The following is a 43,576-nucleotide window of genomic DNA, read 5'->3' on the forward strand; positions in this document are numbered from 1 at the left end:
TGTAGGGGTTAACATGCCTGCCTGTCACGCAGGAGATCGCGGGTTCGATTCCCGTCGGGACCGTTAGATGAATATAATATTCGCTAGGCTCGGTAGCTCAGTTGGTAGAGCACTTGATTGAAGCTCAAGGTGTCGGCAGTTCGATTCTGTCCCGAGCCATATGGAGGGGTAGCGAAGTGGCTAAACGCGGCGGACTGTAAATCCGCTCCTTCGGGTTCGGCAGTTCGAATCTGCCCCCCTCCATTTTTTGGAGTTGAATTTCAAACTATTTAGGGGTATAGTTTAAAGGTAGAACAGCGGTCTCCAAAACCGTTAGTGTGGGTTCGATTCCTGCTACCCCTGTTACTTTAATATTATGGCGACCGTGGCGAAGTGGTTAACGCATCGGTTTGTGGCACCGACATTCGGGGGTTCGATTCCCCTCGGTCGCCTATCTTGGGGTATAGCCAAGCGGTAAGGCAACGGACTTTGACTCCGTCATTCGTTGGTTCGAATCCAGCTACCCCAGTTTTTTTATAGTTTGATGGCGGTATAGCCAAGTGGTAAGGCAGAGGTCTGCAAAACCTTCATCACCGGTTCAAATCCGGTTACCGCCTTCCTGATATGCCGGCGTGGCGGAATTGGCAGACGCGCTGGACTCAAAATCCAGTGCCCGCGAGGGCGTGCCGGTTCGACCCCGGCCGCCGGTATATGTGTAAAGACAAGGTTTTTAAAACCTTGTCTTTTTTTGTTTTAATGATGAGTATAACCATTTAAATTCATTTTGTATAGTGGCATAAGTTGATGTGAAGTCTGCTTTGTTTTACTATTGAATCAGATATTCTAATTTTGAGAAGGGCAGTTTACCAGTTCTATGTTCGAAACAACATACTATACATTTATTTCGTTACTTCTTTATTTTATAATCCTTTTTTCTCGCAAGTGCTATATTCTGTTTTGAAAAGAAAGAAGACTTCATTAGAACTTTTAAAGATTATAAGAAATCTTTTTAAAACAATTATTTTCATAGTGCTACTAATATATGCACATATTTTGAATGAATTGTCTTTATCAGTAAACTTTGTATCTCTTTTCTTTTTCGGGCCGTGTACTATTTTATTTATCTTTTTATTTACTAAAAAGGATAATAGTCATTATCCTTTACATACAAAAGTTTCAGCGATTCTTCTATCACCTATTATTGAAGAAGTGATTTGTAGAGAAATTGCTTATAATTCTGATTATGTTTTGGTTTCTTATATACTGGGAACGATGATCTTTATCTTTTTCCTTTTTGCTTTTGACTTTAAGAGCATCATTTATTTTCTATGTATGTCGAGTTTACTTTTCCTTTTAAGGGAACAATCTGGTTCAGTTCTAAATTCTATTCTTCTTCATATGATGATGAATCTAACCATTATTTATAGAAAATAATTTTATTAGAATTTTTTGATTTACGAAACACGAAAGCCCAATGAAAAAGTATCGTTGGGCTTTTTAGACTGTACTATTTTTTATAAAAGGCATTTAGTAATTTAAAACAGAGGGCTAGATTGAGAAGAATAATGAGTAGTGTGAGGATAGAAGAAAAGTATAGGTATAAAGAGCTTTGTACTAGTTGATGAATCCATATTGAACAACATAATCCTGTTACGATTCCACTCAAAAGACCAGGTACATATCTTTTTAGATAAAGACTTTGAAATACATGGATTACAATGTGATAGTTATATGCGATGATGATTGTTTGATAAATTGTAAAATCACCCACATAAAAACTATAGGCTAGAAAAGCTAAAAGAATTAGAAATTCCTCGAAGACGATTAGGTTAAACTTAAAAGGAGAATAGAGTTCCTTGAAATTTTTAAATTTCGAATTATCAACCAGAGAGGACATAAATGAGGGCATAAGAAGAATCTCTTCCATTTCGTGAATCATAAATAAGCTAGGAAAAAGTAAATAGAACGTGATTGAATCCATAATGTGAACCTTCTTTATTAAAAGTTTGTTTTATGTTGAATATTATACCAAGAAATGGAAACTGCGATGAAATATTGACATTTTCTTGTGCTTAAAATGGTTAATTTATAAGCTATTAGTGACACTATTGTTTGTATCGTTTATAATAGAAGAGATAGTAGAAATATTTATATTTCAAATTTAAGGAGGTAAGTATGCGAGTCGGTATATTTACAGATACGTACTTTCCACAATTGAGTGGGGTTGCTACTTCAATTCGAGTACTAAAAGAAGATTTAGAAAGACAAGGACATAAGGTCATTATTTTTACAACTACTGATCCAAAAGTGACTGAGCCAGAAGAAAATATTGTACGATTAGGTAGTGTTCCTTTTTTTGCGTTCAAGGATCGTCGAGTTGCGATTCAAGGGCTGGGGAAGGCTTATCGAATTGCGAAAGAAAATGAATTGGATATCATTCATACACAAACTGAATTTAGCCTTGGATTAGCAGGCAAACTAATTGCTGCTATGTTGAAGATTCCAACGATTCATACGTACCATACAATGTATGAAAAATATTTACACTACATTGCAAAAGGCAAAGTGCTACGTCCAAGTCATGTGGCGTATATCTCTAAAGCGTTTTGTAATCAAACAAGTGGAGTAGTTGCTCCTAGTCAAATGACAAAAGATAAGCTACTTGAATATGGAGTGCTTCAGGAAGTTCGAGTGATTCCAACTGGAGTCGTTGTTCCTCCGCAAGAACCAGATATAGCGAAAACTTTAAGAAGTGAGCTAGGGTATTCGGATGATGAAGTGGTATTACTATCACTCAGTCGTTTGTCTCAAGAGAAGAATATCGCTGCAGTGATTGCTGCGTTACCAGCTATCGTAGCAAGTAAGCCAAATGTACGCTTATGTATTGCTGGTGGCGGACCTGAAAGAGAGAAGCTCGAAGCGCAAGTGGCAGAACTTGGCATGAACGATTTTGTTCAATTTGTGGGCGAAATCAAAAATGAAATGGTCTATAAGTATTATCAAATGGCAGATCTTTACGTGAATGCTTCTGAATCAGAAAGTCAAGGATTAACCTACCTAGAGGCACTTGTTAACCGCGTTCCGGTAATCGCTAAGAAGAATGATTACTTAAGCGGCCTGATTACAGCAGATGCTTTAGGAATGTTATTTGAAACAGACGCAGATATTGCCAACTGTGTCTTAGGTTATATTGAAAATCAACTAGGAAACGAAGCGGAAGTATCAGTATTACAAGACCAATTATTATCGGAAATTTCTTCTGAAACATTTGGAGAAAGAATTGTAGATTTCTACGAAGCTGCGATTAACGGCTATCAATGGAATCAAGAACATTCGCATAACATTATGAATCTGATGAAATTTTTACGTTTATCAACAAGTGAGTTAAAGGATGAAGAAAATGAAAATTAATACAGTAGGCTTTGTGGGCACTGGCGTGATGGGGAAATCCATGATTCGCCATTTGCTAAAAAAATATAATGTTGTAGTGTATAACCGTACAAAAGAAAGAGCATTAGACCTTCTTGAAGAAGGAGCGATTTGGGCGGATACACCTACTGGAGTTGCTAATCAATCGGATGTGGTTTTAACAATTGTAGGCTATCCAAAAGATGTAGAAGAAGTGTACTTCGGTGAACAAGGAATCTTCAAGTCTACGAAAGAACATCTTGTTGTAGTAGATCTTACAACAAGTACCCCAACTCTTGCTAAACGCATCGCAGAAGAAGCTACTAGTCGTTCGTGGGAGGCTCTAGACGCACCTGTTTCAGGTGGAGATCTTGGTGCAAAAAACGGAACTCTTTCTACAATGGTTGGTGGGACAGAGGAAACATTAGAAAAAGTATATCCAGTATTGGATTGCTTCTCTAAGACGATTACGTTGCAAGGAACTGCAGGTGCTGGGCAACATACAAAAATGGCTAATCAAATTATGATTGCAGGAACGATGACAGGTTTAACAGAGATGCTCGTTTATGCAAAAGCTTCTGGCCTTGATTTGGATAAGGTATTACAAACAGTTGGTGCAGGAAGTGCGGCCAACTGGTCACTCTCAAATTATGGACCTCGCATTTTAAAAGAAGATTATTCTCCAGGATTCTTTGCAAAACATTTCCTTAAAGATTTAGGAATTGCACTTGATGAAGCAGAGAGAATGCGTCTATTTTTACCAGCAACTTTACAAGCGAAGAAACTATACGAAACGCTCTGTGACGATGGTTTTGCAGATGATGGTACCCAAGCTTTAATCAAATTATATTGGAATTTACCAACTGAATAAAATTCTCTTAAAAGAATGGTTATTCTTACTATCAAAGATGGGTTTTATGGTAGAATAATGGAAGAAAGTTTGAAAGGGGTAGTAATTATATGAAACCTTCACAATTGGTGGCAATTGTTCAACGTCTGCAAACAATGGCAGCACAAGATTCTGAGATTGAGGTGCGTCGTTTTGAAAAGGATGGCGTTGAGAAAGCTATCGTTACTTTTAATCATGAAGCAAATAGTTTTGAATTAGAAGACGTAGAAACAAATCAAACATTCCAATTTGATGATATTGATTTAGTGACAATTGAAATCTTTGAAATGTTACAAGATTAAAAATTAACTGTGAGTAAAGCCACGGCGCAGAGTGTCTGTGCTGTGGCTTTTCAATATAAAAGGTAAGGATGAACAAATGAAAATTGCGTTATTAGGATTTGGCACTGTTGGTAGCGGTGTTTATAATATTTTGAAAACAAATGTAGCAAAATTACAGAGAGTGCTTCCAGAAGAAATCGAGATTAAGACGGCTTTAGTTCGTGAACCAGAGTTGATGCAACAAACAGATGTTGTATTTACAAACAATATTAACGATATCACTAAGGACCCAGAAATCGAATTAGTAGTTGAAGTGATGGGCGGAATCACAACCGCATATGATTATGTGAAAGCCTGCTTATTAGCGAAAAAATCAGTTGTAACAGCCAATAAAAATCTAATTGCTGTTCATGGAGTTGAATTGACAACACTTGCTAAGTTAGAAGATGTGTACTTGTATTATGAAGCAAGTGTTGGCGGTGGAATTCCAGCTCTTCGTCCGATGGTGCAACATTTTGAAACAAATGAAGTGAAATCCATCGTTGGTATCGTTAATGGGACAACAAACTTTATTTTAAGCTCAATGGAAAAAGAAGGGCTCAGCTACGAAGCAGCACTGAAGATTGCTCAAGAAAAAGGCTTTGCTGAAGCGGATCCAACAAGCGACGTGGAAGGGCATGATGCAGCATATAAATTAATGATTTTAACTCGTTTAGCATTTGGCGTGAACGTCACTTTTGATGAAGTAGCTAAAACAGGAATTTCTGGAGTCACAACTTCTCATATGAAGATGGCTTCTGAGAATGGGTATGCAATCAAACTTCTAGCAAAAGCTCTTAGCGATGGCGAAAAAGTTTCGCTTGAAGTCGCACCAACTTTTGTACCAGCAAATCATTTACTAGCCCAAGTTCATTATGAAAACAATGCGATTTCTGTAACAGGAAATGCAGTGGATGAAGTTTTATTCTACGGAAAAGGAGCAGGCTCACTTCCAACAGCAACAAGTGTCTTAGCAGACGTCGTTGAAGTACTTCGTCGCAAAGGTAACGGTAGTGCGGTGGAAACTTTTGGCCGTGTAGAAAGCCCACTTGTGGAATTCAGTCCTGAAGCGGCGACAAGTTCTTATTTCGTATATGGAAAAGGAAACTTGGAAGAAGCTCCGTTTAATGGAGAAATTGTATCAAACAGCCAAGGTGAATTCGGAGTTAGCTATACAGCTTTAACAGCTAGTGAGTTAGCTAAAGTGAAAGAAGCCTTTGCTCATCTAAATGAAGTCGCTATTTATCCAATCTTGGAGGAAGCATAATGGCATTAACAATTAAAGTTCCAGCAACTACAGCCAATATCGGACTAGGATTCGATTCACTTGGGATTGCAGTGAATTTATATTTAACACTTCACGTAGGAGAACCTTCTAGCGAATGGGTGATTTCGCATCCGTTTGGAGAAGAGATTCCGACAAATGAAGAAAACTTAATTATTGAGACTGCTTTAAAAGTTTGCCCAACATTAGCACCGCATAAACTCGTATGCGAAAGTGAGATTCCTTTAACAAGAGGACTTGGAAGTAGTTCGAGCGCGATTGTTGCCGGAATCGAATTAGCCAATGTATTAGGCAACTTACAGTTAACCAACGACGAAAAAGTCAAATGGGCAACCCTTTTTGAAGGACATCCTGACAATGTCGCCCCGGCAATCTTAGGAGGCGTCGTTGTCGCTACTTATGATACTCACACGCAAGAAGTGTTGACGGTTCACAAGAATGTAGAAGCACCGATTGCAATGGTCGCTGTCATTCCAAACGTTCAATTATCAACGAAGAAGAGCCGTGGCGTACTGCCAAGTTCGCTTGCATACGGCGAAGCGGTCGAAGCAAGTAGCCGTAGTAATGTCTTAGTAGCTGGATTAATGGTGGAAGATTGGAAAGTCATTTCATCAATTGTTGAAAAAGATTTATTCCATGAAACATATCGTTCAACGCTTGTTCCTTGGATGGAAGAGGTTCGTACGATTACCAAAAATGAAGGACTTGAGACATGCGGGACTTACTTAAGTGGAGCAGGTCCAACGGTGATGACATTCGTTCATAAAAAAGATGTAGATCGTTTTGTACAAACATTAGAAAAGTATTTAGAAACAACGCTAAAGGATTGCGCGATTCGTGTGCTTGAAATTGATGCGCAGGGCGTTTACGTAAAGTAGAAGGAGAACTATGGCACTATTCAAACCAACGTGGTTTAAAAAGACCTTTCAAGAGATTACCGTTACTTTCTTACAAGAGAATGGAATTGAAGTTGTCTTAACGGATTTAGATAATACGCTAATTGGCTGGGATGAAAAAGAAATTGATGAAAACTTACTTGCCTGGGTACGTTCATTAAAGGAAGCAGGCATCAAGATTGTTCTTGTATCGAATAATAATGAACATCGTATCAAAGATGCTGCTGAAAAGTTGGATGTCCCATATGTGTATCCTGGCTTGAAACCATTGCACAAGGGGTTCAAAGCGGCACAACAATTACTGGAGTTTGATAAATCAAAAACAGTCATGGTTGGCGACCAATTATTGACAGATATTCTAGGGGCGAATACATTTGGAGTTAGAACCATTATCGTAAAACCTAGAAAAGAGAGCGATGCTTGGAAAACAAAAATCAATCGTTTCTTTGAAAAAGGAATTTTTGTAGTGACACAAGGCGTGTCTTATCATAAGAAATGGGAGGAGGATTAATCATGGAACAGTATGTATGTATTGGATGTGGAGCAACAATCCAAACGGAAGACCCAAAAGGAACGGGCTACACACCGCAAAGTGCATTAAATAAAATGCTGGAAAGTGAAGGCCCTCTCTATTGCCAACGTTGTTTTAGACTTCGTAATTATAATGAGTTGCAACCGGCATCTTTAACAGACGATGATTTCTTGAAGATGTTAAGTAGTATCGCCGATGAAGATGCGCTTGTCGTATTTGTGGTTGACTTATTTGATTTATATGGAAGTATGATTTCAGGCTTAAAACGTTTCGTGGGGGATAACCCAATTTTATTTGTAGCCAACAAAGTAGATTTATATCCAAAATCAGTCAACCGTAATCGCCTTAAAGCATGGATTGAACGTCATGCAAAAGAGTACGGTATTAAACCGGTCGATACACTTCTTGTGAGTGGTCATAAACGGATTCAAATTGATGAGTTACTTGAGAAGATTAACGAGTACCGAAAAGGGAAAGATGCATATGTCGTAGGGGTCACAAACGTAGGAAAATCAACACTCATTAATAAGTTGATTCAAAGTATTGGTGAAACAGGCGAAGTGATTACAACATCTCAATATCCAGGAACAACGCTTGGACAAATTGATATTCCATTTGATGAACATTCTTCATTAGTGGATACACCGGGGATTATTCACCGTCATCAAATTACTCACTACTTAGCGGAAAAAGAAATGAAGAAAGTATTACCGCAAAAAGAGTTACAACCAAAGACATTCCAATTAAATAGCGAGCAAACAATTTTTATCGGTGGGTTGATTCGTGTCGATTACGAACAAGGAGAACGGAATTCATTTACCTTCTACACACCGCAAACAATTGACTTACATCGCACGAAGTTGGAGAAGGCGACTGAGTTTTATGCAAAACATGCAGGAACACTTCTAACGCCGCCAACAGGGGACAATATGAAGTTGTATCCAAAACTAGTGAAGAAGACATTTACGATTAAAGAGAAAACGGATTTAGTGATTGCAGGTCTTGGCTGGGTAACGATTCAAAAACCAGGTACAGTATCTGTATGGAGCCCTAAAGAAGTCGACGTGATTCAACGTCAATCTATTATTTAGAGAAAGGAGAGCTTTCATGGAATTAAAAGGGAAAGAAAGACAGTTCTTCAAAAAAGAAGCACATTCGTTGAAGCCAATTTTCCAAATCGGGAAAGGCGGACTTAGCGAAGAGATGATTCATCAAATTCAAAACGCTGTTGAGAAACGCGAATTGATTAAAGTGACTTTATTGCAAAACACATTAGAGGAGCCCCAAGAAGCTGCCGAAACAATTGCAGAAGCGACAGGGAGTACCATCATTCAAGTGATTGGCCATACGATTGTGTTATATAAAGAAGCTCGAAATCCTAAACATAGAGATCTTTCAGTACGATTTGCAGAATTCAAAAAAAGAGGTCGATAGACGATGGTTGCTGAACTCAATATTTTTTCTGAGACATTAAACAAAACTGAAAAATTCGGTGAAGAAATGCCGGTAGAACGCGTAGGGCTTATCGGAGGTAGTTTCAATCCGCCACATATTGCACATTTAATTATGGCTGAACAAGCGCGTGTGCAATTGGGCTTAGACAAGGTTTACTTTTTACCAAGTCATATTCCGCCACATGTGGATGAGAAAAAGACCATTGATGCGAGTACCCGTGTCGAGATGACACGTTTGGCGATTCAAGATAATATTTATTTTGATATCGAGACGATTGAACTCGAGCGTAATGAGAAGAGTTATACGTATGACACGATTCAACTCTTAAAGAGACAAAATCCGAATACGGAATATTACTTTATCATCGGTGGAGACATGGTAGATTACTTACCAACGTGGCACCGTGTGGATGAATTAGTTCATGAGGTCCAATTTGTCGGAGTTGAACGTCCGGGTTATGAAAAAGAAACGCCATATCCAGTCCTATGGATTACCGCACCGAAGATGGATATTAGTTCGACACAAATCCGCAAAAATGTTCTATTCCAACAAAGCATTAAATATTTGGTGCCAGAATTAGTGGAAGCCTACATTGCAGAAAAGGGGTTGTATTTAGAATGAGCGAAGTAAAGAGCTTTGAACCTTATACAACAATGACAAGAGAAGAGTTGTTGTCTCATGTTCAGTCAAATATGAGCGACAAGAGATATCAACACTGCCTGCGTGTCGAACGAAAAATATTGGAATTAGCAAAGCTTTACGGCGTCGATGAGAAGGCTGCTTCTTTTGTGGGATTAGCGCATGATTATGCAAAAGAAATCCCAGTTGAAGAGCAGCAAGCTCTTGCCAAAGAAATCGGTCTTCCTGAAATATTTCACCATGAAGGTACAGAAATCTTGCATGGACCAATTGGTGCCTATTTGATTGCTAACCTTTGTGAGATAAAAGACCAAAATCTGTTAGATGCCATTCGTGAGCACACAATTGGAGGACTGCAAATGAGTCTTCTTTCTAAGTGTCTCTTTGTGGCAGACGCAATCGAAGATGGAAGAGATTATCCAGGGGTCGATACTGCTCGTGAAATTGCAGAAAAAAATATCGATGATGCGGTCTTTTATTTATTGAAGCACACATTGGAATTTTTATTGGAAAAAGAAGTGCCTATTTTTTCAAAAACAATAGAAGTTTATAATCATTATTTGAAACAAAGAAAAGGAGAATAGAATGGAACATACCAGTAAAAAATTATTACAAGTTGTCTTAGATGCTTGTGAAGACAAGTTAGCACAAGAAGTGGTTGCACTAGATGTAGCCAGTCTTACACCTGTTGCAGAGTACTTTGTAATTACACACGGTAAAAACGAAAAACAAGTACAAGCGATTGTCGATGCGGTTGAAGAAGCGGTTGAAAAAGAAGGCTTCGAAGTAAGAAGTATCGAAGGTAAAGATGGTGGCAAATGGATTTTAATGGACTTAAATGATGTCATTGTCCATGTGTTCTATTATGCAGATCGCGAATTCTATAATTTAGAAAAATTATGGAGCGATGCACCAATCGTGAATATTGTGAGTGAAAACTAATGAACTATCAAAAATTTGCTCATGTATATGACCAAGTGATGGATCAACAACTCTACGATGAATGGACGGACTATGCGGTTCGTTCTTTTTCGCATAGTGCCAAAAGACCCGTTTGTAAAGTGATGGAACTTGCTTGTGGGACTGGTGAAGTATCCATGCGACTTGACGATAAAGGATTCGAAGTTATTGGCGTTGATTTATCCAAGAATATGTTAGAGATTGCTAAAAAGAAAGCACAAGGTAGACCTATCAGATGGCTTCAAGCGGATATGCGAGTATTGGAAGATGTACCGACAACCGATGCAGTAACGCTGTTTTCAGATTCACTCTGTTATTTAACAGATTTTGAAGATGTCGTTTCGGTATTTGAAGCGGTGTACGACCATTTAGAAGAGGGTGGAATTTTCCTCTTCGATGTTCATTCACTGTATCAAATGCAAGAAAATTTCCCTGGATACCAATATCATTTTGTGGAAGATGATTTTGCATTTCTCTGGCAAAGCTATGAATTAGACGAGCCCGGCAGTGTAGAACATGTCATTGATATGTATATTAAACAAGAAGATGGCAACCTATATGAGCATTTTCAAGAAGTGCATGAAGAACAAACTTTCCCAATTGAAATGGTTGAAGCCGCACTAGAGACGGTCGGTTTTACCGATATTAAGGTGACGGCTGACTTTGGAAGAAGCGAAGTCCAAGAAACGAGTCCGCGTTGGTTCTTCCAAGCGGTGAAATGAGGCTTGCGTATGAAGATATGTGGAGTAATCGCAGAATTTAATCCATTTCATCAAGGCCATGCTTATCTGTTAGAACAGGCACGGAAAAAAACGAGTGCGGATGTTATTGTTGTCGTGATGAGCGGTAATTGGGTGCAACGTGGTGAACCTGCGATCGAACAAAAATGGAGTCGCGCAAGAGTCGCGCTACAAAATGGAGCAGACGTCGTGATTGAGATGCCAACTGCAGTGAGCTGTCAGTCAACAGATCGTTTTGCAAAGGGCGCAGTTGAAATCTTACAAAAAGTAGGTTGTCACTATTTAGCATTTGGATGTGAAAATGGGGATAAGGCGTTTTTTGAAGAGGCGGTATCTCAGCGAAATGCTGTTGAAAAAGAAATCAGCAGTTTTGTCGAACAGAATCGTTCACTAACGTTTGCAAGCCAATTAACACAACTTGCTGTGAAAGAGTTTGGAAAAAAGAGTGCATTAGCCCAAGCGTTGCAGTCTCCAAACCAACAGTTAGGATTAGCATATGCTGTTTATAATTTTGAGGCAGAAATTCCAATGCAGCTGGTTCCTATTACACGAGTAGGAAGCGGACATTTGGATGATACGTTAGAAGAGGCAACTTTTGCTAGTGGAACAGCCTTACGAAAAGCTCTGAAAGAGAATCGCCAGGAGAAAGTGTTGGTTGAACAACTATCCTATGTATGTTTCGATAAAGAAGAGTACAAAAACGATTGGAGTTCTTATTGGCCACTCTTGAAGAGTATCGTCTTAAGAAGTACTGACGAAGAACTACGTGCCATTTATCAAATGGAAGAAGGAATCGAGAATCGCTTGAAGGAAGCTGTTCGAACAACTTCGACTATTGAGGAGTGTCTCCAACATCTCAAAAACAAACGGTGGAGCTGGGCAAGGTTGCAACGACTCCTTGTTTATGTTTTACTTGGAATAACCAAAATAGAAATGGAAGACTATTGGAATACACCGATTCATCAAGGTAAAGTTCTGGGGTTTACATTAAAGGGCCAAAAGTGGTTGAAGAATATGAGAGAAGTAGAGTCGTTCAATTTAATAACTAATTACGCAGCCTATAAAGATGAACGACAAGAAAGTTGGGATTTATTGTATGATTTTTGGAATCCATCCAAGCAAATTTCTGCTACGGTCTTTAAGCCGATTCAAGTGAATAAGGAGATAGGATTTTAATCTCTGTATTTTCAAGCTTGTAAAGTAAAAAGCTTTGACAAACTTTCAATAAACTAGTATAATTCAGTATGTTGCTTTAGGGGTGAAAATTGTGAAAATATCAGTTAAACAACTTCAGGATTCTCAAGGGACTCCAACTTACTTTGATACAGAAATTAATGTGGAAGAGGCTTTAAAACAACGAGATGATTCCATTCTTGCTGTTTCACCAGCATACATCAAAGGATTTCTTGTTTATCAAAGCCAATCAGTTGTAGCGCAATTTACTTGCGATGTTGATATCACACTTCCTTCATCCAGGTCTTTAGAGCCAGTGGTAGTTCCACTCCACATAGATATTGTGGAAAGATACATTCCGTCCCATCTCTCGGTTGATGAGAAAGAGCTAACAGAAATTGTGATGCCTCTTGATGGTGATTGGGTTGACCTTGAACCCGCTGTGGAAGATCATATTTTACTTTCAATTCCTTTACAAGTCTTATCGCAAGAGGAATTGAGTGAAGATAAAATGCCTTCAGGAAATGATTGGGAGGTTGTGACGCAAGAAGCTCTTGAAGAGCGACGCAAACAACAAAAAGAACAATCGGTTGATCCAAGGCTAGCGTCTTTACAGTCTTTCTTCGAAAAGGATGAGACTGAGAAGTAAAAAGCATTATGTAAAGAAGATTGATTAGGAGGTGTACAAAAATGGCAGTACCAAAACGTAAAACATCAAAAGCGAGAAAAGCAAAACGTCGTACTCACTTCAAATTAGAAGTTCCAGGATTGAGCGCATGCCCATCATGTGGAACATTAAGAAAGAGCCATCACGTTTGTCCTGAGTGTGGTTCATACGACGGAAAAGAAGTTGTTTCTAAAGAAGCATAATCATAAACGTTACAAAACCTTAGACAGTTGTCTAAGGTTTTTTCTTTTTATAGTTAAGAAGCAAGATTTATCAAAAATTATCTGTATCATTTTTGATAAATTTAAAAATACTATGAGTTTTAAGAAATCTATTGTAAACTAATAGTGATGGAGGTGAGTCAATGTTATTTTTTGAAGTCGTACTATGGTTAGTATTTATTATAAGTTTCGTGGGTTTCACGGTCGTTTTTGGAAATCGAATCTTCTATAATGAGACTCGCTTCATAACTATTCGTGAAATTATGACACCAATGCTGTTGTTGGTATTACATACCACTAGTGTAAATGCCTATGGTTATTCTTGGTTTAGTTATGCTACATTAGGTTTTGCTCTTATTGGGTTAGCATTATTATATTTCAAATTAAAAAGAGGGAAACTAGTTCTTAGACCTTTCCTCCACCAATTATTTTCCATTTCGTTTTTATTTTTTGGATTGCTTGTCTTATTAGTACAAGTGGGAAGATTCTTTAAATAATTGCATAAAATCAATAGTTCTAAGCTCTTTACGCGGAAAGTGTAAAGAGCTTTTTTGTGCATTAAAACATCCTATATGGGGAGAAAAAACTTTTTTTAAACTTTTTTAGTAAAAAAGTGGTGAAAAGTGGTGGATTGTGGTAAACTATGGTTACTATATTATTGGAATGGAGGAGTCTGCATGTTAATCGGTGAATATCAACATACAATTGATGCAAAAGGACGTATGATCGTGCCTGCTAAATTTCGTGAAGATTTAGGGTTCACCTTTATCGTGACACGTGGACTTGATGGCTGTTTATACGGTTATCCTCTGGAACAATGGGAGCTCATCCAAAATAAATTAAGAGACTTACCACAGTCTAAAAAAGATGCACGTGCCTTTACGCGCTTTATGAACTCTGCAGCGATTGAAGTAGAATTTGACAAGCAAGGTCGTGTGAATATCTCACAAACGTTACGTGCGTATGCGGGATTAGAAAAGAATTGCCGTGTTATCGGAAACAATGATCGTATTGAGATTTGGAATGAAGAACGTTGGCAAGAATATATTGCTGAAACAGAAGAGAATTTTGAAGAATTGGCCGAAAATATGATTGATTTTGGCTTTTAGAAAGGGAAGGGACCATGTTTAAACATATCACTGTATTGCTACATGAAACGGTAGATGCATTATCCATTAAGCCAGACGGAATCTACGTAGACTGTACACTGGGTGGTGCGGGACATAGTCAATACTTACTTAGCCAATTAACAACAGGGCATCTTTATTGCTTTGATCAGGATATGCAAGCCATTCAACATGCAAAGGCTCGTCTTGCTAAAGAAGTTTCTGAAGGAAAAGTAACTTTTATTCACGCGAACTTCCGTCAATTACAGAAAGAACTTGGGAAACTAGGTGTTACTAAAGTAGACGGAATTTTATACGATTTAGGAGTGTCTTCACCACAACTTGATCAGATTGAAAGAGGATTTAGTTATCATCAAAATGCAAAGCTCGATATGCGAATGGACCAAAGTGCTCCGTTAACGGCAGAAGAGATTGTAAATGAATGGAGCTATGATGAATTAGTTCGTATCTTCTATCGTTATGGAGAAGAAAAGTTCTCGAAACAAATTGCTCGTAACATTGAACGTATTCGTGCTCAACACAGAATTGAGACAACTGGAGAATTAGTGGATATCATTCGCGATAGTATTCCAGCTGCTGCAAGAAGAAAAGGTGGACATCCTGCAAAAAGAATTTTCCAAGCGATTCGTATTGCCGTGAATGATGAATTAGCAGCGATAGAAGATTCCTTGGAGCAAGCCTTCGAAGTAGTTTCAGTTGGCGGAAGAATTAGCGTTATCTCTTTCCACTCATTGGAAGACCGAATCGTGAAAACGATGTTTAAACAACAAAGTACAGTCGAAAAAACGCCAAAAAATTTACCAATCTTACCTACGGAAGAAGAAAAAGCTCCGTTTCAATTGGTGAATAAAAAACCAATTTTACCAAGTTTAGAAGAAATAACAGAAAACTCTCGTTCGCAAAGTGCGAAGTTAAGAGTCATTGAGAAAATTAAAGGATAATTTAGAAAGAAGGGATTACTAGTGGCATTAGCAGAAAAATATGTAGACACGTTGAATGTGAGCGTACCTAAGCAAACGCCTCTAGTTCGTAAGGGGCAAGAGGTTACTTCAATTCCTGAAGAAAAACAAAAAGCAAACTTAATGCAAGTTTTAATTCTTTCAGGAGTGGTTTTAGCGTTCTTAGCAACAATGACAATTGTCGCTAGCATGATTGTTGCTAATAAAAATAGACAATTACAGGACATTGAATCACAAACAACACTTATTCAACGTGAAAATAATACTTTACTTCAATCAACACAAGAATTGTCTCAATACGACCGTGTCAATCGTATCGCAAATGAACAAGGCTTGAAGATGAATGAAGATAATGTTAGGAATGTTGGACGATGAAAAAAACGAATAACAATAACATTGCGAGAAATAGGCGTCGAGCGAGCTTTATTTTATTGGGACTCGCTAGTGTCTTATTTCTCATTTTTTCTGTACGTTTCTTTAGAATTATGGTTTTAGGGAATATTCATAATGTAGATTTACGAGCAGAAATTAATGATAAAATTCATCAAAAAAGGACTTTAGCGGCTAAACGTGGAACCATCTATGATGCCAGTGGAAGTCCTATTGCGGTAGATGCAACGAATTATTCTATTTATGCAGTCTTGACCGATCAATGGAGTAAAAATGCAGAAACCCCAGATTATGTAACGGATATTAATAAAACAGCCGAGGCGTTGTCGAAACATATTTCTCTTTCTAAAGAGGAGATTGTAAAGATTTTAAGTCAGAAGGATGTTTCTCAAGTCGAATTTGGAAATGCTGGAAAAAATCTTTCGGTTCAAGTGAAAGATAAGATTGAAGCGGAGAAGCTTCCCGGAATTAAGTTTTCAGAGAGTCCAGCAAGATATTATCCAAATGGGATTTTTGCTTCTCATTTAATCGGATATACGGATTCTGTTGAGGAAACAGTTGACCACAAGACGACTATTTCTTTAGTTGGAAAGACTGGATTAGAAGGCCTTTATAATGAACAACTAACCGGAACGGCAGGAGAAGTAGAATATACGGTTGATGGGAATGGCTATGTGATTTCAGATACTGAGAAAGTAACGAAACAACCAAAAGACGGAAAAGATATTACTTTAACATTGGATAAGAGACTTCAAACTTACCTAGAATCTTTAGTCAGCGCGGCAGATAAGCAGTATCAACCTGTTCAGATGACTGCAATGCTAGTGGATCCAAAAAGTGGAAATATTGTAGCGGCTACACAACGCCCAACTTATAACTCTACGACGAAAGAGGGAATTGATGTTCAGTGGAACAACCTTCTAACAGACCAAGCTTATGAGCCTGGATCAACCATGAAAGTTTTAGCTTTAGCTGCAGCAATTAATGAAGGAGTCTTTGATCCAAATGAAAGATATCAATCAGGAAGTGTAAAGATTTATACGGACTTAGTTAGGGATTATAATAAAGTAGGGTGGGGAAATATCACTTATTTAGAAGGTTTAGCCCATTCTAGTAACGTTGCCTTTGTTCATGTTATTCAAAAGATAGGTGTCGAAAAATGGAAACAATATTTAGAAGCATTTGGATTTAGTAAATCTACTAATTCAGGATTTGCAAATGAAATATCTGGTTCAAATCCATTTAATTCCTACTTACAACAATTATCTACTGGTTTTGGACAAGGGATTACGGTTACGGTGTATCAAATGATGCAAGCTTTTACTGCGATTGCTAATGGTGGACAAATGCAAAAATTACGTTTAGTGGATCATTTTACAGACCCTAATACTGATAAAGAAACACCAAATCCAGTAAACTCATTAGGAAAAGTCATTTCACCAGAGGCGGCTAAAAAAACACTCGAATATTTATATCAAGCAACTCGAATGAAAAATGGGACGGCTTATGAATTTAATATTGACGGAGAAGAAATAGCAGCTAAGACAGGGACTGCTGAATTTATTAATCCAGAGACAGGTAAATACTATTCAAATGGAAATAACTATATTTTTTCTGTAGTTGGATTTGCTCCTTATAATGATCCAAAATATATTTTATATGTTACAGTTAAACAACCTCGGGTGGCTGTAACTGTAAATACAATTCTTAAAGAAATTTTCAATCCATTAATGAAGAGAAGTTTAGAATATTCAAGACTCTCTGAGTAAAAGAAGGAGGAAGAACATGTTTGCGAAAGAACTAGCGGATTTATTAGTCATTAAACGAGTGGAAGGCTCTTTAGATAATATCGTTGTAGATAAATTAGCTCAAGATTCGCGTAAAGTTGTGCCCAATACAATGTTTTTCTGTATCGAAGGTGTAACAGTAGACGGTCATCTTTTTGCGGGGAAGGCAAAGGAGTTAGGAGCTAATGTATTTGTTGCTTCCAAACCGATTAAAGAACAAGTTGGGGATTCCCCTGTGATTTATGTAAAAGATGTGACTCGAGTAATGACGCTTTTTGCGAATCATTTCTATGGTTATCCTTCAGAGAATTTAAATATGATTGGGGTTACAGGAACAAATGGAAAAACGACTGTAACCCATATGGTAGACTATTTATTAGAAGAATTAGGAAAGCCAACTGCATTGATTGGAACGATGTATCGTAAAATTGGTGAGGAACGTATTGAAACAAGAAATACAACACCAGAAATATTAACCGTGCATGAAACATTGCAAAAGGTTAAGGAAATTGGTGGAGATACCTGTATTATGGAAGTTTCTTCTCATGCTCTTCAATTGGGGCGTGTGTGGGGGATTGACTATAATGTGGCAGTGTTTACAAACCTTACGCATGAACATTTAGATTTGCATAAAACAATGGAAAATTATGCGCATGCTAAGAGCTTACTATTCTCACAATTAGGAAATCATTCTAAAAACGAGAAGCCACGGGTAGCTATCCTAAATCGTGACCAGGAATATTTTGAGCAATTTGCATATTCTACATCAGCGGAAATTATTTCCTATGGCTTTACTGAAGAAGCAGATATTCGAGCTACTGAAATTGAGAGCAATGGAGCGATGACAACTTTTGTAGTAACCGTGAATGGTGAAAAACTTCCAGTAATGATTCCAATGATTGGATTATTTAATGTTTACAATGTGTTGGCGGCGTTCGGAGTAGCGATGGTTAATGGAATTCCTTTACGAAAGGCGATTGAAAAAATTGCCAAGTTCCCTGGTGTAGGTGGACGAATGCAATTAATCCAAAAAGGCCAGCCATTCCAAGTCATTATTGACTTCGCTCACACCCCAGATGGGTTAGAAAATGTGTTGTCAACGCTCGAAGAAGTAAAAATAAATCGTGTAATCACAATTATGGGACATAGTGGAGGAAATCGGGATTCAAGTATGAGGCCAGAACTTGGAGAGATTGCTTTTGAAAAATCGGATTATGTGATTTTAACGGCAGACAATCCAAGACAAGAGTCTTTAGAAAAAATTTACTCTGAAATCGTATCAGGTAGAAAAAACGAAAATACTCCATATGAATGTGTAGATGATAGAAAACAAGCAATAGAACGAGCCCTAGAACTCGCACAAGAAGGAGATATCTTGTTATTTGCGGGTAAAGGTGTTGAACCTTACCAAGTGATTGGCGAAGAATATATTCCTTACAATGAAGTTGAGACGGTGGTTCAAGCGCTTGAAAAATTAGGGTACAAGAACTAGGGTAGAAAAAGGAGAGTATTATGATTGAAATCATTTTAGCAGTCGGGTTATCGTTTCTAGCAACGGTAATTGCCGAACCACATTTTATTCAATTTATGAAAATGAAACAGTTAGGACAAACGACTTTAGATGAAGGGCCATCTTGGCATAAAGCTAAAAGCGGAACACCAACGATGGGTGGACTAGTTTTTCTTTGTATGATTAGTTTATCTAGTTTAATTATGGGGGCAGTTTTTGGTCATTTCAATTTTGTTTTATTAAGTGGAGTTATCGGCTTTGCTTTCTTTGGTTCTATCGGATTTCTTGACGATTATATTAAAGTGTTTAAGAAACAAAATGAAGGATTAAAGAGTCACGAAAAATTTGCTCTTCAATTATTGGGAGCTGCAATTTTTGTGGCACTGTATCTTTTAAGTGGAAACCAACCTCTTATTTACCTTCCGTTGTTTGGAGAAGTAAATAGTATTATTGTTTTTGCGTTATTCACAATTATTTGGATTGCAGGTTTTTCAAATGCAGTGAATTTAACAGATGGTTTAGATGGATTAGCCACTTCAACAAATATTATTGCATATGCAACTTACGGAATTATCGCAACTCATGCAGGTCAAAATTCAATTGCTGTATTTTGTTTCTGTGTAGTAGGGGGATTAGCAGGCTTCTTATTATTCAACTGGAAACCGGCGAAAGTATTCATGGGTGATGTCGGTTCATTAGCTCTTGGAGCAGGACTTGCAATTATTTCCATTATGCTTCATAAAGAATGGACCTTACTTCTTGTTGGAATCATTTTCGTTTTTGAAACTCTTAGCGTTATCCTGCAAGTAGGGTCATTTAAACTAACAGGAAAACGAATTTTTAAAATGAGTCCTATTCATCACCATTTTGAAATGAGTGGATGGAAAGAAGTGAAAATCGTTTCAGTCTTTAGTGCTGTCGGTTTCGTTGCGGGGCTAATTGTTGCAATTATTTTCTAAGAGAATTAACATATTTTAACGGAGAGCTGGCCATTTTTGTCCAGCCTTTCTCCATATACATATTAAAAAGAGAAAATTGGAGGAATCATTGTGCGGAATACACATGCATTTGAAAATAAAAAAGTACTAGTCATTGGACTTGCTAAAAGTGGAGTGAATGTAGCGAAATTGCTATACCATTTAGGAGCAGATGTGACGGTGAACGACCGAACACCACTTGAAGAAAGTGTTGACGCACAAGGGTTAGTTGCTGAAGGGGTTAAAGTGGTTTCTGGGGGGCATCCACTAGAGTTACTTGATGGAGACGTGGATTTCGTTGTTAAAAACCCAGGGATTCCTTATTCAAATCCTTTAGTAGCCAAAGCTGTTGATAAAGGGTTACCAGTTTATACTGAAATTGAAATTGCACAACGTGTCATGGAAGGAACCGTTCTTGGGATTACAGGTTCTAATGGAAAAACCACGACAACTACATTAACAAACTTAATGCTACATGAATCCTTCCCTGAAAGAAGAACTTTTGCTTGCGGAAATATCGGAGTCCCTTTATCGCAACTGGCAGAAGATTCAAAAGAAACAGATATTTATGTCACTGAATTATCAAGTTTTCAATTAATGGGAATTGAAGCGTTTCGACCTAAAGTAGCGTGTATCGTGAATATCTTTAGTGCGCATTTGGACTATCATGGATCTCGCGAAGAGTATGTAAAAGCGAAATTACAAATCACTAAAAATCAAACAGAAGAGGATTTCCTTGTTTACAATGCGGATTTCCCAGAATTATATGAGTTTATTAAAGGCCATACAAAAGCAACCTTAGTACCTTTCAGCCGCAAATCGGTCTTGGAACACGGCGCTTATACGGATGAAACTTCGATTTACTTTAATGGGGAAGCCGTAATGCCAATTGAAGCCATTCAAGTACCTGGCGTTCAAAATGTGGAAAACGTGTTGGCCGCAGTCGCGATTTGCAAATTACAAGGAGCAACCAATGAAGGAATCGAAAAAGCAGTTCGTTCATTCCATGGAGTAAAACACCGTACACAATATGTGAAAACCATTGAAGGTCGTAAATTCTACAACGATTCAAAAGCAACAAATATCATTGCGACACAAACAGCCTTAAGAAGTTTTACAAATCAATCTGTTGTATTGATTGCTGGTGGACTAGATCGTGGGAATGGTTTTGAAGAATTAGAATCATCACTTGGAAATGTCCGTGAAATGGTCGTTTACGGAGAAACAAAAGAGAAGTTGAAAGCGACTGCTGAAAAATTATCGATTCCAGTAACTGTAGTAGAAACATTAGAAGAAGCTGTGCCAAAAGCGTATGCAGCTAGTCGTGAGGGAGAAATTGTATTGCTTTCACCTGCATGCGCAAGTTGGGATCAATTCGCTAACTTTGAAGTTCGCGGTGATTGTTTCATTGAAGCAGTAGAGAAACTGTAATATATAGGAGAAAAAAGATGAGAGTATTAGTTTCAGGAGGAGGAACGGGTGGACATATTTATCCAGCACTTTCCTTAATGAATTATTTGAAAGAACAGGACCCTTCAACAGAGTTTCTTTATGTAGGGACTGAACGCGGATTAGAAAGTACCATCGTTCCAAAAGCGGGATATGATTTTAAAACGATTAAGATTCAAGGAATCGTTCGTTCATTATCGTTAGAAAACTTTAAGACATTATGGTATTTCTGTACAAGCTATTTTAAAGCAAAAGAAATCGTAAAAGAGTTCAAACCAGATATTGTAATTGGTACTGGAGGATATGTATGCGCGCCAGTATTATACGCAGCAGCAAACATGGGAATTCCAACGATTATTCATGAGCAAAACAGTTTAGCAGGAATCACCAATAAATTCTTAGCAAGAAAAGTGTCTAAGATTGCAATTTGCTTCGATGCGGTTCGTAAAGATTTTGCAAAATACGAAGATAAAGTTGTCATGACAGGAAATCCTCGTGGACAAGAGCTAGCAAATGCTGTTCGTGATGATGCTTATCTAGATTTACTTGGAATCAAAAAAGAAAAACCGATTGTATTAATCTTTGGGGGAAGCCGAGGCTCATTACGAATGAACGAATCATTCTTAGAAGCTTTAGAGGAATTAGAAGCAAAAGATTATCAAGTGGTCATGGTGACCGGGCAAGTGCATTATGACAAAATCAACAATCATATTACAAGTTTGAAAAAACCATTGCAAAATGTCACAGTTTTACCATATATTAATAATATGGTGCAAATGTTCCAAAACACAGATTTAGTAGTTTGTCGTAGTGGAGCAACAACATTGATTGAATTAACAGCTCTAGGATTACCAAGCGTTTTAATTCCAAGTCCGTATGTGACTGAAAATCACCAAGAAGCCAATGCAATGTCATTAGTAGAAAAAGATGCAGCGACTATGATTTTAGAGAAAGATTTAAATGGACAAAGTTTAGTTGCAGAAATTGATCGTATAATGGAAGATGAACCAAAACGTCTACAAATGGCCAGCAATTCCAAAGCTTTGGGTATTACCGATGCTTCAACGAGACTTGAAACAATTATTCATTCTCTAGTGAAATAAAGATAGAAGGAGGAGAATATGTTTAATCGAAAGACACCAAAAAAAGCTCCTCCGCGTGAATTAACACCTTGGGAGTTAGCGCAGCAAAACTCACCTACTTCTAGAGTAGAAGAGACAGTTCCAAAAGAGGATGTACGACCTCCAAAAAGAGAACCCAAACCTAAAAAGAAAAAGCCTGAATCAAAAGGAATTACGAATGCAACACTGTTAAAAGGAATTTTTATTGTGTGTTTAGCTTGGAGTATTTATTTTATTTCTCCACTATCAAAAGTTTCTGAGATTGAGGTAGTAGGATTAAGCCAAGTTCCTGCTGAACTAGTTCAAGAGAAAGATGGAATTGTCAAAGGGCAAAGTATTTGGACGATTTTAGCCAATCGTACACGTACCGCAACACTTTTAAAAGCTGCCAGTCCAAAAATTAAAGATGCTTCTATTGAATTAGTAGCATGGAATAAAATACGTTTGAATATTGAAGAAAATCCTGCTATTGGTTATTTTAAAACGGAAGAGAAAACATTTGAACTTCTTGCTGATGGTCAAACAATCGAAGTGGAAGCAACTCTTTCTACAGAAGAATATCCAGAATTAGTAGATTTTACTGAAGAAACTCAATATAAAACTCTAGCGAAACAATTAGAAAAAGTTTCTAGTAGTATTATTCGAGAGATAAAAGAAATTCAATATCCAAACGATATTAAAAATCACCAAAAAATTTATTTGAAGATGAAAGATGGAAATCGAGTCATCGGAAATTTGAAGGATATTGGGGATAAATTAGTGTATTATCCATCAATTGCAAAACAGTTGAATGGTAAAAAGGGAACCGTTGATATGGAAGTGGGAATATACTTTACACCGGATACAACGATTCGATAAAAAAGTCTTAAAACTCGCTCATATGTTTTTTGTAGTGAACGTAATTGTGTTAAAATATAAGGAGTATCACTAACAAAATTAACATTAAAAAATGAATTATGAATAATCGTATAGGAGGTTTCAATAAACGTGAAAAATCAGGGAATTTATGTGAGTTTAGATATTGGAACCACTTCAATAAAAGTTGTAGTAGCTGAGTATGTCAGAGGACAATTAAATATTATTGGAGTCGGCAATGAAAAATCAGAAGGATTGAGCCGTGGAGTCATCGTAGATATTGATGAAACAGTTGAATCCATTCGAAAAGCAGTACGACAAGCAGAACAAAAATCAAATATTCAAATCAAGGACGTTATCGTTGGAATTCCAAGTAATCAAATTTCAATCGAACCTTGTCATGGAATGATTGCTGTATCAAGTGAAAATAGAGAAATTACAGATGTGGATGTATATAATGTGATTTCCGCTGCAAAAGTTCGTTCAGTTGCACCTGAACGCGAAATTATTTCTGTTATTCCAGAAGAGTTCATCGTGGATGGATTTGACGGGATTAAAGATCCTCGTGGAATGATTGGCGTTCGCTTAGAATTATTTGCGAGCATGATTACAGGACCTAAGACGATTGTTCATAATATTAAACGTTGTATTGACAAAGCCGGATTAAATATTGAAGAAATGGTGATTCAACCATTAGCGATTAGTCAAGTAGCATTAACTCCAGGTGAAAGAGAATTTGGAACAATTTTAATTGACATGGGTGGTGGACAAACTAGTGCTTCTGTTATGCATGACAATCAGTTGAAATTTTCATTTGTGGATCAAGAGGGTGGAGATTTCGTATCAAAAGACATCTCAATCATCTTGAATGCAAGCTTTGAAAATGCTGAACGCATTAAACGTGAATATGGATATGCAATCTCATCAGAAACGAGTGCAGATGAATTTTTCCCAGTTGAAACGATTGGAAAGAAAGATCCAATAAAAGTAGATGAACATTACTTATCAGAAATTATTGAAGCTCGTGTCGTTCAAACTTTTGAAACGGTAAAACGTGCTCTAGACCAAGTGGAAGCATTAAAACTTCCAGGAGGAATCGTGTTAACGGGTGGAGCTTCTTCACTTGCAGGAGTTCAAGAGTTAGCACAAGAAATTTTTGGAGTACAAGTGAAAACTTATATTCCTGAGCAAATGGGAATGAGAAATCCTATTTATGCAACTAGTATGGGGTTAATTCAATATGCTGCAAGCTTAGATGATGTTCACCGTATCGCACAAAAAGGGAAACCTGGTGTAGAACAACGTCCAGTACAAAGCACTCCAAAAAGTGCACCTGTACAAGTTCAACCAACAGCTCCAGTTCAACAACCACAAGATGTTGAACAAGAAGCAAGTGGTGAAGAACAAGGGTTTGGAGCAAAAGTGAAGAACTTCTTTAAAATGTTTATTGACGAAAATTAAGAAGAGAACCAAGGAGGAAATATAATGGATTTCGAATTCGATACAAATTTAGATGGCGCAGTTATTAAAGTCATTGGTGTTGGTGGTGCTGGTAACAACGCTGTTAACCGTATGATTGCAGAAGGAGTACAAGGTGTAGAGTTCATCGTAGCAAACACTGATACTCAAGCTTTAAGAAACTCAGAAGCTGAAACTAAAATTCAATTAGGACCAAAATTAACAAAAGGTTTAGGGGCTGGATCATTACCTGATATTGGTCTAAAAGCTGCAGAAGAAAGTGAAGAACAAATTCGCGAAGCTTTAGTTGGCGCGGACTTAATCTTCGTTACTGCTGGTATGGGTGGAGGTACTGGTACAGGTGCTGCACCAGTTGTTGCTCGTATTGCAAAAGAGTTAGGCGCATTAACAGTGGGGGTTGTTACACGTCCATTTAGCTTCGAAGGACCAAAACGTGGTCGTTTCGCTGCAGAAGGTGTTGCACAATTAAAAGCAAACGTAGATACATTAGTAACGATTTCAAATAACCGCTTATTAGAAATCGTTGATAAAAAGACTCCTATGTTAGAAGCTTTCCGTGAAGCTGATAATGTATTACGTCAAGGGGTGCAAGGGATCTCTGATTTAATTACTGCACCTGGTTACGTTAACTTGGACTTCGCTGATGTGAAGACAGTGATGAAAGATCAAGGTTCAGCATTAATGGGGATTGGTGTTGCTAGTGGTGAAAACCGTACAGCAGAAGCTACGAAGAAAGCTATTTCTTCACCATTATTAGAAGTATCTATCGATGGAGCAGAACAAATCCTATTAAACATCACTGGTGGTGCAGACTTAACATTATTTGAAGCACAAGACGCTTCTGATATCGTTGCAGCAGCTTCAACAAGTGAAGTAAACATTATCTTCGGTACTTCAATCAATGAAAACTTAGGAGATGAAGTCATTGTTACTGTTATCGCAACAGGAATTGACGAGGAGCGTAAACACGAAAAAAAGTCAGTAACTCGCGCTAACCGTTCTCCATTTACAAGCAGTACTTCAACTCGTAAAGATTTAGGGAATAACCCTCAAACTTTCCAAGAGAAACAAGTACCTTCAAAACCACAAGTTGTTGAAGAAAAGAAAGCAGAAAAAGACTTGTTTGGTGACTGGGATATTCGTCGTGAAACTACAGTGCGTGATACTTCTTCATCAACTGATGCAGATTCACCATTTGCGCAAAGCAATTTTGTAGAAGCTCCTTCTGAGCCAAAACAAGCTGAAAATGATGGATTAGATACTCCGCCGTTCTTCAGAAAAAGAAACAGAAATTAATGAGTATCATTAAACAGAATGTAAGTCGTATTATGAACTTGGTTGCATCTTCTTGTAACCAAGTTCATAGACTATCTGAGGAAGTTTGTCCTATTGTTGTGACGAAAAATCGCTCTCAGGAAGAAGTTCAAGAGATGTATGACTTGGGTTTTCGACATTTTGCGGAGAATCGTGTTGAAAAACTACTTGAACGGCAGGAACAATTTCCCGAAGAGGATATTTTCTGGCATTTAATCGGTCCTTTGCAAAAGCGTAAAGTAAAACAAGTTATTAATCGAATTGATTTATTTCATGCTCTTGATAGACTCTCCATTATGAGTGAGATTGATAAACGACTCGAGCAACCTTTGGACTGTCTGTTAGAAATAAATGTCTCTGGTGAGGAAACGAAACATGGTTTTTCACCTGAAGAGGCTTTTGGCGCTTATAAGGAGAGTAAGCAGTATGAAAAAATTCATATTGTTGGGCTAATGACGATGGCGCCTTATAAAGCAAGCGATGAAGAAATTCGCTTCTTTTTTTCGCGTTTAGCACAATTAGCTAAAAAGATTGAAGAAAAGGAAAACCTATCACAACCACTCCTGTTAAGTATGGGAATGAGTAGTGATTTTCCAATCGCTATCCAGTGTGGCGCAACATATATTCGAATTGGCACAAGCTGGTTTGAAACGGAGGAAGAATAATGGGATTCATGAATCGTGTCAAAAACTTTTTAAGTCCTGAAGATGATTATTATGAAGAGGATGATCAGTTTGAATATGTTGAAGAGACTGAGGATAATACTCAGACTCCACTTCGTTCTAGATCGAATCCTTCGAATGTCGTTCCTTTCCAAAGCCCAGGAGTAAAGAAAACATCTAAAATTTATGTGGTGGAACCTAGCGTTTATTCTGAAGCGGAACGTATAGCAGATGCTCTCTTAAAAGGGGAAGCAGTACTAATCAACTTTAAACGGATGGAGCCAAAAGATGCAAAACGTGTCATTGATTTTGTAGTTGGAGTGGCGTATGCTATTAACGGCGATGTTCAAAAGGTAAGAGATGAAATTTTTATCTGCTCACCAGCGAATTTTCAAGTACAAGGAAACTTTGACGAGGAAGCAGGAGATGTTTTTCGACGTCCTGAGTTTTAAAGGAGGAATATTATGGCAAATGAATTTATTTCAGGGATTACACTTATAGCAACTTATTATACATTATTTTTAATATTATATGGATTGAATATTTATTGGAATCTCTATCTTCCAACGTTTGTTGAGGATTTTCTTGATAAAGTGTGTAGACCTTTTGTAAGTCTATTTAAGAATGTAAGAATTGGAAATTATAGTTTAGCATTATTGACTTCAATCGTTGTTGTATTTTTCGGTAATTTATTAATTGTTAGTTTAATACGTTTGATTTTTTAACAAGGTGAAGGACTATGGAGACTGGAATTGAACAACATTTTAGAAAAGAGGAAATCCCTTTTCTAAAGCAAGTTGAAGAATGGGTAGAAGAAGTACGTTTACAGTATGCGCCCGTATTGACAAATTATCTTGATCCACGCCAACAGTTTATTGTGGAGGCAATCGTGGGTCAGTATGATGATGTTCGTTACTACTTTGATGGCGGGTATATTGATGCTGAACGAAAACGTTGTATGATTAGCCCGGATTATTATGAGCCAACTTTAGAGGATTTCGAAAATGCTCTTTTTCATATTCAATATCCGAAGAAATTCGCAACACTGGGGCATGGTAAGATTCTTGGGTCACTGATGAGCCTTGGGTTTGACCGTAGTCTGATTGGCGATATTATTTCTAACGGAGAAGACTGGCAATTATTCTGTGCTCAAAATATGAAAGAATATATCAAACAACAGCTAGAAAAAATTGGGAAAGTTGCTGTAAGGCTTGAAGAAGTCGACTATACGAAATTAATTGTACCAGTGGATCATTGGACAAATATTCAAACAGTTGTAAGTTCTCTTCGTTTAGATACAGTGATTGCTTCCGTATTTAATGTGTCAAGACAGCGTTCAAAAGAAATGATAGAAAGTGGTAAAGTAAAGGTGAATTGGACCGAAGAGAATCGCCCGGACTTTATGCTGGAAATTTTAGATATTGTATCCATTCGCGGATATGGACGCCTTCAAATTCAAAAAATCGAAGGGCGAACCAAAAAAGATAAAATTAAAATCGAACTTGGTCTTTTAGAAAAAAATAAAAAATAAAGGGGAGTTATTTATGTCAATTACACCAAACGATATTCATAATAAAGATTTTTCAACAAAATTCAAAGGCTTCGATCCAGAAGAAGTTAATGAGTTTTTGGATGAAGTAAAAAAAGAATTAGAACATTTAATTCGTGAAAATAAAGATTTAGAAAAACGCGTGAAATTTAATGAAGAAAAAGTAGAATACTTTACTTCTATTCAAGAAACTTTGAATAAATCTATTATTGTAGCTCAAGAAGCAGCAGACAGATTACGTGAAAATGCGCGTAAAGATGCAGAAATCATTATTTTTGAAGCAGAAAAAACAGCTGAGGAATTATTAAAAGAGGCAGCTGAAAAAGCGACTCAAATTAATCGTGAAACAGACGCAATTAAGAAGGAAACGCGTATTTTCCGTCAACGTCTTCAAATCTTAAGTCAAACACAATTAGAAATGATTAAAAATGAAGAGTGGGATATGGTGTTAAATACACCTTCACAAATTGAAGTGACACCACCGACAATTGATTCAATTATCGAAAAACGTGCTAAAAGAACTGAGCACCTTACTGAAGAAGAACAACAATAATCAATTTAGAAGGGGACCAAAAGGAGGTCTCCTTTTTCGATAGAAAGAGAGAAAACGATGGAAATTTGGTTTAGTGAAACAGCTAAAGATAAACTATTAAAATTAATGAATGAAAAAGGATTAACAGATGTTTTTTTCGTTATGGATTATGCTGATGGAGATAGTCCTTTCTACGACGAAGGCGGAGGATGTCATTGCCAAGTTAATGAGAAGTATCATTTAGTCATTTTAAAGAAAGAAGAGGAGTCTACTTTACATCGAAAGTTCGACAAGTTATTAGAGACTAATTTGGGAAAAGTTTATGTCTCTAGTCGCTATGAAATGATGTTTGACCAGAAAAATGTAGTCGATTATAGTGTGGATAAATATGGGTTTTACTTAAAGAGTGAGGCAGGAATCTTATCCATGAGACTCAATATTGATTTTATAGCGTAAAAAGATGAGCATGTGCTCATCTTTTTTTGTATTTAAGGATTTCTTTACTTTAAAAAGCTTGTACCTTTATTGAATACATAGTATACTATTTTTGTTCACGAAAACAAAAGAGGTGAATTTTATGAACAAAGTTAATTTAGATTTGTTGAAATTAATCAAAAAGAACGCTATTCATAATCAACGAGAATTGGCAGATTTATCAGGTTATTCTCTGGGACTGGTGAATCGTGAAATTAAAAAATTAAGAGAATTAAAGCTAGTCGATGAAGAATTTCGAATGACTAGTAAGGCAAAAACGTTATTCAAAAAAAATAAACCTAAAAATGCAGTAATCTTGGCAGCTGGCTTTGGGATGCGAATGGTTCCCATCAATACAGAAACGCCAAAAGGACTTCTAGAAGTCAAAAATGAACCACTTATTGAGCGATTGATTAAACAATTACAAGAAGTGGGAGTATCAGATATCAATGTGGTCGTAGGCTTTATGAAAGAACAGTACGAGTATTTAATCGATGATTTTCAAGTAAAATTAGCAGTGAATCCAGATTATGCTACGAAAAATAATTTTTATTCATTACAACGAGTTGCTGGAATTTTAGGAAACACGTATATTGTCCCTTGTGACTTGTGGTCTGAGGAGAATCCCTTTGAAGAGGATGAATTATACTCTTGGTATTTAATGGGACATGAGGAAGTGGAACAAAGCTATTTTAGAGTGAATAAAAAGCAAGAAATTATCACGAGCGAGAAAAGAAGAAAAGGAAATCGTCCTTACGGAATTTGCTATCTTGCTGAAAAAGAAGCTAAAGTGGTGACCAAACAATTAAATATAGCTGCTGAAGAAAAAAGGCATGAAAAATCTTTCTGGGAAGTTACTTTAGAGGATAAAGATAAAAAGTACATTGTATATCCAAAAATGATTGATGATAAAAAGATTGCTGAAATTAATACTTACGAGCAGTTACGTGAAATCGACCATTCCTCCAGTCATTTAGAAACAGATGCTTTAATCAACATTTCAAAAGCATTAGGAGTACCATTAGAGGAAATTGTAAATATTGAAGTATTAAAAAAAGGAATGACGAATCGAAGCTTCTTATTTACTTGTAAAGAACAAAAATACATTATGCGTATTCCAGGAGAAGGAACGGATCATCTCATCAATCGTAAGGAAGAAGCTGATGTATACCGCGTGTTAGAAGGCAAAAAAATCTGTGACGATGTTGTATATATGAATCCTGAGAATGGATATAAGATTACAGCCTATCTAGATGGAGCACGCTCTTGTGATAGTGAAAATAAAGAAGATTTGAAACGTTGTATGGCAAAACTTCGTGAGTTCCATGCGTCTAAACTGAAAGTCGCTCATACATTTGATCCATTTAAACAAATCGTGTTTTATCAAAGTTTATGGAATGGTCAAACATCTTACTATAAAGATCATGAAAAAACACAAAATGAAATATTAAGCTTAAAGACTTTTGTAGAAAAATATAAAAAGGAGCCAGTTCTAAGCCATATAGATTCTGTCTACGATAATTTTCTTTTCACGAAAGAAGGAGATATTCGACTGATTGACTGGGAATATGCAGGTATGCAAGATCCACATATCGATATTGCAATGTTTTGTATTTACGCTGGATATGACCGTAAACAAGCAGACGAATTAATGGACCTTTATTTTGAAGGAAAATGCGAAAAGATGACGCGTATTAAAATTTATGCGTATATGGCCGTTAGCGGAATGCTTTGGAGCAACTGGTGTGAATATAAACGCACACTAGGTGTTGATTTTGGTGAATATTCACTCATGCAATATCGTTATGCCAAAGACTTCTATCGCATTGTGCAAGAAGAATTAGCAAAAGAGGAAAAATAATGACACATACGATTAAACGAGCAATTATAATGGCTGCGGGAAAAGGGACACGAATGCGTCCAATAACTAATGAAATCCCAAAACCATTAGTAAAAGTAAATGGGAAAAGAATGATTGATACGGTAATCGATGCCTTATATGAACAAGGAATTCAAGAGATTTACGTGGTTGTCGGTTATTTAAAGGAAAAATTTTCTGAGTTAAAAGCAGATTATCCAAATATTACCATTGTAGAAAATCCTTATTTTGATATTGCTAACAATATTTCTTCTCTTTATGTTGTCAGAGGTCATTTAGAAGAAGCCATTATTTTAGATGGAGATCAGTTAATTTTTAACAGTGAGATTTTACATCCAGAGTTCACTCGCTCAGGTTACGCATGTATTCCTGTAGAAAATGGAACGGATGAATGGCTCATGCAAGTGAATACAGATGGAGTAGTTACCAGCTGTAGTCGTACTGGTGGAGAAAAGGGATGGCAATTATATAGCATTTCTCGTTGGACGAAAGAAGACGGACAAAAGTTAAAACATCATTTGGAAATCGAGTTTGAAGAAAAGAAACATCATGACATTTATTGGGATGATGTAGCGATGTTTTGTTACCCCACAGAATATGAAATGGGCATCTACCCAATGCAACAGGGAGATATCGTAGAAATCGATAGCTTGGAAGAATTGGTAACAATGGATGCATCGTATCAAACTTTATTAGAGGAGGCTCATTATGAATAATGAATTGGAGAAAAAATCGTTAAGAGATGAAATTGACTGGATTGCTACACTAGTACCATTATTTGGAGTATTATTTCTAGGACTATTATTTTTGATATTCCCGGATTCTAGTTCTGCAGTACTTGAAGGAGTTCGAGGTTTTCTAGGAGACCAATTCAGTATTTATTATGCCATGTTAGGAGTTGGTGTATTCCTGTGTAGTATGTATGTAGCTTTCTCTAAATATGGACGTATTGTATTAGGTGGGAATAAATCTAAAGTAGAATATTCAAATTTCCAATGGGGAGTGATGATTTTTACTTCTACGATGGCAGCAGATATTGTGTTCTATGCCATGATTGAATGGGCACTCTATGCGCAAGAGTCTTATCTTGGAGAGCTTGGTAGCATTCAAAAATGGGCTTCGACATTCCCATTATTCCACTGGGGACCTATTGCCTGGGGATTCTACATTATGTTAGCCGTCGCTTTTGGATTTATGTTACATAATCGAAAAGTAGAAAAACAAAAATTCTCTGAAGCTTGTCGTCCTCTTTTGGGAGATAAAGTAGACGGATGGATGGGAAAAGTCATTGACTTAATCGCTATCTTTGCATTAATTGCAGGAACAGCAACAACGTTCTCACTAGCGACCCCACTTCTTTCAGCGGCTATGAGCCAAGTGTTTGGAATTCAAAATTCGAAACTAATTACGATTGTTGTATTATTGTTAATTGCAGTAGTTTATACTAGCACTGTTATGTTAGGAATGGAGGCTGTCTCAAAATTAGCAGCCATTTGTACGTACTTATTCTTTGCACTTCTCGCTTATTTCCTATTCCTAGGAGGAGAGACCGTTTATATTTTAGAAACAGGATTTAGCGCAATTGGAAATCTTGTTCAAAACTTTATCGGAATGTCCACATGGTTAGATCCACTTCGCGAGACAAGTTTCCCTCAAAAATGGACGATTTACTACTGGTCTTATTGGATGGTATGGTGTGTAGCGACGCCATTCTTTATCGGTAGTATTTCAAAAGGCCGTACTGTTAAAAATACGGTTCTTGGTGGATATGCATGGGGAATCGCAGGAACATTTACAGCATTTATTATTCTTGGGAACTACGGACTTGCGCAACAATTAAAGCATGGCTTAGATATTACAGGAATTTTAAATACAAATGCGGATTATGCTGCAGCAATTCTTAAAATTTTTGAGACAATGCCATTAGCGAATATTGGATTGCTACTTCTGGCTGTTACAATGATTGCTTTCTACGCGACGACGTTCGATGCATTAACACTCGTAGTTTCTGCTTATTCTTATAAAGAATTAACGCATACGCATGATAGTGATAAGCGTGTTCGTATGTTTTGGTCATTAGTACTGATTTTATTCCCAATCGCATTGATTTTCTCTGAAAATTCAATGTATAATCTTCAGTCGGTAGCCATTATTGCAGCCTTCCCAATTGGGATTATTATCATTATGATTATTGCAAGCTTCTTTAAAGATGCGAAGGACTATTTGAAATCGTAGTTGGCAATGACTATGAATCTATGACGGATATAGGAATAGTAGCTGTAATGGGATACTGGTGCAAGCCTTGGTCTTGCACCTTTAAAGCCTCAAAGAGGGAGTAAGGAATAAATTCCTAACTCCCTCTTATTCGTTTTAATATCCTTCCCATTACTGTTACTATTAAATCCGTAAGATTCATAGTCATTTAGCGAGAATTTTAAATAGTGCAAATTGGAATAAATTGAAAATAAAAATAACCTATTGTTTAAAGTCATTATGGCTTTAAGCAATAGGTTTTTATGTTAGTGATGGTGATGGCAATTACATTGCCCAGGCAGGCAGTTGCACGAAACAGAAGTAGGGGCGGTGGCCGCTTTTTCTTTTAAGGCATTCACTAATACTTTAATGTCCTCTTGGCTTAAGGTTGCTTTATTGATTAGAGTGTGTAGTAAATTCCCATTTTGTTTGTGGCACACTTGTTCAAGAAGGGCATCCGTCTCTTGGTCGAGTTGCTCTTTTTCCAAAATCGTAGCAGAATAGTGGAAGGGTTTCTTTCGATTATCGATTTGAATATAGCCTTTCTTTGTGAGGCGAATAATCAGTGTTTTTACAGTTGATTCACTCCAAGGGAATGATTTCTGCAGTTGTTCGATGATAAATCCACTTGTACTACTTGGGTTTGCCCATAATACGCGCATGACTTGGCGTTCCGAAGGGCTCATTGGTTGAAATTCAGTCATAGTGTAGAACTCCTTTCATTTTTAGTCTACAATCGTCGACTGATTCTGTCAATATTTCGAATAAGAATAATACTAAATATCGAAAAACACTGATTTCACTAACTATATTTTGTGTTGTCTACAAAGAATGATACAAAATGTTGTAAAAAAATTGCAAAAAGGAACTAGACTAGATATAATTAACTTCGTGAGTTTCAAGTGAGATTGGAATGCATTTTGTTGTATTTCTATTTCGGAATGGAGATATTGTGAAAGTCGTTTATTTATCACTAACTGGAAAAACAAGACAATTTGTAAAAAAATTGGGTTGGGATTTTGTTGAAATTTCTAAGAAAAATCCTACAGTACAAATGAAAGAGCCTTATATCGTCATTACACCAACTTATGGAGAGCAAGTGGCGAATTTTTTTTACGAATTTATTGATTTTGAAGAAAACAGAGAGCTGTTAATGGGAGTTGCTGGTTCAGGGAATCGCAATTTTAACACGAGTTTTTGTTCGAATTCTAAAGAGTTAGCGAGAAGATATGATGTTCCTTTACTTCATTGTTTTGAAAACCAAGGTACAGATAAAGATGTACAAATACTAATAGAAAAGGTGAGAGAGATTGGATAGTCCAAAATTAATGAACAAGACTCAAGAAGTTACATACTTCGCATTAAACAATGAGTTAAACCGTCCAGTTGATGGGAAAATTCCATTGCATAAAGATCGTGAAGCGGTTCGTGCGTTCTTCTTAGAACACGTAAACCCAAATACAGTTTTCTTCTATACATTAGATGAAAAACTAGATTACTTAATCGAACACGATTATTTAGAAGCAGAATTTTTAGGAAAATACAACCGTAAATTCGTTAAGAAATTAATGAAAGAAACGTACAAGAAAAAATTCCGTTTCCGTTCATTTATGTCCGCATTTAAGTTCTACAAACAATATGCAATGAAGACAAATGACGGTCAACGTTACTTAGAACGTTTTGAAGATCGTATTGTATTTAACGCTCTTTTCTTAGCGGATGGCGATGAGCAATTAGCGCATGATTTAGCAGAAGAAATGATTACACAACGTTACCAACCAGCAACACCAACATTCTTGAATGCCGGAAGAAAACGTCGTGGAGAACTCGTTTCATGCTTCTTAATTCAAACAACAGACGATATGAACAGTATCGGTCGTACCATCAACTCAGCTCTCCAATTATCAAGAATTGGGGGAGGAGTAGGGGTAAGCTTGTCTAACGTTCGTGCAGCAGGTGACCCAATCAAGAAAATTGAGAATGCATCAAGCGGTGTTGTTCCAATTATGAAATTGTTAGAAGATAGTTTCAGTTACTCTAACCAATTAGGTCAACGTAACGGTGCCGGTGCGGTTTACTTAAATGTATTCCACCCAGATATCGTATCGTTCCTATCTACGAAAAAAGAAAACGCGGACGAAAAAGTGCGTGTGAAGACATTATCACTTGGATTAGTTGTTCCAGATAAATTCTACGAATTAATTAAAAACGACGACATTATGTACTTATTCAGCCCATACGATGTGGAACGTATTTACGGTGTACCATTCTCATATGTGGACATCACTAAAGAATATGACAACATGGTGAACAACCCTGAAATCCGCAAATCTAAATTACGTGCGCGTGACTTAGAAAACGAAATTAGTAAATTACAACAAGAATCTGGATATCCATATGTAGTGAACATCGATACAGCAAATCGTGTAAACCCAATCGATGGAAAGATTATCATGAGTAATTTATGCTCTGAAATCCTACAAGTTCAAGAACCTTCAGTAATCAATAATGCTCAAGAGTATGAACACTTAGGAACAGATATCAGCTGTAACTTAGGTTCAACAAACATCGTGAACTTAATGAAATCTCCTGACTTCGAACGTTCTGTAGATGTAGCGGTTCGTGCGTTAACATTCGTAACAGATCACTCAAGTATTGATGCTGTACCAACAGTTAAAAACGGAAACAGCAAAGCACATACTATCGGTCTTGGAGCGATGGGATTACACACCTTCTTTGCATTAAACCAAATGGAATACGGCTCACCTGAGTCTATCGAAGCAACTGATTTATACTTCAGAATGTTGAACTTCTACACATTGAAAGCAAGTAACAAGATTGCCAAAGAACGCGGTAAATCATTCGTTGGTTTTGAACGTTCTAAATATGCAACAGGTGAATATTTCGACAGCTACATTGCTGAAGAGGTGCAAATTCAATCTGATAAAGTGAAGAAAATTTTTGCTAAACTTCCTATTCCAACTACAGAAGATTGGAAACAATTAAAAGAAGACGTAATGAACGGTGGATTATATCACCAAAACCGTTTAGCAATTGCGCCAACAGGTTCAATCAGCTACGTAAACGAAACAAGTGCGTCACTTCACCCAATTACTCGTTTAATCGAAGAACGTCAAGAGAAGAAGACTGGTAAGACTTATTACCCAGCTCCATTCTTATCAAACGACACTTTACCATTCTACAAATCAGCGTATGATATCGATATGCGTAAAGTAATCGACGTATACGCAGCAGCTCAAAAACATATCGACCAAGGGATGAGCTTGACATTATTCATGCGTTCAGAACTTCCTGAAGGATTATATGAATGGAAAGAAGGACGTACAAACAAGATGACAACCCGTGACTTAAACATTTTACGTAACTACGCGTGGAATAAAGGCATCAAGTCAATTTACTATGTACGTACATTTACAGAAAACAACGACGAAATTGGAAGTAATGCTTGCGAAAGCTGTAGCATTTAATGGGAATACGAAAGAAAGGACAAAAGCTCATGAGTACAAAACGATATTTTAATGAGATTCTTTCTCAAAATTCTACACAACCAGTAGAGTACTATAAAGCGATTGACTGGAACCAAGTGGAAGACATGATCGATAAATTAACTTGGGAAAAACTAACAGAGCAATTCTGGTTAGATACACGTATTCCAGTATCAAACGACTTAGACGACTGGAGAACTTTATCACCTGCAGAAAAAGATGTTGTGGGTAAAGTGTTCGGTGGATTAACATTATTAGATACGCTTCAATCAGAAGAAGGTGCAAGCTTAATGAAAGATTACGTGCGCACGCAACACGAAGAAGCCGTATGGAATAACATTCAATTTATGGAATCTGTTCACGCGAAAAGTTACTCAACTATCTTCAGTACTTTGCATACAAAAGCAGAAATCGAAGATATTTTCGAATGGACAAATAATAATGAATACTTACAATTCAAAGCGAAAAAGATTAACGAAATCTACCAAAGTAAAGATGCTTTGAAGATGAAAGTGGCTTCTACAATGCTTGAAACATTCCTATTCTACAGTGGATTCTTTACACCACTTTACTACTTAGGAAACAACAAACTTGCTAACGTGGCTGAAATCATCAAGTTAATCATTCGTGACGAGTCGGTTCACGGAACTTACACTGGTTACAAGTTCCAACAAGGCTACAACGAATTGTCAGAACAAGAACAAGAAGAAATGAAGATGTGGGTATACAACTTATGCTTGGAACTTTACCAAAACGAAGTGAAGTATACACAATCAATCTATGACCAAGTTGGTTGGACTGAAAAGGTTAAAGTGTTTATTCGTTATAACGCGAATAAAGCACTTCAAAACTTAGGGTTCGATCCTTTGTTCCCGGATACTGCTGAAGATGTGGATCCGATTGTGATGAACGGGATTTCAACAGGTACAAGTAACCATGACTTCTTCTCGCAAGTTGGGAATGGGTACTTACTCGGTAGTGTTGAAGCGATGGATGATGAAGACTATTCAAAATGGATGTAATTTCTACCCAAACAGGTTCCTGAAAAGGAGCCTGTTTTTTGTTTGTGCAAAGGTAAAACACTTAGAACCTTCGGCTACACTTAATAATTATAAGAATAACTGTATCGCCTCAAGCCAAGGTCTTGAGGCTACCAAGCTTCAAACACTCTCTAGAAAATAAATTTTCAAGAGAGTGTAATTCACATTGGTTACTACCGTTATTCTTATGATTATTGGTATCCGAGGCTCTTTGTGATTTACAGTAAAAAGTTGGGTGCATTAGGAACATGTTTATTGAAAATAGGCCCATTTGACGGACACATCCATGTTTTCATCGGCCTCGCAAATGAACCGGAGCTTGGACAGAGTATGTGCTCCTCACCGATTGAGTCAGGGGTTGAGCTTCAAAGGGACTCTACGAAATAAATTTCGAAGATTCCCTAATTCACATCAGTTGTGGTCGCTATTGTTACCACTATAGACTCCGAAATCACTTCGTATTTTTGATTACCAAATATGGTAATTTAGGAATCAGTTTTGTGAAATAAGTTTATTGGTGTATTCATATCCAAACTTCAACACTCTTGTAAATGGAGAAGTGCAGGGATAAATTATCTGCTTCTTATAGAGTTTTTAAAACATATTGAGCTTTCGGCTACACTTAATAATTATAAGAATAACTGTATCATTTTAAGAGGAGTTCTTAAGTTTAGAAAAATGATTTAGATTTGTATTAAGTTTTATTGCAAAAAGAGGGAGAATTCAATAAAATGAGAGGAGATGTTTTAAGGGGAAAAATAATGAAAAAAATAATCAAATTAGTTTGCGTCTTGTTTTTATTGATGATGGGAGTTATCGGTACAAAATTCACAGTGAACGCACAAGAATCTATTTTAAAAGTAGTTAAAGATGAAGGGTATGAGATTAGCTCTTCAGATACACCGAAAGCTTCACTAGTTGTGAGTATAGCGAATGGTGAAATACTATGGCAGGAAAATCCTGATAGGGCGGTAGATCCTGCTAGCTTAAGTAAATTAATGACGATTTTTATCGTTTATGATGCGATTAAAGAAGGGAAAATAAGCTTAAGTGATAAAGTAGTCCCAACCGCAACAGATGAAGCTATTTCTAAAATTACAGCCTTAAGTAATGTTCCGCTAACTGCTGGAGTCGAGTATCCAGTGGAGGAACTTGTAAAAATGGCACTCCTTCCTTCTTCTAACGCGGCTACGATTCTTTTGTCACATCTGGTGAATGATAATTCGGATGAATTTGTAGACTTAATGAATCAAAAGGCCAAAGAATTAGGAATGACAAATACTAAATTCGAAGGTGCTACTGGAGCGGTGGCGGAAGATTTCCAAGGTCATTATACGGTTAAAAGACATTCAATGAATCAACCCAACCAAACGACCGCTAGAGATTTAGCAAAAATGGTGATTGCTTTATATAAAGCACATCCTGAACTGACTCAGTATACGAGAAATAGCACACTTACGGTTATGAATGGAACACCGTATGCACAAACGATTAAAAACACCAATCACTCAGTTCAAGGGGATTTATTAGCGTATCCTGGTATCATTGGTTTGAAAACTGGAACCAGTGAGAGAGATGGATTTAACTATATAGGGATTTATCAAAAAGACGGAGTGGAACTATTAGATATCGTTTTAGGGGTAAGTGAGTGGACTAGTGCCGCTGGAGAGTATAATCGTCATAAAATCGGAAATGCTTTGTTGAGTTATGTCTTAAAGCAATATGAGGCACAAACTTTATTCAATCCTGGGATTCAAACCATTCAAGGCCAAAAAGTGAAATTAGATCATGCAGTGAAGGTTTTTACTGAAAAAGGAAAGACAGCAACCTATCAAATTGAAGGGAATCAGTTAAAAGTTGCGACACCTCAAGGAACAATCTATGAACAGGAATTAACTTATTCGATTGAAAAAGAGCCAGATGAAGCTGTTGAATCTACTTATGAAGAAACAACAACCGAAGCAAGTCAATGGATCCCTAAAATTATTTGGAATAAGACTGTGCACTTTATTAAGAAACTTCCACTTCTGTTTTGGGTGTTCTTTTTTGGGATTGTACTTGTGTTTTACGTCCTTAGAAAATTTTTGAAAAGAAGTTCCAAAAGAGATTGTCGTAGATAGAAAAATCAAATAAAATCAAGCATAGAACAGCATTGTTTATTTTCAGAAAATAAATAATGCTGTTTTATTTTATTCATATTTTCAATCATAAATTTTTAGATAGGAAAAATGATTGAGAAAAGATTATAATTCACAAACAAATTATGAGTTTTCATAGTTGGAAAATGATGTATTGTATGATAAAATCTGTGGTTAGGTAGTGGTGAAAAAAGGGATGTTATCAATAAATTTCACAATATAAAAACGATAGAGAAAAGAAAGAGGAAGGATATGTTTAGTTCAAAGAATGTTCAAATGAATGAGCGTAAGAAACGTTCAAAAGTAACTCGATACGCAATTAAAAAATTATCCGTAGGGACAGCTTCTGTTGCTGTTGCCTTAGGATTTATGTTCGTACAAGGTCAAACAACAGTATATGCTGATACTGTCGAAAGTACAGCGGTTGCAACACAAGAAGCTGCTAAAGAAAGTCCGAAAAAAGACTCGACTGAAGCAGAAAAGGCTGTAAAAGAAGCTACACAAAAAGTAGAACCGACTGCTGAGACGACAACAACAACTTCTCAACCAAAAGAGGAAAATGAGAAAACAACGAAAGAAACTTCTGAAAAAGAAGCAGCATTACCTGACAAAGCTGAAGAAACAACGGCTGCTGCTGAAGTAAAAGAAGAAACAACAGTAGCACCAGAAAATAAACCTCGTACGCGTTCAAAACGTGAAACACCAGCGACTTCAAGCGATAAAATTGGTGATGACGTTGTCGATGCTACGTCTGAGCCAAAAGTAGAAAAACCAGGTTTAACTCCACAAATCTTAGCGGACCAAGTTTTAAAACAAGTTTCGTGGTTGGATTTTGGGGATACAGCAAACTGGACTGGAACGACTAGAACAGCTGATGGTAAATTAGCACTTCAAGTCGGAGCAACCTATACAAAAGAAGTAATGCCAGGTTATAAAGTTAAATTAACAATTAAATCTTTAAGACCTTTCCAAGCAACAGAAATCTATCGAAAACGCTTGGAAAGTCAAGGAGCTACTGCTGAAGAAAAAGCTACCTATGACCCAAATGCCAAAAATGGATACATCAGTTCTACTGCCAATCCGAAAGGAAGAGCAGCATATAAAGCAGGTGAAGAAGCAAAAGTTATTGCTGAAGCACAAAATATGTGGACTGAGATTCGTAAAGAAGGAATTGATACTGGAAACAAGAAAACGGTTATCACTTCCGAATTTGATGGTGGGAATTTCGGTATTCAATTTGAGATTTCTGGGACATACAACGGTAAACCAGTAAAACCATCTATTGTAATGGCCGATGCAGAATCAGCAAACCCTGGGGAATTAGTAACGTTCACTACAAACGGAACAGGGTGGCAACATATTGGTGAATGGACTAAAAAAGGAGTTCCAAATACTCGTACTTACGTCCCACAAAATACAAAGGATACTTTTGATCCAGCTAAAAATTATAGCGGCAGAAAGCCTGTAAATGTGGATGGGGTAAATTTACCTGGTCAAAATGCACATCAAATCTTAAACGCTGAGGGCGTAGGGTCAAAAGGCAAAACGGTTGCCTGGAAGTACTTTGGAAGTCCTGATTTGAAAACCGGTGGTTTAGGAACAGGAGTGTTTGGTTCAAACTATTCTGCAGGTCCGTTTTCAGTACCCCTTGTAATGACTCGAGGAGCTTCAGAAGTTGGAATTTATGTCATGGCTGCAGGGAAACAAGCGGCGATGATTGGATTCTTACCTTTTGATGAAAGTGATGCTCCAGAATCATATGGTCTTGCGACACACGCTGTTAACCAAGTGAACGGAGTTACTGGAGCAAAAGTAAATCAACCATATTTAGGGGATACTCGTCCGGATATGGATGAAAATCTAGATCGTTCTGATTGGAAAGGCGACGATAAAGACGGTTCTGGAGACGAAGGCATTAATCAAATCTTGCCAGCAGAATTAAAAGGCAAAACGAATGAAATGATTTCGATTGAACGTACTCGTCCTGGAAACTATACGTTAACTGTTCAAGCACATACGGGTGGAAGTCCAGAAGCTTATCTTTACGGATGGATTGATTTCAACCGCAATGGTAAATTTGATGAAAATGAACGTTCTGAAAAAACAACGATTACTTCAGACGGAAATGCAGTTTTAACGTTTAATAACGGACCGATTTTAAATGATTTAGAATTGCATAAACTTGGAGTACGTGTTCGTATCTCTACTCATGCGCCAGATATTGAAAGTCCAACTGGTATGTCAATGTCCGGAGAAGTAGAAGACTTTGAAACACAAGTCATTTTCCCACCAAAAGGAAGTAAAAAAGAGACAGAAGGAGTTCAAGGAGTTACCCAAAAAGGAACCGTTGAATTCACTGCTCAAGGAAAACAAAGATATTCAAAAACAGAAGATGCTGTTATCGATGAAACCGTTGCTCCATATATCGTAGATGAAAATGGAAATAAAGTAACCGTTGATTCAGAAGGCTATTATGCAGTTCCTGGTGAAGGTAAATATAAAGTTACAGGTGCAGGGAAAGATGTTGTAGTTGAATTTGTGCCTGAAGCTGGATTTGTTGGAGTTGGTAAAGGGATTACGATTCGTCGTCATGACAATAATGGAGTCGATTCGGGCTGGAATACGAAAGATAATTCCGTTGCAACGATTAGCGACCAAGCGAATACAATGGATGGTCGCTACATTCCTAAGGTGATTGCACTTTCAGATGCTGCCACTTCAGAAGAGTTACAAGGCTTAGAACATGATAAAACATTGAAATTCACGAATGCAGCTGGTCCAGTTACTCCTTCTAGTGAAAATCCTATGCAAATTGTAGATCCAAAAACAGGAAACCCTATTGGAAATAGCGCTCCTGCAATGAAAGATGGACAAGTAGTTGGGAAATACGAAATTGAACCTACAACTGGGAAAGTGAAGTTTACTCCAAATAAAGATTTTAGAGGAACACCAGAACCAATTGTAGTTCAAGTAGTTGAAGCGAATACGGGTAGAGTCCTTGCTGGAGTAAAGTACATTCCAACGGTATTACCTGTTCAACCAATTGCTGAAGATAAGACAACAACAGGAAAACAAGGTCAAGTTCAATCTGAAACGATTACGTTTAAACAACAAGATGGAGCTGAACAAAAGGTTCCGATGGTGGTCAGTGATTCTAATCCAGTGAAGTTTATTGACCCGACAACGAAAGAACCAACAGACAAAACAGAATTACCAGCAATGAAAGATGGTAAGCAAGTGGGAACGTACAAATTAAATCCAGAAACAGGAGAAATTACGTTCACGCCAAATAAAGACTTTGTTGGGACTCCAGAAGGTGTCACTGTCCAAGCAAAAGATGCCAACGGTACTCCAGCTACAGCGAAGTACACACCAACCGTAACGGAAGTAACACCAAGAGGTGAAGATAAA

44 protein-coding genes and 7 tRNA genes are annotated in these 43,576 nt (G+C 37.1%); 49 read left to right on the plus strand and 2 right to left on the minus strand.

All coding sequences use genetic code 11. The annotated features are described in order from the left end of the window. The first annotated feature begins 86 nt into the window (after nt 1-86). The 8 genes from ADH99_RS06445 (at nt 87) to ADH99_RS10730 (ending at nt 1,413) form a co-directional block, all read left to right on the plus strand. Nucleotides 87-159: transfer RNA gene (locus tag ADH99_RS06445), tRNA-Phe, on the plus strand. Between the two features lie 3 nt (nt 160-162). Next, nucleotides 163-243 (plus strand) — tRNA-Tyr (locus tag ADH99_RS06450). A gap of 28 nt (nt 244-271) precedes the next feature. Continuing rightward, nucleotides 272-342, plus strand: a tRNA-Trp gene (locus tag ADH99_RS06455). A 16-nt stretch (nt 343-358) separates the two neighbouring features. Continuing rightward, nucleotides 359-431 (plus strand) — tRNA-His (locus ADH99_RS06460). Between the two features lie 5 nt (nt 432-436). Beyond that, nucleotides 437-508: transfer RNA gene (locus tag ADH99_RS06465), tRNA-Gln, on the plus strand. Between the two features lie 17 nt (nt 509-525). Further along, nucleotides 526-596 (plus strand) — tRNA-Cys (locus ADH99_RS06470). Between the two features lie 9 nt (nt 597-605). Next, a tRNA-Leu gene (locus ADH99_RS06475) sits at nt 606-689 on the plus strand. 319 nt (nt 690-1,008) lie between these two features. Then, entirely contained in the window at nt 1,009-1,413 is a 405-nt protein-coding gene (locus tag ADH99_RS10730; protein WP_414651680.1) for a type II CAAX prenyl endopeptidase Rce1 family protein, read from the plus strand. A 73-nt stretch (nt 1,414-1,486) separates the two neighbouring features. On the opposite strand, the gene ADH99_RS06480 is transcribed toward ADH99_RS10730, so the two are convergent. Continuing rightward, nucleotides 1,487-1,960: an HXXEE domain-containing protein gene (locus tag ADH99_RS06480; RefSeq protein WP_049555050.1), complete on the minus strand. Its 474-nt coding sequence runs from the start codon at nt 1,958-1,960 to the stop codon at nt 1,487-1,489. A gap of 194 nt (nt 1,961-2,154) precedes the next feature. Here ADH99_RS06480 and ADH99_RS06485 point away from each other — a divergent pair, with 194 nt between their 5' ends. The 36 genes from ADH99_RS06485 (at nt 2,155) to ADH99_RS06660 (ending at nt 33,463) form a co-directional block, all read left to right on the plus strand. Beyond that, nucleotides 2,155-3,390 carry a glycosyltransferase family 4 protein gene (locus tag ADH99_RS06485; protein ID WP_049555049.1) on the plus strand — a complete coding sequence of 412 codons (1,236 nt, stop codon included), beginning with the start codon at nt 2,155-2,157 and terminating at the stop codon, nt 3,388-3,390. Then, complete coding sequence (locus tag ADH99_RS06490) at nt 3,371-4,258, plus strand: NAD(P)-dependent oxidoreductase (RefSeq protein ID WP_152903687.1); 888 nt, start codon at nt 3,371-3,373, stop codon at nt 4,256-4,258. The genes ADH99_RS06485 and ADH99_RS06490 overlap by 20 nt, the downstream gene beginning before the upstream one ends. Before the next feature lie 89 nt (nt 4,259-4,347). Beyond that, nucleotides 4,348-4,578: a YkuJ family protein gene (locus ADH99_RS06495; protein ID WP_005606007.1), complete on the plus strand. Its 231-nt coding sequence runs from the start codon at nt 4,348-4,350 to the stop codon at nt 4,576-4,578. A gap of 76 nt (nt 4,579-4,654) precedes the next feature. Further along, entirely contained in the window at nt 4,655-5,863 is a 1,209-nt protein-coding gene (locus ADH99_RS06500; protein WP_049555047.1) for a homoserine dehydrogenase, read from the plus strand. Then, nucleotides 5,863-6,759 carry a homoserine kinase gene (thrB, locus tag ADH99_RS06505; RefSeq protein ID WP_049555046.1) on the plus strand — a complete coding sequence of 299 codons (897 nt, stop codon included), beginning with the start codon at nt 5,863-5,865 and terminating at the stop codon, nt 6,757-6,759. Before ADH99_RS06500 ends, thrB begins: the two co-directional genes overlap by 1 nt. 10 nt (nt 6,760-6,769) lie before the next feature. Beyond that, nucleotides 6,770-7,288 (plus strand): YqeG family HAD IIIA-type phosphatase, encoded by a 519-nt coding sequence (locus ADH99_RS06510; RefSeq protein WP_049555045.1) that lies wholly within the window; start codon nt 6,770-6,772, stop codon nt 7,286-7,288. A 2-nt stretch (nt 7,289-7,290) separates the two neighbouring features. Continuing rightward, on the plus strand, nt 7,291-8,400 hold the full coding sequence (gene yqeH, locus ADH99_RS06515) for a ribosome biogenesis GTPase YqeH (protein WP_371327441.1): 1,110 nt from the start codon (nt 7,291-7,293) through the stop codon (nt 8,398-8,400). Nucleotides 8,401-8,416: 16 nt separating this feature from the next. Next, the gene (gene yhbY, locus ADH99_RS06520) at nt 8,417-8,743 is read left to right on the plus strand and encodes a ribosome assembly RNA-binding protein YhbY (RefSeq protein WP_005605998.1); all 327 of its coding nucleotides are present in this window, start codon (nt 8,417-8,419) and stop codon (nt 8,741-8,743) included. 3 nt (nt 8,744-8,746) lie between these two features. Further along, on the plus strand, nt 8,747-9,385 hold the full coding sequence (locus tag ADH99_RS06525) for a nicotinate-nucleotide adenylyltransferase (RefSeq protein WP_005605997.1): 639 nt from the start codon (nt 8,747-8,749) through the stop codon (nt 9,383-9,385). After that, nucleotides 9,382-9,987, plus strand: a complete 606-nt coding sequence (gene yqeK / locus ADH99_RS06530) for a bis(5'-nucleosyl)-tetraphosphatase (symmetrical) YqeK (protein ID WP_049555044.1) — start codon at nt 9,382-9,384, stop codon at nt 9,985-9,987. The genes ADH99_RS06525 and yqeK overlap by 4 nt, the downstream gene beginning before the upstream one ends. Nucleotide 9,988: 1 nt before the next feature. Beyond that, nucleotides 9,989-10,345: a ribosome silencing factor gene (gene rsfS, locus ADH99_RS06535; RefSeq protein WP_005605994.1), complete on the plus strand. Its 357-nt coding sequence runs from the start codon at nt 9,989-9,991 to the stop codon at nt 10,343-10,345. Further along, the gene (locus ADH99_RS06540) at nt 10,345-11,085 is read left to right on the plus strand and encodes a class I SAM-dependent DNA methyltransferase (protein ID WP_049555043.1); all 741 of its coding nucleotides are present in this window, start codon (nt 10,345-10,347) and stop codon (nt 11,083-11,085) included. The genes rsfS and ADH99_RS06540 overlap by 1 nt, the downstream gene beginning before the upstream one ends. A 9-nt stretch (nt 11,086-11,094) precedes the next feature. Further along, the gene (locus ADH99_RS06545; RefSeq protein ID WP_049555042.1) at nt 11,095-12,279 is read left to right on the plus strand and encodes a nucleotidyltransferase; all 1,185 of its coding nucleotides are present in this window, start codon (nt 11,095-11,097) and stop codon (nt 12,277-12,279) included. Nucleotides 12,280-12,370: 91 nt separating this feature from the next. After that, nucleotides 12,371-12,925: a YceD family protein gene (locus tag ADH99_RS06550; RefSeq protein WP_039848829.1), complete on the plus strand. Its 555-nt coding sequence runs from the start codon at nt 12,371-12,373 to the stop codon at nt 12,923-12,925. 41 nt (nt 12,926-12,966) lie between these two features. Continuing rightward, nucleotides 12,967-13,146, plus strand: a complete 180-nt coding sequence (gene rpmF, locus ADH99_RS06555; protein WP_049555041.1) for a 50S ribosomal protein L32 — start codon at nt 12,967-12,969, stop codon at nt 13,144-13,146. Between the two features lie 161 nt (nt 13,147-13,307). Then, on the plus strand, nt 13,308-13,661 hold the full coding sequence (locus ADH99_RS06560) for a hypothetical protein (protein ID WP_049555040.1): 354 nt from the start codon (nt 13,308-13,310) through the stop codon (nt 13,659-13,661). 180 nt (nt 13,662-13,841) lie between these two features. Beyond that, the gene (gene mraZ, locus ADH99_RS06565) at nt 13,842-14,273 is read left to right on the plus strand and encodes a division/cell wall cluster transcriptional repressor MraZ (protein ID WP_039848828.1); all 432 of its coding nucleotides are present in this window, start codon (nt 13,842-13,844) and stop codon (nt 14,271-14,273) included. Nucleotides 14,274-14,287: 14 nt separating this feature from the next. Beyond that, a complete protein-coding gene (rsmH, locus tag ADH99_RS06570) occupies nt 14,288-15,232 on the plus strand; it encodes a 16S rRNA (cytosine(1402)-N(4))-methyltransferase RsmH (protein ID WP_049555039.1) in 945 nt (314 codons plus the stop codon). A gap of 21 nt (nt 15,233-15,253) precedes the next feature. Then, the gene (ftsL, locus tag ADH99_RS06575; RefSeq protein WP_005605986.1) at nt 15,254-15,625 is read left to right on the plus strand and encodes a cell division protein FtsL; all 372 of its coding nucleotides are present in this window, start codon (nt 15,254-15,256) and stop codon (nt 15,623-15,625) included. Continuing rightward, the gene (locus ADH99_RS06580; protein WP_049555038.1) at nt 15,622-17,409 is read left to right on the plus strand and encodes a peptidoglycan D,D-transpeptidase FtsI family protein; all 1,788 of its coding nucleotides are present in this window, start codon (nt 15,622-15,624) and stop codon (nt 17,407-17,409) included. Before ftsL ends, ADH99_RS06580 begins: the two co-directional genes overlap by 4 nt. Nucleotides 17,410-17,425: 16 nt before the next feature. Then, the gene (locus tag ADH99_RS06585) at nt 17,426-18,919 is read left to right on the plus strand and encodes a UDP-N-acetylmuramoyl-L-alanyl-D-glutamate--2,6-diaminopimelate ligase (RefSeq protein ID WP_049555037.1); all 1,494 of its coding nucleotides are present in this window, start codon (nt 17,426-17,428) and stop codon (nt 18,917-18,919) included. A 20-nt stretch (nt 18,920-18,939) separates the two neighbouring features. Continuing rightward, on the plus strand, nt 18,940-19,896 hold the full coding sequence (mraY, locus tag ADH99_RS06590) for a phospho-N-acetylmuramoyl-pentapeptide-transferase (RefSeq protein WP_049555036.1): 957 nt from the start codon (nt 18,940-18,942) through the stop codon (nt 19,894-19,896). A gap of 90 nt (nt 19,897-19,986) precedes the next feature. Beyond that, complete coding sequence (murD, locus tag ADH99_RS06595; protein ID WP_005605978.1) at nt 19,987-21,345, plus strand: UDP-N-acetylmuramoyl-L-alanine--D-glutamate ligase; 1,359 nt, start codon at nt 19,987-19,989, stop codon at nt 21,343-21,345. Between the two features lie 17 nt (nt 21,346-21,362). After that, nucleotides 21,363-22,466 (plus strand): undecaprenyldiphospho-muramoylpentapeptide beta-N-acetylglucosaminyltransferase, encoded by a 1,104-nt coding sequence (murG, locus tag ADH99_RS06600; RefSeq protein WP_005605976.1) that lies wholly within the window; start codon nt 21,363-21,365, stop codon nt 22,464-22,466. A gap of 18 nt (nt 22,467-22,484) precedes the next feature. Beyond that, complete coding sequence (locus tag ADH99_RS06605; RefSeq protein ID WP_005605974.1) at nt 22,485-23,342, plus strand: cell division protein FtsQ/DivIB; 858 nt, start codon at nt 22,485-22,487, stop codon at nt 23,340-23,342. Between the two features lie 129 nt (nt 23,343-23,471). Continuing rightward, nucleotides 23,472-24,800 (plus strand): cell division protein FtsA, encoded by a 1,329-nt coding sequence (ftsA, locus tag ADH99_RS06610; RefSeq protein WP_005605973.1) that lies wholly within the window; start codon nt 23,472-23,474, stop codon nt 24,798-24,800. A gap of 24 nt (nt 24,801-24,824) precedes the next feature. Then, nucleotides 24,825-26,114 (plus strand): cell division protein FtsZ, encoded by a 1,290-nt coding sequence (gene ftsZ / locus ADH99_RS06615; protein ID WP_005605971.1) that lies wholly within the window; start codon nt 24,825-24,827, stop codon nt 26,112-26,114. Further along, nucleotides 26,114-26,797 carry a YggS family pyridoxal phosphate-dependent enzyme gene (locus ADH99_RS06620; protein ID WP_053091350.1) on the plus strand — a complete coding sequence of 228 codons (684 nt, stop codon included), beginning with the start codon at nt 26,114-26,116 and terminating at the stop codon, nt 26,795-26,797. The genes ftsZ and ADH99_RS06620 overlap by 1 nt, the downstream gene beginning before the upstream one ends. Continuing rightward, the gene (locus ADH99_RS06625) at nt 26,797-27,246 is read left to right on the plus strand and encodes a cell division protein SepF (RefSeq protein ID WP_049555035.1); all 450 of its coding nucleotides are present in this window, start codon (nt 26,797-26,799) and stop codon (nt 27,244-27,246) included. Before ADH99_RS06620 ends, ADH99_RS06625 begins: the two co-directional genes overlap by 1 nt. Nucleotides 27,247-27,258: 12 nt before the next feature. Continuing rightward, nucleotides 27,259-27,519, plus strand: coding sequence for a hypothetical protein (locus ADH99_RS06630; protein ID WP_049555034.1), 261 nt, complete (start codon nt 27,259-27,261; stop codon nt 27,517-27,519). A 14-nt stretch (nt 27,520-27,533) separates the two neighbouring features. Continuing rightward, nucleotides 27,534-28,325, plus strand: a complete 792-nt coding sequence (locus tag ADH99_RS06635) for an RNA-binding protein (RefSeq protein ID WP_049555033.1) — start codon at nt 27,534-27,536, stop codon at nt 28,323-28,325. A 13-nt stretch (nt 28,326-28,338) separates the two neighbouring features. Then, nucleotides 28,339-28,896, plus strand: coding sequence for a DivIVA domain-containing protein (locus tag ADH99_RS06640; RefSeq protein WP_005605962.1), 558 nt, complete (start codon nt 28,339-28,341; stop codon nt 28,894-28,896). A gap of 57 nt (nt 28,897-28,953) precedes the next feature. After that, nucleotides 28,954-29,331, plus strand: coding sequence for an iron-sulfur cluster biosynthesis family protein (locus tag ADH99_RS06645; protein ID WP_005605961.1), 378 nt, complete (start codon nt 28,954-28,956; stop codon nt 29,329-29,331). Nucleotides 29,332-29,452: 121 nt separating this feature from the next. Continuing rightward, complete coding sequence (locus ADH99_RS06650; RefSeq protein WP_049555032.1) at nt 29,453-31,210, plus strand: phosphotransferase; 1,758 nt, start codon at nt 29,453-29,455, stop codon at nt 31,208-31,210. Further along, the gene (locus ADH99_RS06655; protein ID WP_049555031.1) at nt 31,210-31,944 is read left to right on the plus strand and encodes a sugar phosphate nucleotidyltransferase; all 735 of its coding nucleotides are present in this window, start codon (nt 31,210-31,212) and stop codon (nt 31,942-31,944) included. Before ADH99_RS06650 ends, ADH99_RS06655 begins: the two co-directional genes overlap by 1 nt. Next, complete coding sequence (locus tag ADH99_RS06660; protein ID WP_049555030.1) at nt 31,937-33,463, plus strand: BCCT family transporter; 1,527 nt, start codon at nt 31,937-31,939, stop codon at nt 33,461-33,463. The genes ADH99_RS06655 and ADH99_RS06660 overlap by 8 nt, the downstream gene beginning before the upstream one ends. A 284-nt stretch (nt 33,464-33,747) precedes the next feature. Here the strand turns inward: ADH99_RS06660 and ADH99_RS06665 are convergent, their stop codons facing one another. Beyond that, nucleotides 33,748-34,185 carry a CopY/TcrY family copper transport repressor gene (locus ADH99_RS06665; RefSeq protein WP_049555029.1) on the minus strand — a complete coding sequence of 146 codons (438 nt, stop codon included), beginning with the start codon at nt 34,183-34,185 and terminating at the stop codon, nt 33,748-33,750. A 248-nt stretch (nt 34,186-34,433) separates the two neighbouring features. Between ADH99_RS06665 and nrdI the strand changes: the two genes are divergently transcribed. The 5 genes from nrdI to ADH99_RS06690 form a co-directional block, all read left to right on the plus strand. Continuing rightward, on the plus strand, nt 34,434-34,799 hold the full coding sequence (gene nrdI, locus ADH99_RS06670) for a class Ib ribonucleoside-diphosphate reductase assembly flavoprotein NrdI (protein ID WP_049555054.1): 366 nt from the start codon (nt 34,434-34,436) through the stop codon (nt 34,797-34,799). Nucleotides 34,800-34,809: 10 nt separating this feature from the next. Continuing rightward, nucleotides 34,810-36,969, plus strand: coding sequence for a class 1b ribonucleoside-diphosphate reductase subunit alpha (gene nrdE, locus ADH99_RS06675; RefSeq protein ID WP_049555053.1), 2,160 nt, complete (start codon nt 34,810-34,812; stop codon nt 36,967-36,969). A 29-nt stretch (nt 36,970-36,998) separates the two neighbouring features. After that, the gene (gene nrdF, locus ADH99_RS06680) at nt 36,999-38,009 is read left to right on the plus strand and encodes a class 1b ribonucleoside-diphosphate reductase subunit beta (protein ID WP_049555052.1); all 1,011 of its coding nucleotides are present in this window, start codon (nt 36,999-37,001) and stop codon (nt 38,007-38,009) included. A gap of 779 nt (nt 38,010-38,788) precedes the next feature. Next, entirely contained in the window at nt 38,789-40,147 is a 1,359-nt protein-coding gene (locus tag ADH99_RS06685) for a serine hydrolase (RefSeq protein ID WP_049555028.1), read from the plus strand. A 270-nt stretch (nt 40,148-40,417) separates the two neighbouring features. Then, nucleotides 40,418-43,576 (plus strand): CshA/CshB family fibrillar adhesin-related protein (locus ADH99_RS06690; protein ID WP_152904694.1); only part of this gene is annotated, 3,159 nt, incomplete at its 3' end.

The sequence above is a fragment of the Granulicatella sp. 572.rep1_STHE genome, assembly GCF_001073445.1.
Taxonomy (GTDB): Bacteria; Bacillota; Bacilli; order Lactobacillales; family Aerococcaceae; genus Granulicatella; species Granulicatella adiacens.

Coding starts and splice junctions, on each gene's coding strand:
- ADH99_RS06480 (WP_049555050.1), bottom strand. CDS start 1,960: ATGGATTCAATCACGTTCTATTTACTTTTTCCTAGCTTATTTATGATT.
- ADH99_RS06485 (WP_049555049.1), top strand. CDS start 2,155: ATGCGAGTCGGTATATTTACAGATACGTACTTTCCACAATTGAGTGGG.
- ADH99_RS06490 (WP_152903687.1), top strand. CDS start 3,371: ATGAAGAAAATGAAAATTAATACAGTAGGCTTTGTGGGCACTGGCGTG.
- ADH99_RS06495 (WP_005606007.1), top strand. CDS start 4,348: ATGAAACCTTCACAATTGGTGGCAATTGTTCAACGTCTGCAAACAATG.
- ADH99_RS06500 (WP_049555047.1), top strand. CDS start 4,655: ATGAAAATTGCGTTATTAGGATTTGGCACTGTTGGTAGCGGTGTTTAT.
- thrB (WP_049555046.1), top strand. CDS start 5,863: ATGGCATTAACAATTAAAGTTCCAGCAACTACAGCCAATATCGGACTA.
- ADH99_RS06510 (WP_049555045.1), top strand. CDS start 6,770: ATGGCACTATTCAAACCAACGTGGTTTAAAAAGACCTTTCAAGAGATT.
- yqeH (WP_371327441.1), top strand. CDS start 7,291: ATGGAACAGTATGTATGTATTGGATGTGGAGCAACAATCCAAACGGAA.
- yhbY (WP_005605998.1), top strand. CDS start 8,417: ATGGAATTAAAAGGGAAAGAAAGACAGTTCTTCAAAAAAGAAGCACAT.
- ADH99_RS06525 (WP_005605997.1), top strand. CDS start 8,747: ATGGTTGCTGAACTCAATATTTTTTCTGAGACATTAAACAAAACTGAA.
- yqeK (WP_049555044.1), top strand. CDS start 9,382: ATGAGCGAAGTAAAGAGCTTTGAACCTTATACAACAATGACAAGAGAA.
- rsfS (WP_005605994.1), top strand. CDS start 9,989: ATGGAACATACCAGTAAAAAATTATTACAAGTTGTCTTAGATGCTTGT.
- ADH99_RS06540 (WP_049555043.1), top strand. CDS start 10,345: ATGAACTATCAAAAATTTGCTCATGTATATGACCAAGTGATGGATCAA.
- ADH99_RS06545 (WP_049555042.1), top strand. CDS start 11,095: ATGAAGATATGTGGAGTAATCGCAGAATTTAATCCATTTCATCAAGGC.
- rpmF (WP_049555041.1), top strand. CDS start 12,967: ATGGCAGTACCAAAACGTAAAACATCAAAAGCGAGAAAAGCAAAACGT.
- ADH99_RS06560 (WP_049555040.1), top strand. CDS start 13,308: ATGTTATTTTTTGAAGTCGTACTATGGTTAGTATTTATTATAAGTTTC.
- mraZ (WP_039848828.1), top strand. CDS start 13,842: ATGTTAATCGGTGAATATCAACATACAATTGATGCAAAAGGACGTATG.
- rsmH (WP_049555039.1), top strand. CDS start 14,288: ATGTTTAAACATATCACTGTATTGCTACATGAAACGGTAGATGCATTA.
- ADH99_RS06580 (WP_049555038.1), top strand. CDS start 15,622: ATGAAAAAAACGAATAACAATAACATTGCGAGAAATAGGCGTCGAGCG.
- ADH99_RS06585 (WP_049555037.1), top strand. CDS start 17,426: ATGTTTGCGAAAGAACTAGCGGATTTATTAGTCATTAAACGAGTGGAA.
- mraY (WP_049555036.1), top strand. CDS start 18,940: ATGATTGAAATCATTTTAGCAGTCGGGTTATCGTTTCTAGCAACGGTA.
- murG (WP_005605976.1), top strand. CDS start 21,363: ATGAGAGTATTAGTTTCAGGAGGAGGAACGGGTGGACATATTTATCCA.
- ADH99_RS06605 (WP_005605974.1), top strand. CDS start 22,485: ATGTTTAATCGAAAGACACCAAAAAAAGCTCCTCCGCGTGAATTAACA.
- ftsZ (WP_005605971.1), top strand. CDS start 24,825: ATGGATTTCGAATTCGATACAAATTTAGATGGCGCAGTTATTAAAGTC.
- ADH99_RS06620 (WP_053091350.1), top strand. CDS start 26,114: ATGAGTATCATTAAACAGAATGTAAGTCGTATTATGAACTTGGTTGCA.
- ADH99_RS06625 (WP_049555035.1), top strand. CDS start 26,797: ATGGGATTCATGAATCGTGTCAAAAACTTTTTAAGTCCTGAAGATGAT.
- ADH99_RS06630 (WP_049555034.1), top strand. CDS start 27,259: ATGGCAAATGAATTTATTTCAGGGATTACACTTATAGCAACTTATTAT.
- ADH99_RS06635 (WP_049555033.1), top strand. CDS start 27,534: ATGGAGACTGGAATTGAACAACATTTTAGAAAAGAGGAAATCCCTTTT.
- ADH99_RS06640 (WP_005605962.1), top strand. CDS start 28,339: ATGTCAATTACACCAAACGATATTCATAATAAAGATTTTTCAACAAAA.
- ADH99_RS06645 (WP_005605961.1), top strand. CDS start 28,954: ATGGAAATTTGGTTTAGTGAAACAGCTAAAGATAAACTATTAAAATTA.
- ADH99_RS06650 (WP_049555032.1), top strand. CDS start 29,453: ATGAACAAAGTTAATTTAGATTTGTTGAAATTAATCAAAAAGAACGCT.
- ADH99_RS06655 (WP_049555031.1), top strand. CDS start 31,210: ATGACACATACGATTAAACGAGCAATTATAATGGCTGCGGGAAAAGGG.
- ADH99_RS06660 (WP_049555030.1), top strand. CDS start 31,937: ATGAATAATGAATTGGAGAAAAAATCGTTAAGAGATGAAATTGACTGG.
- ADH99_RS06665 (WP_049555029.1), bottom strand. CDS start 34,185: ATGACTGAATTTCAACCAATGAGCCCTTCGGAACGCCAAGTCATGCGC.
- nrdE (WP_049555053.1), top strand. CDS start 34,810: ATGAACAAGACTCAAGAAGTTACATACTTCGCATTAAACAATGAGTTA.
- nrdF (WP_049555052.1), top strand. CDS start 36,999: ATGAGTACAAAACGATATTTTAATGAGATTCTTTCTCAAAATTCTACA.
- ADH99_RS06685 (WP_049555028.1), top strand. CDS start 38,789: ATGAAAAAAATAATCAAATTAGTTTGCGTCTTGTTTTTATTGATGATG.